At 57.1% G+C, this 56,957-nt stretch carries 51 protein-coding genes and 8 pseudogenes (2 of these 59 only partly in view); 29 read left to right on the forward strand and 30 right to left on the reverse strand.

The features are described from left to right. A protein-coding gene (locus tag ABM562_RS09625; protein WP_460421658.1) for a hypothetical protein crosses the window boundary here: on the reverse strand, positions 1 to 175 show its beginning. The gene continues 563 nt to the left of window position 1, outside the view; only the first 175 of its 738 coding nucleotides appear in the window; its start codon is at positions 173 to 175; the stop codon falls past the left edge of the window. A gap of 391 nt (positions 176 to 566) precedes the next feature. On the opposite strand from ABM562_RS09625, the gene ABM562_RS09630 reads away from it, so the two are divergent. Next, positions 567 to 977, forward strand: a complete 411-nt coding sequence (locus tag ABM562_RS09630; protein ID WP_460421659.1) for a hypothetical protein — start codon at positions 567 to 569, stop codon at positions 975 to 977. Between the two features lie 67 nt (positions 978 to 1,044). Here the strand turns inward: ABM562_RS09630 and ABM562_RS09635 are convergent. After that, positions 1,045 to 1,582: pseudogene (locus ABM562_RS09635) on the reverse strand (SDR family NAD(P)-dependent oxidoreductase); the annotation flags it as partial. A 184-nt stretch (positions 1,583 to 1,766) separates the two neighbouring features. Between ABM562_RS09635 and ABM562_RS09640 the strand changes: the two are divergent. From ABM562_RS09640 to ABM562_RS09660, 5 genes and pseudogenes are all read left to right on the forward strand, one after another. After that, the gene (locus tag ABM562_RS09640) at positions 1,767 to 2,267 is read left to right on the forward strand and encodes a chalcone isomerase family protein (RefSeq protein WP_460421661.1); all 501 of its coding nucleotides are present in this window, start codon (positions 1,767 to 1,769) and stop codon (positions 2,265 to 2,267) included. Positions 2,268 to 2,270: 3 nt separating this feature from the next. After that, positions 2,271 to 2,807 carry a DUF3833 domain-containing protein gene (locus ABM562_RS09645; RefSeq protein ID WP_460421663.1) on the forward strand — a complete coding sequence of 179 codons (537 nt, stop codon included), beginning with the start codon at positions 2,271 to 2,273 and terminating at the stop codon, positions 2,805 to 2,807. Beyond that, positions 2,804 to 3,109, forward strand: a complete 306-nt coding sequence (locus ABM562_RS09650; RefSeq protein ID WP_460421665.1) for a DUF6482 family protein — start codon at positions 2,804 to 2,806, stop codon at positions 3,107 to 3,109. The genes ABM562_RS09645 and ABM562_RS09650 overlap by 4 nt, the downstream gene beginning before the upstream one ends. After that, positions 3,109 to 4,644 (forward strand): cryptochrome/photolyase family protein, encoded by a 1,536-nt coding sequence (locus ABM562_RS09655; RefSeq protein ID WP_460421667.1) that lies wholly within the window; start codon positions 3,109 to 3,111, stop codon positions 4,642 to 4,644. The genes ABM562_RS09650 and ABM562_RS09655 overlap by 1 nt, the downstream gene beginning before the upstream one ends. Beyond that, positions 4,641 to 4,751: pseudogene (locus ABM562_RS09660) on the forward strand (DUF2256 domain-containing protein); the annotation flags it as partial. The gene ABM562_RS09655 and the pseudogene ABM562_RS09660, both read left to right, overlap by 4 nt. Positions 4,752 to 4,760: 9 nt before the next feature. Here the strand turns inward: ABM562_RS09660 and ABM562_RS09665 are convergent. From ABM562_RS09665 to ABM562_RS09695, 7 genes are all read right to left on the reverse strand, one after another. After that, the gene (locus ABM562_RS09665) at positions 4,761 to 5,249 is read right to left on the reverse strand and encodes a DUF2878 domain-containing protein (protein ID WP_460421776.1); all 489 of its coding nucleotides are present in this window, start codon (positions 5,247 to 5,249) and stop codon (positions 4,761 to 4,763) included. 2 nt (positions 5,250 to 5,251) lie between these two features. Further along, entirely contained in the window at positions 5,252 to 6,511 is a 1,260-nt protein-coding gene (locus tag ABM562_RS09670) for a class I SAM-dependent methyltransferase (RefSeq protein WP_460421669.1), read from the reverse strand. Further along, complete coding sequence (locus ABM562_RS09675) at positions 6,486 to 7,295, reverse strand: DUF1365 domain-containing protein (protein WP_460421671.1); 810 nt, start codon at positions 7,293 to 7,295, stop codon at positions 6,486 to 6,488. The genes ABM562_RS09670 and ABM562_RS09675 overlap by 26 nt, the downstream gene beginning before the upstream one ends. Further along, entirely contained in the window at positions 7,292 to 8,539 is a 1,248-nt protein-coding gene (locus ABM562_RS09680) for an NAD(P)/FAD-dependent oxidoreductase (protein ID WP_460421673.1), read from the reverse strand. Before ABM562_RS09680 ends, ABM562_RS09675 begins: the two co-directional genes overlap by 4 nt. Positions 8,540 to 8,544: 5 nt before the next feature. Beyond that, complete coding sequence (locus ABM562_RS09685; protein WP_460421675.1) at positions 8,545 to 9,297, reverse strand: SDR family NAD(P)-dependent oxidoreductase; 753 nt, start codon at positions 9,295 to 9,297, stop codon at positions 8,545 to 8,547. Next, complete coding sequence (locus ABM562_RS09690; RefSeq protein ID WP_460421677.1) at positions 9,294 to 9,716, reverse strand: nuclear transport factor 2 family protein; 423 nt, start codon at positions 9,714 to 9,716, stop codon at positions 9,294 to 9,296. The genes ABM562_RS09685 and ABM562_RS09690 overlap by 4 nt, the downstream gene beginning before the upstream one ends. Positions 9,717 to 9,824: 108 nt before the next feature. Next, positions 9,825 to 10,271, reverse strand: a complete 447-nt coding sequence (locus ABM562_RS09695; RefSeq protein ID WP_460421679.1) for a PAS domain-containing protein — start codon at positions 10,269 to 10,271, stop codon at positions 9,825 to 9,827. A 156-nt stretch (positions 10,272 to 10,427) separates the two neighbouring features. Here ABM562_RS09695 and ABM562_RS09700 point away from each other — a divergent pair, with 156 nt between their 5' ends. The 5 genes and pseudogenes from ABM562_RS09700 to ABM562_RS09720 all read left to right on the forward strand — a co-directional run bounded on the left by ABM562_RS09700 (position 10,428) and on the right by ABM562_RS09720 (position 13,297). Beyond that, entirely contained in the window at positions 10,428 to 11,327 is a 900-nt protein-coding gene (locus ABM562_RS09700; RefSeq protein ID WP_460421681.1) for a MerR family transcriptional regulator, read from the forward strand. A gap of 478 nt (positions 11,328 to 11,805) precedes the next feature. Next, positions 11,806 to 11,988, forward strand: a pseudogene (locus tag ABM562_RS09705) (organoarsenical effux MFS transporter ArsJ); the annotation flags it as partial. 150 nt (positions 11,989 to 12,138) lie between these two features. Beyond that, positions 12,139 to 12,444 (forward strand): annotated as a pseudogene (locus ABM562_RS09710) (metalloregulator ArsR/SmtB family transcription factor). Further along, complete coding sequence (locus ABM562_RS09715) at positions 12,441 to 12,875, forward strand: YeeE/YedE family protein (protein ID WP_258717126.1); 435 nt, start codon at positions 12,441 to 12,443, stop codon at positions 12,873 to 12,875. Before ABM562_RS09710 ends, ABM562_RS09715 begins: the two are co-directional and overlap by 4 nt. A 2-nt stretch (positions 12,876 to 12,877) precedes the next feature. Beyond that, positions 12,878 to 13,297 (forward strand): DUF6691 family protein, encoded by a 420-nt coding sequence (locus ABM562_RS09720; RefSeq protein WP_258717127.1) that lies wholly within the window; start codon positions 12,878 to 12,880, stop codon positions 13,295 to 13,297. 50 nt (positions 13,298 to 13,347) lie between these two features. On the opposite strand, the gene ABM562_RS09725 is transcribed toward ABM562_RS09720, so the two are convergent. The 3 genes from ABM562_RS09725 to ABM562_RS09735 all read right to left on the reverse strand — a co-directional run bounded on the left by ABM562_RS09725 (position 13,348) and on the right by ABM562_RS09735 (position 17,354). Further along, on the reverse strand, positions 13,348 to 14,589 hold the full coding sequence (locus tag ABM562_RS09725) for an MgtC/SapB family protein (RefSeq protein WP_258717128.1): 1,242 nt from the start codon (positions 14,587 to 14,589) through the stop codon (positions 13,348 to 13,350). A 71-nt stretch (positions 14,590 to 14,660) separates the two neighbouring features. Next, positions 14,661 to 15,461, reverse strand: a complete 801-nt coding sequence (locus ABM562_RS09730) for a helix-turn-helix domain-containing protein (RefSeq protein WP_460421683.1) — start codon at positions 15,459 to 15,461, stop codon at positions 14,661 to 14,663. Positions 15,462 to 16,280: 819 nt separating this feature from the next. Then, positions 16,281 to 17,354, reverse strand: a complete 1,074-nt coding sequence (locus ABM562_RS09735; RefSeq protein WP_258717130.1) for an NAD(P)-dependent alcohol dehydrogenase — start codon at positions 17,352 to 17,354, stop codon at positions 16,281 to 16,283. A gap of 269 nt (positions 17,355 to 17,623) precedes the next feature. Between ABM562_RS09735 and ABM562_RS09740 the strand changes: the two genes are divergently transcribed. Continuing rightward, on the forward strand, positions 17,624 to 18,550 hold the full coding sequence (locus tag ABM562_RS09740) for a universal stress protein (RefSeq protein ID WP_258717131.1): 927 nt from the start codon (positions 17,624 to 17,626) through the stop codon (positions 18,548 to 18,550). A gap of 59 nt (positions 18,551 to 18,609) precedes the next feature. Here the strand turns inward: ABM562_RS09740 and ABM562_RS09745 are convergent, their stop codons facing one another. Continuing rightward, positions 18,610 to 19,158 (reverse strand): GNAT family N-acetyltransferase, encoded by a 549-nt coding sequence (locus ABM562_RS09745; protein WP_460421686.1) that lies wholly within the window; start codon positions 19,156 to 19,158, stop codon positions 18,610 to 18,612. 204 nt (positions 19,159 to 19,362) lie between these two features. On the opposite strand from ABM562_RS09745, the gene ABM562_RS09750 reads away from it, so the two are divergent. From ABM562_RS09750 to ABM562_RS09760, 3 genes are read left to right on the forward strand one after another with little or no spacing between them, the layout of a single operon-like run. Then, a complete protein-coding gene (locus ABM562_RS09750; RefSeq protein ID WP_460421688.1) occupies positions 19,363 to 20,250 on the forward strand; it encodes a universal stress protein in 888 nt (295 codons plus the stop codon). 31 nt (positions 20,251 to 20,281) lie between these two features. Further along, positions 20,282 to 21,637, forward strand: a complete 1,356-nt coding sequence (locus ABM562_RS09755; protein ID WP_460421690.1) for an MBL fold metallo-hydrolase RNA specificity domain-containing protein — start codon at positions 20,282 to 20,284, stop codon at positions 21,635 to 21,637. 54 nt (positions 21,638 to 21,691) lie between these two features. Continuing rightward, positions 21,692 to 22,345 (forward strand): hypothetical protein, encoded by a 654-nt coding sequence (locus ABM562_RS09760; RefSeq protein WP_460421692.1) that lies wholly within the window; start codon positions 21,692 to 21,694, stop codon positions 22,343 to 22,345. On the opposite strand, the gene ABM562_RS09765 is transcribed toward ABM562_RS09760, so the two are convergent. The 8 genes from ABM562_RS09765 to ABM562_RS09800 form a co-directional block, all read right to left on the reverse strand. Continuing rightward, positions 22,334 to 22,906: a GNAT family N-acetyltransferase gene (locus ABM562_RS09765; RefSeq protein ID WP_460421694.1), complete on the reverse strand. Its 573-nt coding sequence runs from the start codon at positions 22,904 to 22,906 to the stop codon at positions 22,334 to 22,336. The two genes, ABM562_RS09760 and ABM562_RS09765, sit on opposite strands and share 12 nt — an antisense overlap. A gap of 194 nt (positions 22,907 to 23,100) precedes the next feature. Then, positions 23,101 to 24,468: a sensor histidine kinase gene (locus ABM562_RS09770; protein WP_460421696.1), complete on the reverse strand. Its 1,368-nt coding sequence runs from the start codon at positions 24,466 to 24,468 to the stop codon at positions 23,101 to 23,103. Further along, positions 24,465 to 25,127, reverse strand: a complete 663-nt coding sequence (locus ABM562_RS09775) for a response regulator (RefSeq protein WP_115086620.1) — start codon at positions 25,125 to 25,127, stop codon at positions 24,465 to 24,467. Before ABM562_RS09775 ends, ABM562_RS09770 begins: the two co-directional genes overlap by 4 nt. A gap of 11 nt (positions 25,128 to 25,138) precedes the next feature. After that, positions 25,139 to 25,783, reverse strand: a complete 645-nt coding sequence (locus ABM562_RS09780) for a tetratricopeptide repeat protein (protein ID WP_460421698.1) — start codon at positions 25,781 to 25,783, stop codon at positions 25,139 to 25,141. Further along, positions 25,780 to 26,589, reverse strand: a complete 810-nt coding sequence (locus tag ABM562_RS09785; protein WP_460421700.1) for an SDR family oxidoreductase — start codon at positions 26,587 to 26,589, stop codon at positions 25,780 to 25,782. Before ABM562_RS09785 ends, ABM562_RS09780 begins: the two co-directional genes overlap by 4 nt. Continuing rightward, entirely contained in the window at positions 26,576 to 27,250 is a 675-nt protein-coding gene (locus tag ABM562_RS09790) for a TenA family transcriptional regulator (RefSeq protein ID WP_460421702.1), read from the reverse strand. The genes ABM562_RS09785 and ABM562_RS09790 overlap by 14 nt, the downstream gene beginning before the upstream one ends. Beyond that, on the reverse strand, positions 27,247 to 28,728 hold the full coding sequence (locus tag ABM562_RS09795; protein ID WP_460421704.1) for an AMP-binding protein: 1,482 nt from the start codon (positions 28,726 to 28,728) through the stop codon (positions 27,247 to 27,249). The genes ABM562_RS09790 and ABM562_RS09795 overlap by 4 nt, the downstream gene beginning before the upstream one ends. Then, positions 28,718 to 29,395: a thermostable hemolysin gene (locus tag ABM562_RS09800; RefSeq protein WP_460421706.1), complete on the reverse strand. Its 678-nt coding sequence runs from the start codon at positions 29,393 to 29,395 to the stop codon at positions 28,718 to 28,720. Before ABM562_RS09800 ends, ABM562_RS09795 begins: the two co-directional genes overlap by 11 nt. Before the next feature lie 581 nt (positions 29,396 to 29,976). On the opposite strand from ABM562_RS09800, the gene ABM562_RS09805 reads away from it, so the two are divergent. Continuing rightward, positions 29,977 to 30,312, forward strand: a complete 336-nt coding sequence (locus ABM562_RS09805; protein WP_460421708.1) for a hypothetical protein — start codon at positions 29,977 to 29,979, stop codon at positions 30,310 to 30,312. 178 nt (positions 30,313 to 30,490) lie between these two features. Here ABM562_RS09805 and ABM562_RS09810 read toward each other — a convergent pair. After that, a pseudogene (locus tag ABM562_RS09810) lies at positions 30,491 to 31,276 on the reverse strand (endonuclease); the annotation flags it as partial. 28 nt (positions 31,277 to 31,304) lie between these two features. Here ABM562_RS09810 and ABM562_RS09815 point away from each other — a divergent pair. Next, positions 31,305 to 31,835, forward strand: a pseudogene (locus tag ABM562_RS09815) (IS3 family transposase); the annotation flags it as partial. Between the two features lie 102 nt (positions 31,836 to 31,937). On the opposite strand, the pseudogene ABM562_RS09820 reads toward ABM562_RS09815, so the two are convergent. Then, positions 31,938 to 32,282, reverse strand: a pseudogene (locus tag ABM562_RS09820) (HupE/UreJ family protein); the annotation flags it as partial. Positions 32,283 to 32,882: 600 nt separating this feature from the next. Here ABM562_RS09820 and ABM562_RS09825 point away from each other — a divergent pair. The 5 genes and pseudogenes from ABM562_RS09825 (at position 32,883) to ABM562_RS09845 (ending at position 36,002) form a co-directional block, all read left to right on the forward strand. Continuing rightward, positions 32,883 to 33,200, forward strand: a complete 318-nt coding sequence (locus ABM562_RS09825; protein WP_460421710.1) for a metal-sensing transcriptional repressor — start codon at positions 32,883 to 32,885, stop codon at positions 33,198 to 33,200. Positions 33,201 to 33,207: 7 nt separating this feature from the next. Then, a complete protein-coding gene (locus tag ABM562_RS09830; protein ID WP_460421712.1) occupies positions 33,208 to 34,344 on the forward strand; it encodes a nickel/cobalt efflux protein RcnA in 1,137 nt (378 codons plus the stop codon). Between the two features lie 12 nt (positions 34,345 to 34,356). Next, positions 34,357 to 34,781 (forward strand): annotated as a pseudogene (locus tag ABM562_RS09835) (YqaA family protein). Positions 34,782 to 34,868: 87 nt separating this feature from the next. Next, positions 34,869 to 35,240, forward strand: coding sequence for a TraX family protein (locus ABM562_RS09840; protein WP_460421714.1), 372 nt, complete (start codon positions 34,869 to 34,871; stop codon positions 35,238 to 35,240). A gap of 69 nt (positions 35,241 to 35,309) precedes the next feature. Beyond that, positions 35,310 to 36,002 carry a hypothetical protein gene (locus tag ABM562_RS09845; RefSeq protein WP_460421715.1) on the forward strand — a complete coding sequence of 231 codons (693 nt, stop codon included), beginning with the start codon at positions 35,310 to 35,312 and terminating at the stop codon, positions 36,000 to 36,002. A gap of 27 nt (positions 36,003 to 36,029) precedes the next feature. On the opposite strand, the gene chrA is transcribed toward ABM562_RS09845, so the two are convergent. Continuing rightward, on the reverse strand, positions 36,030 to 37,424 hold the full coding sequence (gene chrA, locus ABM562_RS09850; protein ID WP_460421717.1) for a chromate efflux transporter: 1,395 nt from the start codon (positions 37,422 to 37,424) through the stop codon (positions 36,030 to 36,032). A 101-nt stretch (positions 37,425 to 37,525) separates the two neighbouring features. Between chrA and ABM562_RS09855 the strand changes: the two genes are divergently transcribed. Then, the gene (locus ABM562_RS09855) at positions 37,526 to 38,092 is read left to right on the forward strand and encodes a LysE family translocator (RefSeq protein ID WP_460421718.1); all 567 of its coding nucleotides are present in this window, start codon (positions 37,526 to 37,528) and stop codon (positions 38,090 to 38,092) included. Positions 38,093 to 38,201: 109 nt separating this feature from the next. After that, on the forward strand, positions 38,202 to 38,399 hold the full coding sequence (locus ABM562_RS09860; protein WP_460421720.1) for a helix-turn-helix domain-containing protein: 198 nt from the start codon (positions 38,202 to 38,204) through the stop codon (positions 38,397 to 38,399). A gap of 218 nt (positions 38,400 to 38,617) precedes the next feature. Here ABM562_RS09860 and ABM562_RS09865 read toward each other — a convergent pair whose 3' ends face one another. Continuing rightward, complete coding sequence (locus ABM562_RS09865; protein ID WP_460421722.1) at positions 38,618 to 39,427, reverse strand: S1 family peptidase; 810 nt, start codon at positions 39,425 to 39,427, stop codon at positions 38,618 to 38,620. 827 nt (positions 39,428 to 40,254) lie between these two features. Between ABM562_RS09865 and ABM562_RS09870 the strand changes: the two genes are divergently transcribed. The 4 genes from ABM562_RS09870 (at position 40,255) to ABM562_RS09885 (ending at position 49,642) form a co-directional block, all read left to right on the forward strand. Further along, positions 40,255 to 41,979, forward strand: a complete 1,725-nt coding sequence (locus ABM562_RS09870; RefSeq protein WP_460421724.1) for a ShlB/FhaC/HecB family hemolysin secretion/activation protein — start codon at positions 40,255 to 40,257, stop codon at positions 41,977 to 41,979. 101 nt (positions 41,980 to 42,080) lie between these two features. Then, entirely contained in the window at positions 42,081 to 47,039 is a 4,959-nt protein-coding gene (locus tag ABM562_RS09875) for a hemagglutinin repeat-containing protein (protein WP_460421726.1), read from the forward strand. 626 nt (positions 47,040 to 47,665) lie between these two features. After that, on the forward strand, positions 47,666 to 49,201 hold the full coding sequence (locus ABM562_RS09880; RefSeq protein WP_460421728.1) for a phospholipase D family protein: 1,536 nt from the start codon (positions 47,666 to 47,668) through the stop codon (positions 49,199 to 49,201). A gap of 174 nt (positions 49,202 to 49,375) precedes the next feature. Continuing rightward, positions 49,376 to 49,642: a hypothetical protein gene (locus tag ABM562_RS09885; protein ID WP_460421730.1), complete on the forward strand. Its 267-nt coding sequence runs from the start codon at positions 49,376 to 49,378 to the stop codon at positions 49,640 to 49,642. Between the two features lie 132 nt (positions 49,643 to 49,774). Here the strand turns inward: ABM562_RS09885 and ABM562_RS09890 are convergent, their stop codons facing one another. From ABM562_RS09890 to ABM562_RS09910, 5 genes are read right to left on the reverse strand one after another with little or no spacing between them, the layout of a single operon-like run. Next, on the reverse strand, positions 49,775 to 50,218 hold the full coding sequence (locus ABM562_RS09890) for a potassium channel family protein (RefSeq protein WP_460421732.1): 444 nt from the start codon (positions 50,216 to 50,218) through the stop codon (positions 49,775 to 49,777). Then, positions 50,212 to 51,264, reverse strand: coding sequence for a DUF2955 domain-containing protein (locus ABM562_RS09895; protein ID WP_460421733.1), 1,053 nt, complete (start codon positions 51,262 to 51,264; stop codon positions 50,212 to 50,214). Before ABM562_RS09895 ends, ABM562_RS09890 begins: the two co-directional genes overlap by 7 nt. Further along, on the reverse strand, positions 51,254 to 52,348 hold the full coding sequence (locus ABM562_RS09900) for an HlyD family secretion protein (protein WP_460421777.1): 1,095 nt from the start codon (positions 52,346 to 52,348) through the stop codon (positions 51,254 to 51,256). The genes ABM562_RS09895 and ABM562_RS09900 overlap by 11 nt, the downstream gene beginning before the upstream one ends. Before the next feature lie 17 nt (positions 52,349 to 52,365). After that, entirely contained in the window at positions 52,366 to 53,874 is a 1,509-nt protein-coding gene (locus ABM562_RS09905) for an efflux transporter outer membrane subunit (RefSeq protein ID WP_460421779.1), read from the reverse strand. Between the two features lie 14 nt (positions 53,875 to 53,888). Then, positions 53,889 to 55,034: an AI-2E family transporter gene (locus tag ABM562_RS09910; RefSeq protein ID WP_460421735.1), complete on the reverse strand. Its 1,146-nt coding sequence runs from the start codon at positions 55,032 to 55,034 to the stop codon at positions 53,889 to 53,891. Positions 55,035 to 56,347: 1,313 nt separating this feature from the next. Between ABM562_RS09910 and ABM562_RS09915 the strand changes: the two genes are divergently transcribed. Then, positions 56,348 to 56,957: the 5' portion of a TrkH family potassium uptake protein gene (locus ABM562_RS09915; RefSeq protein WP_460421737.1), read on the forward strand. 845 nt of this gene lie beyond the right edge of the window; 610 of the gene's 1,455 nt are visible here — the first part of the coding sequence; its start codon is at positions 56,348 to 56,350; its stop codon lies beyond the right edge, outside the window.

Consider the following 56,957-nt stretch of genomic DNA (forward strand, 5'->3'; position numbering starts at 1 on the left):
TGGCGTCGTAGATGCACTCGACGTAGTCGTGCAGACTCGGCCACTGCGGAAAATGCTTGCGCAGGCTGCCTGGCTGGGAAAGGTCTACCTGAAGAATTTCGTCTTCGTGGTCGGATAGGTCACACCACAGAATTGCGGCATCAATGGGATGGTAGGAGCTTCTGATCGAGATCATGGCACATAGCCTCCTGCTGCGTTCGTCCTAGAATCGCTGGCGGGGGGCTTCTATTCTGGCCCCTGTCGAGCGAGCCGGGTTCCGAAAGACCTTTTTCGGATCACAAAGTTGGTGACCACGCAATGTTCATTTGGTTCGGCTGAAGAAAACCGATCACGACAGGTTTTGGTACGACTAACTATTAGCATCATTCTGCCCAGAAAGCATTTTCCTGCCTACAGGGTTGTGATTGTAATCTTTGTACCTGTTACGCAGTACAAAAATACAGGGGAGTAGTGCGACGAGATTTGTAAGTTGCTGCGAGAGGCTAACGTTCGAGAATGCTGAAGTCTCGAACCTGGCAGGCGATTTTGGCCGTTCTTGCACTTGGGCGCGGTACATGGGAGGTCAGGTGAGCGACGCGGAGCGGTCTCAGCAGGCGGCGCTGCGGGCCAGCACCACGCGCCGCTACGTCCAGGCCATCGAGCACTTCGAAGGGGAGTGGGGCGGCTTGCTGCCGACGTCCAGCGCCAGCGTGGTTCGCTACATGGCGGCCTATGGTGCCCAGCTGAGCGCCAGCACTCTGCGCACGCACCTGGCGGCGCTGGCCCAGTGGCACCAGCAACGCGGTTTCACTGACCCGACCAAGGCGGCGCAGGTGCGCGATACCCTGCGTGGCATTCAGGCGCTGCATCCACAACCGGTCAAACAGGCGCCAGCGTTGCAACTGCAAGTCCTCGAAGCCAGCATCGAGGGGCTGAGTGCTATTTGCATAGTGGGCAGCCGGCGCGGCGTCTGCGGGCTGCGTGTGATCAGGCGTTGATCCTGCTGGGGTTCTGGCGCGCCTTTCGTGGCGAAGAGCTGTACCGGCTGCAGGCCGAGCATGTGCGGATTGAGGTGAGTGCTGCTTTGCTGGCGCGATAGCTGTACCAGCCACCCAGGCGGTTGTCGCTAATTGAGCCTATTCGCGCTGACAGGGCGGCAAACGTTGCGGGCTGGTGCTTCAGCAGCGGCAATAGGTGCTTGAGCAACAAAATGGGGGGCAAAAGAGTTTGTGGCGAAGCTGGCCTGCAGACTGGCCAGGTCAAGCTGTGCGAGTTTTTTTTCGACGCGTGCCGTCGTGTCGTGCAACACACCCACTGTGCTGATCACCAGATGTAGTTGCTTGCAAGTTGCGCCGATTTGCCGAGCCAGTTGCTCCAGCGCCCTTTCGTCGCGCGCGTCGCAGTCGATGCGGATCAGGCGTCGGCCATGTTCATGGGAGAGCGCCTCTAGCTCGTTACTGTGGGTCGCTTGGCGCGAGACGGCGAATACCTGTACTACGTCATCGCGCGCTAGCAACTGTGAGCAAAGCGCAAGGCCAATGCCTTGGCTGGCTCCGCAGACAACAGCGTTTGCTGCCACACGTAGATCGGCGATCAGTGTCATATGGCGCTCCCAGCAAGAGGTTGCCGCGGTGTGGCTCCCGGGTCAGACGAAATTGAGCCTTTCTTCCGATAGTTATACATTAATCTGTACATTGAAATATACTTGTACAGTATTTTGTCTTCCCGGTGTCTCGCACATGGCAAGCAGAACTTCAGCACTCAGCCTATTCGCCTTGGCCGTTCTAATGACGATCACGCAACCCGCATCTTCAGACTGGCAGCCTTCACTGCCAGGGGCGCGTTTGGCTGGCAGCGGCGATTTCACCTGGTTCGGGCTGCATCTTTATACCGCCCGCCTGTGGAACGCCGGTTCCACGTGGAGTTGGCACGAGCCGTTTGCCCTAGAGCTGATCTACCATCGGGCGTTGTCCCGGGACACGCTGGTGCAGGCCAGTGTCGATGAAATGCGCCGCCTGGCTGACAAACCAATAAATGCAGAGATCTTGAAGAGATGGTCACAAGCGATGCGCGAAGCGTTTGTGGATGTGCGGCCTGGCATGCGCATCACCGGGCTTTACATGCCGGGCCGAGGTTGCCGCTTCTATGTCGATGGCCAACTGAGCCTTGAAGTCATCGAGCCGGCTTTCTCCCGCGCGTTCTTCGCCATTTGGCTCGATCCCCGGGCCCGCGATCCGCAATTGCGCCAGCGCCTGCTCGGGCTGGCCGGGAACGACCGAGTAGACTGAAACATGTACAAAGCGCTTTTGTTGATTAGTTGCCTGTTACTGGGCAGTTGCGGAAACGTCGACGTGGCGCATTACGCTGCAGAGCAGCCGCGCCTGGACCTTGCAGCGTTTTTCTCGCGGCCTGTGCATGCCTGGGGCATGTTCCAGAAGCGCTCGGGAGCGGTCGTCAAGCGCTTTGAAGTGCGTATCTACAGCCGCCGTGAGGGCGAACGTCTGATCCTCGACGAGCATTTTCTATACAGCGACGGTACGCGCCAGCAGAGAACCTGGACCCTGAGCCCGGACGGCCCCGATCGCTGGCGCGGTACCGCTGGTGACGTGATTGGCGAGGCCACCGGTGAAATGGCGGGTAATGCGTTGCGCTGGCGCTACCGCCTGGACCTGCCTGTTGATGGGCGGAACTGGGAGGTGGACCTGGATGACTGGATGTACCTGATCGACGAAGACACTCTCATTAACCGCTCTAGCATGAGCAAACTCGGTGTGGAGGTTGGGCAGATAACCTTGTTTTTCCGCCGCTTGCCGGAGGGCACACGATGAACCTGAAGCAGCTGATCGAGTCGGCGAGCGCTGGCGATATCAATGAGCTTGAAATTCTGTCACTTGAGGGGGGCTTTTACGTGTTGCGCGTGTTGACTGACACCGGGCCCTGTTCTTTGTGCGACGCGAACAGCGACATCCTGCGCCTGCGTTCGACCAGCGAGTTGCGGCAATTGCTAGTCGATGTGCCTCCCGTGCCGTGCATGCTGGTGCAGCATGAGGTGCACGACGAAATGTGCGGTCAGCACACAGGTCCTGTTGCCCCACGGCGGGTGCCGTTTACGCTAGCCAGTCAGTGGTAGTGCATGGGAGACGCCTGGGCCTGGTGCTGGGCGATCAGCTGTCTTTTGACCTCGCGCTGTTGCGCGCCCTGGACCCTGCGCGCGACGCGCTACTGATGGCTGAGGTCGAGTGTGAAGCACGCTATGTACCGCATCATCCGCAGAAGATTGTGCTGATATTCAGCGCAATGCGCCATTTCGCTCAGGCCTTGCGCGAGCGGGGCTGGACGGTGCATTACCAGCAACTGGATACGCCGGGCAACAGCGGCAGTATCGCCGGGGAGCTACAGCGCTGGCAGGCTGCACTGCATGCAGACGAAGTGCATGTAACCGAGTGTGGCGAATGGCGGCTGGAACAGGCGTTACGCGATGCCGGGTTGCCGCTGGTGTGGCATCGAGACACCCGCTTTCTATGCTCGCGCGAAGCGTTCGCGCGTTGGTCCGCTGGGCGTAAGCACTTGCGAATGGAGCACTTCTATCGGGGAATGCGCAAGCGTTGTGGCCTGCTGCTGGAACCTGACGGTAGCCCTGCCGGAGGTGCCTGGAATTTTGATGGCGACAATCGTAAGCGACTGCCGCCTGGCCTGCGTGGGCCGATCCCGGCGCCATATGCTCATGACGCGATCACTGCGGCAGTTGTGACCTTGGTACGTGAGCGCTTTGCCGACCATTACGGTGTAGTCGATACCTTTGACTACCCGGTCACTCATGACCAGGCCCAGCAGCTCTGGGAGCACTTTCTTGAGTTCAGTCTTGCCGACTTCGGTGACTATCAGGATGCGATGGCTGAGGGCGAGCCATACCTGTTTCATGCGCGCATCAGTGCAGCGCTGAATATCGGCCTGCTGGATGTGCGTCGGCTGTGTGTCGACGTCGAGCGCGCCTGGTGCGAGGGGAGGGTACCGCTCAACGCTGCCGAAGGCTTTATCCGCCAGTTGATCGGCTGGCGCGAATATGTGCGCGGTATCTACTGGCTACGCATGCCCGAATACGCCGCGTTGAATTACTTGGGCAACGTTCGCTCGCTGCCCGAATTCTATTGGACGGGTCAGACCCGCATGCGCTGCATGGCCCAGGTGATTGATCAGACCCTGCAGTTGGGCTACGCGCATCATATCCAGCGCCTGATGGTCACCGGCAATTTTGCGTTACTGGCCGGTATCGCGCCGCCAGCGATATGCGAATGGTACCTGGCCGTGTACATGGACGCCTTCGACTGGGTCGAGCTGCCCAATACACTTGGCATGGTGATGCATGCAGATGGTGGTTACCTTGGCTCGAAGCCCTATTGCGCCAGCGGCCGTTATATTCAGCGTATGTCCGACCATTGCTCGTCGTGCAGTTACAAAGTCGAACACGCCGTGGAGGAGGATGCTTGTCCGTTTAATGCACTGTATTGGCATTTCCTCATCCGTCATCGCCAGTTACTGTCGAAAAAACCTCGACTGGCACTGGTCTATCGCAGCCTCGATGGCATGTCGTCGACCCGGCGCGATGCGGTGTGGCTACGTGGCCAGAGGCTGTTGGCACACCTGGATGCCGGGGAGTCGATATGAACAAGCCGTTATTGCCGAGCAAGTTCTGCGTTGTGTGTGGCTTGCCGTTCAGCTGGCGCAAGCGTTAGGTACGCTGCTGGGAGCACGTTCGCTACTGCTCTGAGCGCTGTCGCCGCTCAGCGCCACGACGCGACCCGCACGGCGAGGGGCAAGACCAAGGCCCAGATCGGCGCTAGTAGCAGGCCTGTGTCGACATCCCCCATCGGCAGATCAACGCCGGCGAGCCTGGCGCCGGCCAGATATGCCAGCGGGCCGCTGAGCATGCCCACCAGCGCCGCACGCCAGTAGGGGCGTCCTGTCCACGCCAGGCTATGGCGCAAGCCGCTGGCCAACACCAGCCACAGTAAGGCCAGCCACACAGGCAAGGGCCGCTGGTCAAAGCTGAACACCCCCACAGCGCCCAACAAACTGTCAAGCAAGCATCCAGCAAGTGCCACCCGCAAAAGCGCACGCACTTCGTCGCTACGCTCCTGACAAAGGCGCAGGTGCACAGCTAGACCAATGGGCACAATGAGCAGTAGCCATTGAACCTGTGCACCCAAGACGCATGCCCACCAGCCGACCTGAAGCCAAAGGGCATTGCCGATCATCCACCCGCGGCTCAATTTTACGTGCCCAGCAATGGCGCCCGGCGAGCCCGCGGCGTAGCCCAAAGCAACTGCGCCACGCCGATCGCGCGCTCTTCAAAGCCACCTTGGCAGTAGCAAAGGTAGAACTCCCACAAGCGCTGGAAGGTGTCGTCGTAGCCCAATTCCGTCAGTGCCGTCCGCGCTTGACGCAGATTGTCATTCCAATGACGTAGGGTACGCGCGTAGTCCAGACCGAAGTCTTCGAGGTGTACCAGGTTCAGCGCGGTCTGGCGGCTAGCGGTTTCGAGCATCACGCTCAGCGAAGGTAGCGCGCCTCCGGGGAAGATGTAGCGTTGAATGAAGTCCACCGAGCGGCGGGCCAGTGCATAGCGTTGGTCGCGAATGGTGATGGCCTGCAACAGCATCAGGCCATCGTCTTTGAGCAACGACTCACACTGGCGAAAATAGGTGGGTAGATAGCGGTGTCCGACGGCTTCGATCATCTCGATCGATACCAGTTTATCGAAACGTCCACGCAGATCACGGTAGTCCTCGCGCAACACCGTGATGCGTTGCTCCAGGCCCAGCGCCTTCACGCGTTGGCATGTATATGCGTACTGCGCTTCGGAGAGTGTGGTGGTGGTAACGCGGCAGCCGTGGCGGGTAGCGGCGTGGATGGCCAGGCTGCCCCAGCCGCTGCCAATCTCCAGAAGATGTTCGTGGGGTTTGAGCTCAAGCTTCTGGCAGATGCGCTCCAGCTTGTTCAACTGGGCCTCTTCCAGGGTTTGTTCGGCACTCTCGAACTGTGCGGCGGAGTACATCATAGTCGGGTCGAGCAATCGCTCGAACAAGGCGTTGCCCATGTCGTAATGGGCGAGAATATTGCGTCGAGCGCCTCGCCGGCTGTTCCGGTTGAGCCGGTGCAGCAAGCGCAGCAGTGGGCGCCCGAAGCGCGCCAGCCCTGCCTCCATCGCGTCGAGCACATCGAGGTTGGCAACGAACAGACGGGTAACGGCCACCAGGTCAGGACTGCGCCAATAGCCATGGATATACGCTTCCCCAGCACCGATTGAGCCATTACCGGCGATCAGGTTCCAGGTCGCGTCTTCGAGGATCTCCACCTCGGCTTGCAACTGACTGGACGGGTCGCCGAAGCCCCACTGCTGCCCCTTGCTGAGCACGCGTAGATGTCCTTGACTCAACCGCCGTAACTGAGCGAGCACGGTGTTTCGGGTGAGGCCGCCAAGGAATGGGGTGATACCGGTTGACTTGCTAACGCTCAGAGTGGGATTGGACATGATCGGGGTCCTCGCAAGGTTTACCGAGCACTAGGTCGCCCTGGCCGGCAGTGTGGTCGTGAATGGGGGTGTGCTTGAGCAAGAGACGCAGGGCTTGCCAATAAATGGATGAAACGGTGCGTAGGCTCATCCACGGAAAGGCCAAAATGTGCCGATGCAAGGTGGCGCGACTGAGTGGCTGGCGTTGCAATGCCAGATCGGCCTCGAACACTTTGTGCCCCGCACGCCAGTTCTCCATGTGGATGCGCACGCGACGCTCATCGAGGAAGAAATGCAGGCGGTAATCCATGTCCAGCGGCATGAACGGCGAGACGTGGAAGGCTTTGGTCATGGCGAATGAACGTCCCTGACCCTCCTGTACCGGCAGCACGTAGTGAAAGCGTTCGCGCCAAGGAGTGTTACGCACCTCTAGCAAGATTGCGGCTAGGTGTCCGTCAAGGTCGTGGCAAAAATAGAAACTCACGGGGTTGAACGACAACCCCCAGCATCGCGGCTGGGCGAGCAAGTGCACGGCGCCTTCGGGGCGCTGTCCGGTGGCTTGTCCCACCAACTGGCGAGCGGCCTGCGCCAATGATTGTCCCTCGTGGGTCAGCCCCGGCAGGTAGTCGGTTTCGCGCCAGCTCAGGGGCGCAAACCGCGACCGCCCCAGCCAGAGAGAGAGGCCTGTTAGCCAGGTCTGCTCGTCCAGATCCAGGTAGAGCATGCCGATTCGGTAGCGGAATGCATGGTGGTGCGGGACCATCCGCCGGTGGCTGACCCAGCCCTGGCACACACTGCTGTTCACAGGCGCTCTCCAAAGTGCTCGGCCACTTTGAGTGCGCTGAGCACGCCGTCCTCGTGAAAGCCATTGCCCCAGTAGGCTCCGCAGTAGTAACTGTTTTGCCTGCCCTGTAGTTCGCCGTGACGGGCCTGGGCTGCCAATGCTGCGAGGCTGTATTGGGGATGGGCGTATTCGAAGCGGGCCAGAATCTGCGCTGGATCCACCAGCGCGGTCTGATTGAGGCTCACACAGAACGTCGCCGGCGCTTCGATCGCTTGAAGGATGTTCATGTTGTAGGTCAGTGCGGCGGCGGCTTGTTCCTCGCCGCCCAGGCGATAGTTCCAACTGGCCCAGGCTTTGCGCCGGCGCGGCAGCAGTCGGGTGTCGGTGTGAAGCACTACGTCATTGCTGGCGTAGGTGATGGCGCTCAACACCGTCCGTTCGGCTAAACTCGGCCTTCCCAGCAGCGCCAGGGCCTGGTCGCTATGGCAGGCGAACACAACGCTGTCGAAGCGCTCCATGCCAGCCGCGCTGAAAAGGGTTACACCGCCTTCGTCACGATCGACCCGTTTGACCGGGCAGTTCAAGCGGATGCGTTCAGCAAAGGGCCGGCACAACGGCGTCACGTAGCTGCGTGAACCGCCCTCGATCACCCGCCATTGCGGGCGGTGGCTCACCGATAACAGGCCGTGATTGCGGCAGAAACGCACGAAGAACTGCAAGGGAAAAGCGAGCATGTCGGCAAGTGACATCGACCAGATCGCCGAGCCCATGGGCACGATGTAATGGTCGATGAAGCGCTGCCCATAGCCCTGCGTCTTGAGGTAGATGCCGAGGGTAGTTTCACTGTCAATACGCTGGTTATCCAGGTCAGCTAGCACCTTACGGTTAAAACGCAGGATATCGCTCAGCATGCCCCAGAATCCGGGAGACAGCAGGTTACGGCGCTGCGCGAACAACGTGTCCAAGCCATGGCCGTTGTACTCGAAGCCTCGACGCGGGTCATGCACCGAAAAGCTCATCTGCGTGGGCTGCGAGGCAACCTTCAGATGGTCGAGCAAGCGGATGAAATTGGGGTAGGTCCAGTCGTTAAACACGATGAACCCGGTATCTACCGCGTACCGCTGTCCTTGCCATTGCACATCGACGGTATGCGTATGGCCACCGATCCAGTCGGCGGCCTCAAATACCGTTACCTCGTGCCGGCGGGACAACAGGTGGGCGCAGGTTAATCCAGCGATGCCGGTGCCTATGATGGCGATACGCATGAGTTTTAGTCCTTTTGGGCACGCGCCAGGCGCTGGCCTAGCTTCAGTCGCCAGCGCAGCGGCAGGGCGCCGAGCAGGCGCAGGCTCAGCGTAAATGCAGTGGGGAAGTTAATTTCCAGTGGGCGTCGCGGCAGGCGTGCAGTGATATGTGCGGCGGCACGCTCGGCAGTCCACAACTGAGGCATGGGGAAATCGTTGCGACGGGTCAACGGCGTATCGACGAAACCAGGACTCACCAGCGTTACGGCAATTCCTTCGTTGAGCAGGTCGATGCGAAGCGATTCCACCAGGTAGCGCACGGCCGCCTTGGAGGCGCCATAAGCACCGGCACGAGGCAGCGGCAACCAGGTCACCGCACTGCCTATTACGACCAGGTGCGGGCGCTCACCGCGACGCAGCAAAGGGAGGGCCGCTGCAAGACAGTGGCTTACACCAAACAGGTTGGTGCGCACGACACGTTCGACCAGTGCTGGGTCGAAGCGCCCTGATTCGAGGTATTCGCACGTTCCGGCATTGAGGATGACCAGGTCGAGCGCCCCCCAGGTGTGCTCGATCTGTGCGATGATCCTGGAGACCTGCTTAGCGCAATCGACATCACCGACGGCCGCCAATACCTGCCCCGGATATCGTTGCATCAAGTGCGATAAGCGGTTGGCATCACGTGTACCCAAGGCAACCTGGTGCCCTTGGTCCAGCAATTGGACGGCAAGCGCGGCGCCGATTCCACTACTTGCACCCGTCAGCCAGCAACGGCTCATACCAGCCGGCCCTTGAGCCAGCGGATAGCGCCGCCCACGAATGGTACGTGCTCGTAAAGCAGTGCACCTGCGTCAAAGTAGTCCTGGTGGAAGTGAACACGCTCTTGCCATTTCAGGAAACTGCAGCCCTGTAGACTGATCAGCCTGCCATTGGCGAGTCGGGGGTGGCGAAACTCTAGCGTCCAGCGCAGGTAGCCTTGGCCCGGCTGAACTTCGTCCGCGCCGGCGAACACATAGCGGATGTCCTGTGCGTTGGCGTAAAGCTCGGTGAAGTAGACGCGAAGCGCTTGCAGGCCCTCGATCTGATGCAGCGGATCACGGAATGTCACGTTATCGCTGTACAGTTTTTCGAGCTCATCTAGGCGGTGTGCGTCAAGCCTGACAAAGCGTTCGGCGAAATACTCCAGATAGGTGGACATGCAAGGCTCCCTAAAATCCTGTACAACAATAGAATACTGTACAGGTATAGCAGGAGATTACGTCTTAATCTATACAAGTCAACGACCTTGTATAGATTTGTTGCAAGGTCAGCCGTTGCCTGATGCGAGTTGTCGACGCAAATCGGCTATCTCTGCCTCCAGTTCGCGGACCCGCTCTTCGGCGAAGACCTGTGCCGTGACATCACGCTGGATGCCGATGTAGTAAGTCAGTTCATCGGCATCGTTGTGTACGGGCGTGATAGAAAGCTCATTCCAGAACAGGCTGCCATCCTTGCGATAGTTGCGCAGCACTTGGCAGCAATGGCGCCCTTCGCGAATCGCCTTGCGGATGGCCGAAATTCCAGGTTGGTTGTGGTCTTGGCCTTGGAGGAAGCGGCAATCCTGATAGAGGATGTCGTCCGTGGCGTATCCGGTGAGGCGCTCGAAGGCAGGGTTGGTGTAGATCAGGATGCTGTCGTTGCCTTCCTGTTCGGCGACGACGATGCCATCGTTGGAGCTCTCGACCATCAATTGCAAGAGTTTTGCGTCGATCATGTGGCCCACTCACTCTAGTGGCGTTTTCGATATGAGCAGCCCAGGCCTTTGTTCGGGAAGGCTAAGGTGCGGTTGTCAACATCATGAAGGAAGAACGCTCGCCGAAGAAGGTTGGTATGGGTTTAGAATATGCAACCGTCCTGATGATCACTTGCGATGACCGAAGCGACCTGCAACGATTTGCTACCCATGCGCGATGTAGTCAGCCTGACTGGCATAAATCCTGTGACGTTGCGCGCCTGGGAACGTCGTCATGGGTTGATCCGCCCGCAGCGCACCGAAGGCGGACACCGCCTGTACACGGCCGAGGATGTACAGCGCATACGAGACATTCTGCGCTGGACCGGTAGTGGGTTGCCGATCAGTAAAGTGGGTGAGTTGCTCGCGCGCCGGTCTGGCGAAGTCTCCCTCCCGACCGTGCCCAACGCCGATTACATTGAGCATTGGCGCTCTGCTGTACTTCTAGCGACAAAGGCATTCGATCGGCAGGCTCTCGAGAGCATTCATGGTCAGCTTTTCACCTTATACCCAAAGACTACGGTGTTGCTCGATGTGCTGATGCCGGTCTGGCGCAGCCTGCTGTCTGGCAGCGCTTTCGGTCAGCGTAGCCAATGGCTGTTCCTCGATACTTTTCTGCGTGCTCGCCTATTGCTGCGTCTGCAATTGAATCAGCTCGACGCTCCTTGTGTGTTACTGGCCGGCCTTGAAGGAAGCGCTGAGTTGGATTTGCTGAGCAACGGTTTACTTCTCAGTAGTGAGCGGTGGCGTATCGAGGTGTTAGGCAGTGGGCAGCCACTTGAGGAACTGCCATTGCTGTGTGTGACACTCCAGCCTGCAGCACTCGTGCTCGCAGTCCGGGGGCCAGTGAATACAGCACTGGCGAAGAAGCTATGCTCCTTACAGATGAACATTGCCTGTCCACTTGCATTGATTGGGGACGGGTTGACTGACTCGGTTGCAGTTCTGCACGATATTCCGATCGTGCTGCTGGAGGAGCGAAACGTTGGAGCTAGTCTGAAACTGGATGCATTGCTCAGGGGGGCTTTGGAGCTTTGACTGACCGCTCAAGGGCCTTAGACGTTTGAATCACAAACCTGAGCCGGGCCCTCGAACACGTAGGCCGGAAAAGCAACATCCATGCAAGTAAGGCTTGTATGCGAGAGAACAGGCGGCTCGACGAAGTGGTCAACCGTCTTTTGACGAAAGAGCATCCAGTTCCGCCAATACTTCGTAGGCAGCTTTCACCCTCGATGAGTTTGCAGGGTGTCTAAAGAACCCGGGGCGATTCAACTTCAGGAAACTCAACCTTGTAAAGTTGGCGGGAGGCCGTTCTTATCTTAGGTATGTTTTTGACTGGTGCTTGATTCTCTCGTATCGCAGCGATTGAAGCGGAGCTTCAAGCCTTGCAAGCAGCTTCAGCGGCGATCGAGAAAACGCAGAAACCCAAGCGCACTGCATTGCCGGCAGAAATTCCGCGCACGTTAAACCATCACTGATCGCGCGCCTATCTAAAAGATGTCCTAATGCGGCTGCGGTGTCACTGGACGTGGGTTTCTACTACATGTCCAATGCCATGGGCCGATTGCTGGGCACCGTGCTGTCAGGATGGATCTACCAGCGTTATGGTTTGGAGTCCTGTTTGTGGGTTTCCTCGGCATTCGTGCTGTTGGCTGCACTCATTTCTATTGGCCTCCCAAGGCATGCGCAGGCCCTTTGAAGCCATCGGCACCAACGTCGCCGGGGAATGTCGTCGGAACTTGATCGGTCTTGGTGTCTGCAGATTCTGTCTAAACATACAGTATATATATTTATATAATATCTTATGGTGTATAATTTGATTGAAATTACAGTCATAGAAGGACTGGCGATGGATGTTCAACAGTTACGCTGCAACGCTGAAGCAGCAGCCCAGTTGCTTAAAGCCCTGGGAAATCCAGAGCGACTGCTGTTGCTATGCCAGTTGTCTGAAGGTGAGCGCAGTGTAAGTGAGCTGGAGTCCCTGCTTGGCATTCAGTAGCCCACCTTGTCTCAGCAATTAGGGGTTTTGAGGCGCGAAGATCTGGTGGCGACAAGGCGTGAAGGTAAGCAGATTTTCTATCGCATCGATAGTCCAGCTGCCCTGGCGGTGATCAAAACCTTGTATCAATTGTTCTGTGCGAAGGAGCCGAAATGACTATCGACTGGGCCAATTTCACCCCTTGGTCGGCCTTGCTCGGCGGTGCGTTGATCGGGCTTGCCGTGAGCCTGTTTGCACTTGTGAATGGCCGTATTGCCGGTATTAGCGGGCTGCTGGGCAGTTTGCTGCAAAAGAAGGGCGAGGGCAGAGGCGAGAAAGCACTGTTTCTCCTGGGGGTGTTGGTAGCCCCCCTAGTGTGGTGGTTATTTGCGGGTCGGCCGGTCGTACAGTTTCAGACAGACTGGGTAGGGTTGCTTGTGGCCGGTTTGCTGGTTGGCCTGGGAACACGTTGCGCGGCAGGTTGCACCAGTGGGCATGGTGTCTGTGGACTGGCGCGTCTGTCGCCTCGTTCACTTGTCGCAACACTGTGCTTTATGTGCGCGGGATTTGCAGTTGTGTTCGTTAGCCGTCACCTGGCAGGAGTATGAGCATGCGATGGGTAACGGCTTTTATCTGCGGTGTGGTGTTTGGCCTTGGCTTGCTGTTGGCAGGCATGGTTAATCCAGCCAAGGTAATCGGCTTTCTGGATCTGGCAGGAAGCTGGGATCCATCGCTCGGGTTGGTAATGGTGGGTGCTATCGGGGTGGCACTTTTGCCCATGCAGTGGAGCAGCAAACAAACACGCTCGATGCTTGGTTTGCCGATGCAAATGCCTCGGGTGCGAGCATTAGATCGGCGGTTGGTGGTGGGCAGCCTGGTATTTGGTGTTGGTTGGGGTATTGCCGGTATCTGCCCGGGGCCTGCACTCGCCCTTGTGTTAAGTGGGCACTGGAAAATACTCGTATTCGTACTTGCGATGTTGGTGGGAATGGTGCTCTTCAGTCTCCTGGAAAGCTGGCGTGCTCGTTAAAGATTGGCGCGTACTATCGTTTATCTGGCTTGCAAGAAAGGGCGGATTATTCACTGGAGCAGCAGTCCAGCCCACATCGAAGTAATGATTGCCAACTGACCGACAATTACGTTCGCGGCAAATTTTGCGCCCCCGCTGATCCAGGCCAGCACACATTTAGTAAGTGTATTGCTGCTCATTGCGGTCAGCGCGGGCACCGCAATTTCTGCCATTGATAATTGCCCAGACTTCACCAGCGACGCGATAGATGCTGCCGTTGCGTGGGCATCTGCTAGACCGCTAACTATCGCCGCAATCAGTACACCATTGTGTCCAAAGGCATGCAGCAGTGCCGAAGATAGCAACGTGATACCTGTTATGGCCATAGTCACAACGAGGGCGACCTTGAGATTGAATGCACTATCGCCGACTTGGGTTGCGGTCGGCACAAGGGAAGTACTCCAGGGGGCGAGCAGCACAGAGCCATATACTATTGTTGTGAGCGACGCTAGCAGAATGGGAGCCCATAATTCCCTCAAGAAAGCGGGGTCGACTGTACCCAGCACCAGACCCAGCATTGCAATAGTCGCTAGGTTGGAAAATATAGCTGCAGCGCTGAGTGCTCTGACAGACGATTGTTCGCTCCGAGCCAGGTGCCCCATCAGCGCAATTGTCGCGGATCCTGAAGCAAACCCTGATGCAATGGCACTGAGGGTATAGCCATAGCGTGTGCCGACCACCCGTAAGGCGATATGCCCCAGCGCCCCTACACACATCAGCAGTATGATCAGGGTACCGATTGTGCGGGGATTGATGGCACCAAAGGGGCCGATGAAGCGATCGGGTGCCAAGGGTAAAATGATCAATACGGCAATCAGTAGTATCAACCCGTCGCGGACTTCGTTTTCAGTTAATTGATGGCGGGCAAAGCGATGCAGCTCTTGCCTGAATGCGAGGACAACTGTAAGCACGACACCGACGGCGACAGCCAGTTCGGGCTGGTCATAACTTAGGGCACCGAGCAGCAAGACGAAAAGCAGAGCTATTTCACTGGTGATGCCAGGATCCTTGCTAGGGTGTTTCCAGTAGGCAACTGCAACTATGATTGCCAAGCCAATACTCATGATGGCGACCAACATCGCACCCGCGACGGCCATGCATACGTAACCCAGTACAGACGTGATGGCAAAGGTTCTAAGTCCGGCAAATGCGCGATGTTCCCCGGTACCTTTTTTGCGTTCACGCTCCAGGCCTACGAGCATACCTATACCCAAGGCAGCAGCGAGATGTGTAATGTCCAGGGTTTCAAGCATGAGAGCCGCATCGATGTGCGGGAGAGGGTAGGTGTCGGGACTGCTCGGGATGAGCTGAAACCCATCCCGACTTAGTGAGTTGCCGCTGGGCCTCTACCGTAGCCATGTTCTAAAGCCTTTAAGTCAGACAAATTCAAAATTTCCACTGTACGTCCGCTGAACTGAACTATGTCCAGCTGGCGCAGGTGCGCTATGGATCTACAGATGGTTTCAAGTCTCAGTCCCAAGTAGGACGCAATGTCATCTCTCGACATGCGTAAAACAAAGCTATGGGCGGAAAATCCGCGTTCTAGGTATCGTTTGGACAAGCCTAGTAGAAAGCTGGCCATTCGTTCTTCTGCGGTGAGGTTGCACATCATTAAAAGCCGCTTATGCTCTCGAACAATTTCACTGCTGAGCAACCTATTGAGGCTTTGTTGTAAGAACGGGAACTCATGGGCTAACGACTCCAGGCGTTGATAAGGAATAAGGCAAACTTCACTGTCCTCAAGAGCAAACGCACTGCATACATGCCGGTTGGTGCTGATCGCATCGCACCCCATTGTGTCTCCTGACATCCAGAAGTTGGTTACCAGCCCTTGTCCTTCCGCATTTGCAAAGCAGGTCTTAAAACTCCCAAAGCGTACTGCGTAGAGGAATTCCAACGGGTCGTTGGCGTGATACAAGCCGTAACCTTTCTTAATCCGTATGCGCTGCCTGATCAGCTCACTGAAACGGTCGTTTCCGTGTTTGCACATGCCAGTTGGAAGGCACAACGAACCGACCTTGCAATCCACGCAAGCCGCCCTATATGGGTTTACATTGATCGGTGATATCACCCCTATGGGATTACGTTCCTCTAGGTCAGAGGCAACGTTCAGGAGGCTATGCATTTCTCACCTCCGATACCGGGGTAGCAGATCCTGATGGGGCAATAGGGTCATGCAGGTCGCGATTTATGAACTTTCCAGGTACTAGAGGATAGCTAGCAATCATCGCCAGGGAGTGTGGGGCGTTCAATCGAGTATTAAGTCGATCAACGAAGGCTGTCGCTTCGTCAATACTGCGAAAACTCACCATCCATATGTCCAGGTGAACCCACCAACGGTTTTGACGCGGATTATTTTCAATGTAGACGTTCATTGATGCTACTCCGTAATCGATGCAGTGGAATGCAAAGGACGCCGGTTTTGTGAGTGCTTACTAGGTACGCTGAATACCAACAAACCCTGATGGTAATTGAGAGTGAAATGGTCAAGATCCATTGAGGGCGGAATGGTTCGTGAAGAACTAAAACATCCACACTCAGATGAGATAGCTGTCGTCGAGGCGTCGGCAGCATCCGGCATCACCCAACCGCTTAAGGTGAATTGCTGCGTTGTAATCCCTATCTGCAAGCTGTCGATACCTACAGACTGCAAGTCCGCGGTGACGATGAACTGATCCCCGATGTTCCTGGCGAACAGGACAGGTTGGTAGGGCAATCCCACTTCGCGGCGCAACATGAGTTCCAGGTCTGGGGCGCGGTAGCTCCGCTTACCGTCGACGAGACCAAGTAAGCGTTTTCTAGTCTGGTTAAGCATTGAACCTGGGACTATTCGCGGTAGGATCGACAGTAGGAGTAATTTGAGCATTTGGCGCGCTCCACATTCAATCGAATCAGGAACGGCGTCCATGCCATCAGGTATTCAAGCTGCTGACAGCAGATGGAATCAGGGCGTAATGGCCACCTTCATGACACCGTCTCGTTGATGCCCAAATAACTCGTAGGCGGCTTCAATATCGTCCAGCTTGAACCGGTGCGTCACGAGTGGCGCCAGATCGATGCGCCCGCTGGCTATGATTTCCATCAAGCGTCGCATGCGCTCTTTACCGCCTGGACACAGTGTGGTCACGATGTTGTAGTCGCCTAGGCCAGCAGCAAAGGCATCAAGTGGAATGCGCAAGTCCGAAGAGTATACGCCAAGGCTGGATAAGGTGCCTCCAGGACGTAGCACCCGCAGCGCTGATTCAAATGTCGATTGGGTTCCAAGTGCTTCAATCGCAACATCGACCCCACGGCCTATGGTAATCGCCATGATTTGCTCGACGACGTTGCCTTGTGTGAAGTCGATTACGTGAGTAGCACCTAGCTGACGGGCAACGGCCATACGCGCATTTACGGTGTCGACACCGATGATCGTGCCGGCACCTTTCAAGCGGGCACCGGCCACCGCGCAAAGACCAATGGGCCCTAGGGCAAATACGGCGACCGTATCACCGATTTTTACATCACCCCGTTCTGCACCGGAGAACCCGGTAGACATGATGTCTGGGCACATCAAAACTTGTTCGTCACTAAGGTTATCGGGAATCAGTGAAAGGTTGGCCATGGCGTCAGGCACCCGAACATACTCGGCCTGGCAGCCATCAATCGTGTTGCCGAGCTTCCAACCACCAATAGCTTTGAATCCATGAAGGGTGCCCGGCCCATCCTGGGATGAGCATCCACACAGGCACGCATTACTGTGGCCGCTCGGGGTTATTGCGCCAGCAATGACCCGCTGTCCTTCGCTAAAGCCTTGAACCTGGGCGCCGAGTTTTTCAATGATACCAACGGGTTCATGACCTATGGTCAACCCTTTGGCGACAGGGTATTCACCTCGGAGGATGTGGATGTCGGTTCCGCAGATCGTCGTGGTTGTGAGCCGAACCAACGCATCGGCAGGGCCAATGTTCGGTATTGGCTTTTCGTCCAGTTCTATCCGATTTTTCTCCACAAAAATTGCAGCTTTCATGGTAGCCATGGCAGCGGGTTCCTCTTTGGGATCGTGGCATTCACCTTTGCTTAGCGTGCGCTGAAAATCGTCGAATCAATTGACCGGGATCAAGGAATCAAATCCATTTTTTGTAGTTAGGTTGCCGTGCGTCGGACTGCGCCTATGGTCGTGTGCTACACCCAATCGTCGTGTCCTTTTGAGGTGGTGTGCATCCGATTTTGATGCAAGTCAAACACACAGCCTTGGACGGATGCAGGATGGTGCGTACCTACTCATCCCTTAGTGCGAGGTGTGTCATGTCCGACTATCAACGCTTGTTGTTCATCGCCCCCCCTTTGATGCAGCGCACTGACGCCTTTGACCGTGCTGCCGCTTTGGCAAAAGCCAAAGGCATTGCATTGCATATAGTGGCTTTCGATTACCTTGAGGGGCTTGCCACCGCAGGGCTGGTCAATGAACAGGCACTGGCAGTGATGCGCCAGGCCTATGTCGAAAAGCACCGCCAGTGGCTTGAAACCCAAGCCGTACCCCTGCGTAGGAACGGGCTTACAGTCACCACAGAGGTTGTCTGGGTGAACGATGTCTTGGATGAAATCCTGACCCATCTGAGGGAGCAGCCGTTTGCAATGGTGGTCAAGGACATAGAGCATGAGTCGCGCCTGATGCGGGCGATGTTCACTACACTTGATATCCGGCTGTTACGGGAGTGCTCGGTGCCGCTGCATTTTGTCGACAAGGCCAGCCATGCTATGCCTCGTAAAGTTCTCGCTGCCGTTGACCTATCGCGTCCCGAGGATCAGTACCAAGGATTCAATGACCGCATCATCACTGAGGCGTTGAAATTGGCCATGCAATGTAAGGCGCAGGTGGAGATCTTGTATGCCTATGATCTGACCTCTATGCAAACGGATGCGGAGAACCTTGGGCGTAAATCATTTTTGTTTGGCTCAAATGTTGCCGAAAGTCTGCATGAAGCCCAAAGCGACGCCTTTCGCGAGCTGGCTGAGCGCAACGGTATTGATCCGGAGAGTTGCCATATGATCATGGGCGACCCAGCAAAAGTCTTGAGCATCTTCTGCGAAGCCCAAGGTACCGATATCGTAGTGATGGGGCGGGTGCACCACCGTGGTTTGGCCAAGTACATCGGCAGCACGGTTGAAAGGGTACTTTACAAAATGCCTAGCAGTGTCCTGGTCATCACCCCGGAAACTCCAGTGGTCTGACAAAGAACCTGCCTCAGCGCGGTTTCGGAGCTCGGATAATACCGCGCAGAGGTAAATGATCATCCATGTAGGTCGAGCTCATGGATGATTTCAGTTACATCTCCAGCCAGGTAGCGTGAGGAAAAACCGAGTGTTTTCGCAAGTCGATGCATCCCGTAGTTGTTTGAGAGATCACGTGAAATCATGCGCTCATAGCCATTGCTGCGTGCGGCGCTGATCAGGTGATTCATTAACAGTCTACCCAAGCCTTTGCGCTGCCATTGCTCGCTCACGGCAACCGCACACTCGCAGTTCTTGCTGTCGGGGACTGCCGCATAGCGGCTTTCGCCGATTTCACGCAGTTGGCCACCGTCATACATCAACGCGACGTAAGCCATGCGGTGGTGGTAGTCCACATCCATCAACCGTTCGAAAAACGATGATGCCTCCCCGCTAAACCCTGCTAGGAAGCGAAAGCGTCTCAACTCGTAAGACACATGCCCTACAAACTCATGATCCCTCTCACGGTCGGGCTCACGCAGTGGTCGAATCAGTACAGGAGTACCGTCGTTCAACGACTCTATCCAGTGCTCCCTAGACAGATCGCCAAAATCGATATCGTTATTCATCGCGCTCTCCGGGCTTACAGTCATCAAAGGGAGCTTGCCGATTACTGTTGTACTGCTCACCAGCATCCTCGTTCTGACTTGCATCAAGTTCGTTGCGTGTCGCAGCCTTTCTGATCTGAATCAAGTCTGAAGCGGGGTCAAGGCACAGAATTTAGTGCCTGAGCTTCAATTCCCGGTAGGCGATGACATGATTGGAGGTTTGCGATGAGTCAGTACCAACAATTGTTGCTGCTTGCCCTGGATGCCGATTTGACCTCGCCAGCGGCACAACGCGCCAAGGCTTTGGCTAAAACGACGGGGGCAGGGTTGCATGTCTTGGGTTTGTTTGAACCTCATGGGCTTAGCAACTGGCGAGAAGAAGTAGAGGTTGAACAGCAAATCGCCGAGCAGTTCTCACAATATCGTGATCGATTGACGGAAACGGTTGGGGCAATACATATAGACGATGCGTGCGCTACCAGCCAGGCAGCATTGACCGACGATCCCGTCAAGGACGTGGTTGACTGCATTCACACGCTTCGTCCCGACATGGTCATCAAGGACATTGATGAGATTTCAGCGCTCAAGCGGGTGTTTGGGGTCTCTTTCGATAGCGAGCTGATGCGCGCCAGTCCGGTACCTGTACATTTTGTCCAGCATGGCAATGTGCCTCTTCCCAACGTAATCCTTGCAGCCGTCGATACGGCCAATTCGGAGCAAGGAAACGACTTCAATCACAAAATAATCCGCGCAGCCACGGCCATGGCGCTGCAATGCAATGCTCAGTTGCACCTACTTTCTGCCTATGACATTTCACCAATCTTTGTTGCCGATTCGAATGCGGCTTTGGACTGGGTTGAGGAGCTAATTGCTGTATTACGCGAACCTTATGATGAACTGGCCGACTTCTACGGCGTTGTTACTGAATGTCGACATTTTGTCCAAGGGCCGCCAGTGACCGCTATCAGCGATCTGGTGCGCGATTTGGCTGTTGATGTTGTGGTTATGGGGATAGTGCAACCTAAAGGCTTGGGCAAACTGCTCGGTGATACGACAGACTGGATAGTGAACTCGGCACATTGCAGCGTACTGGCTGTTAATTCCGGCAACTAGAGCCCTCCGGCCAGCTTTCGAGGTCAGAATCATGCAGCTCACATTTCTCGGTGCGACGGGTACGGTTACCGGAAGCAAGTATCTACTCCAGCACAACTCGACGCAGGTGCTTGTCGATTGTGGACTGTTCCAAGGATACAAGCAGTTGCGCTTACGCAACTGGCAATCTTTGCCTATACCCGTGGATGAAATCGATGCGGTAGTCCTTACCCATGCGCACCTCGATCACAGCGGTTACCTTCCAGTTCTGGTTCGGAATGGGTTTCGTGGGCCGATTTATGCGACTGCGGCCACTTGTGAGCTGGTGAGGATCCTGTTGCTCGACAGTGGTCGCCTACAGGAAGAGGAAGCCGACTATGCAAACCGACGTGGCTACTCCAAGCACCACCCCGCCCAGGCGCTGTACACGGAAGAGGAGGCGAAGCGAGCACTTGCACATCTCCGCCCACTGGAACTACATCACTCGGTTGAAATCGTCGACGGTCTACAGGTCTATCTTCGTTCTGCAGGTCACATTTTAGGTGCCGCGACTGTCGAAATAAATGCAGGAGGCCAAATCATAGTGTTTTCTGGTGACCTAGGGCGCCCCAACGACCCTATCATGCGAACCCCGGAGCTGATCGAGAGCGCAGACATTCTTTTGGTCGAATCTACGTATGGTGACCGACAGCACCCGAAGGAGGCTCCAGAGACGTATCTCGCCAATGTCATTAATCAAACACTGCTAAGGCACGGCATCACCCTGGTTCCGTCATTTGCCGTTGGGCGTGCGCAATTATTGATGTACTACCTGTATGCGCTCAAAAGAGAGCATCGAATCCCAGACATTCCGGTTTACCTCAATAGTCCAATGGCATCAGATACCACCGCGCTGTATCAGCGCTTTCACCAAGAGCATCGCCTGTCTGCCGTGGAGTGCGCAGCGATGTGCCGTAGCACCCATATCATTCGTACAGTCGACGAATCAAAACACCTTGACCAGCTTCGCGACCCTGCGGTGATCATCGCAGCCAGTGGCATGGCAACCGGGGGCAGGGTACTGCATCACCTGAAGGCGCTGGCTCCCAACCCCCGCAATACGTTGTTGTTTTCTGGGTTTCAGGCCGGTGGTACTCGCGGAGCGGACATCATTGCTGGAGTTAGGACAATCCGTATGCACGGTGAGGATGTCCCGATACGCGCTCAGGTCTCTGCCATGGAGAGTCTGTCGGCGCATGCCGATGCTGATGAAATCATGCAGTGGTTGCGGGGCTTCAAGAGGCCCCCTCGGCATACCTTTGTGGTGCATGGTGAACCCCATGCAGCTGATACGCTGCGGCGCCGAATCAGCCTTGAGCTTGGTTGGTCGGTGTCAGTGCCAGAGCACCTTGAAACCGTAGAGCTTTAGTTGCCCAGCACCGTATAGCCTACTTTGGCACGGACTAATGTGAGGGTATTGACCATGAACGCAACCAGTAAAGAGAAGCTTAAAGCCTGGTTGAAAAGGCCACGAGCTAGCTTCGGCATAATTGCTGGAGTGGTGAGCTTCGTAGTGTTGGTATCTATTGCAGGCTGGTTCGATGGTGCTGTTGAGTTGCTTACGGCCAAGCCCTGGATCTTACTGGGCTTTGTTACGATCAGTCTGTGCGTTGGGGTCATTGTGCAACATCGTTATACCCTGCTTGTTGGTAAAGCTATTTTCAATCCTGGCTCAACAGGGTGGCGGCATAAGGTTGATCGTATCTCGACCTACGCTAAGGAATCGAACCTTGTATTGTGTCTTCTGATAGCCATAGGTGTGGGGTATCCCACAACGTTGTACTACGCGGCTCGATCAATTCGTACCATCGTTTCTGCCTGTGAAACGAATCTCAACGATCAGCTTGCGTTCCTGGGGGAGGATGGGAGGTTGGTATCTGTTTCTTCGCCCATCTGCTTGTGTTTGTCTGAGGTGTTTTTGGAAAGAAATGGTGTATTGCGGCTCGCCCTGTTCAACACTTCAGTCTTTGAAGTAAGTGATTTCCAAGGCATCACTGAGGAGGACGAGCAGCAATGTTTGAACCGTGTGATTTCAGGTGGACAGTCTGCAGCTTCGCAGCGCTCATCAAGTCAATGAAAGGCGATGAATGACCTGGCAGGCATCGCTAGGATCACGCGCAGTGGAAAAGCCGAGGTCACGAGCTAGATCATGCATCGCCGTATTGGCCGCCGAGTCGATTGAGTACATCTCTTTGTACCCATTCGCCCGAGCCTTATCGATCAGGTGGCTAAGTAGCAGTGCTCCTAGGCCGCGATGCTTCCATTGATCATCAACGGTAACCGCACACTCACATTCATCTGGTTGGGCGCCGGCTGCATAACGACTGATACCGACCTCTAGGAGTTCGCCTTTTACATGTGCCAAAGCCACATATGCCATTTTCTCCCGCTGATTGACGGTCATCAACTGATCGAGCATGGCTTCACCAGGCTCTTTGATTTGGCACAAAAAGCGAAAGTGTCGCGACTCTGGTGAAAGACGCATGATGAAGGCCTTTTCTCGCTCGCGATCCTCTGCACGCAGAGGTCTGATGAGGACGTGCCCACCATCCTTTAGCGGCTCGATCCAGTGTTCGCCTTTTTCAGGAGGAAAGGCGGGAGTAGATGGTGTTTGCGCGTTAGATTGAACAGGTGCCATGGGATTTACTCCGAAGGGATGGAGAGGTTCGTAAATCACCATTCTTATCTACACCTGTCGGGGCGCCCCCGTTTGATGTATGTCAAACATGAGTCTTCCCAACCAATTTACGGGTGGCTACTTTCAAGGCTTTGTCCGACGGCAGCCCAGGCACTGGGCCCACCGATGGGAGACTGATTGCGAATCCGAGAGTATTACTTGAAGGGTAGGTCTAACGTTGCACGCATACCTCCCTGACTACGATTTTCTAGCGTTATCTGCCCTCCCATACGATCTGCAATTGTTTTCACGATAGCGAGCCCCAGTCCTGCTCCCTGGTCATTACCTCGACTATAGAAACGTTCAAGGAGCCGGCCATACTCGGACTCATCGATACCCGGGCCGTCGTCTTCGACAGACAGTTCGTAGTGGTCGCCTTTTCTACCAAGACGCACCGTGATCAGGCCGTGTGCCGGAGAAAAATTTGCCGCATTGGTTACCAGATTGTTTAACGCAATATTGATGGCAGTCGGATCAACTCTGACGTTGTAGGTGTCGTCGCTGACATCGAATACCAGTTCAAGTCCCTGGCTCAGCAGCCAAGGCGTCAATTGAACCAGGCTGTCGCGGACGGTGGCTGCAAGATCAATGGTTGATGGCGTAGTGGATACTGATTGCGGCTCGATGCGAGCCATCGTCAGCAACTGGTTGACCAATCGACTGGTACGATCCACACCTGCAATCAAATGCTCTAGTGACTCGCGCCGACTTTCTTCACTCTGTGTTTCCAACAAGTTCTGGGCATGTACCTTTAGCACCGCCAGGGGGGTGCGCATTTCATGCGCAGCGTCGGCAATGAAACGTCGCTCACGCCCAAGCACTTCCTGAATTTGCGCCAGCATACGGTTGAGCGCTGCCTGCATTGGCTCCAGCTCGCTCGGAAGGGGGGTCAATTGAAGTGGCTCCAGTGACCCGCTGTGTCTAGCACGAAGGGTAGAAGCCATATTCGCGAGCGGCCTGAGACCCCATCCAATGGCAAGCCAAACCATTGCCGCAAGAATCAAGCTGCCCAAAACGTTGGGCCACAAGGTGTGGCGCACAATACGCTCAACGAGGTCAGCTCGCACATCATCGCGCTCGCCCACCCAAATCCGCATACCGTTGCGTTTGTCTTCCAGCATGAAAGCGCGCCAATTCCGATTGTTCAGATCCACGACATCGCTGAAACCGGGCTTGCCAGGTAGGGTGTGAAAAGAGGGGGCGCTCGCCGTATGCACAAGGAGCTCACCTTGGCTGTTCCAGACTTGAAACGCGATTTTGCTTTCGTAAGGATGTCCGTCGACTCTGGGTACGGCTTCGCCTAATGCTGTATTGAAGGCCTGATAGAGCTCGGCGTACTCCTTTCTCTGTAGCGGCATGCGCATGACACCCTGTAGAAGCCGTGCGTTTTGTGCGAGCTGAGCGTCGTAGACTTCTGTGATTTCGTGATTACTGTCGTGAAAATTAAGCGCACTGATCACCGCAAACCCCAAGAGCATCAAGCCGATTATCAGGGTGAGTGTGCGACGTCGGATTGACGTCATCGACGCTCCTCCACCAGATATCCCACGCCGCGAACTGTGCGAATCAGATCAGTCGAGAACTTCTTGCGCAGGTGATGGATGTGTACTTCCAGCGTGTTGCTTTCGGCTTCTTCGTTCCAGCCGTACAACAATTGCATCAGTTGATCTCGGGTCATCACGCGACCAGGGGGTGACAGCAATTCATGCAGCAACTGATATTCCTTGGGTGTCAGGGCTACAGGCAGGCCCTGGTAGCTGACTTGCTGAGTGCCAGGGTTCAGACAGATGCCCGCATGCTCGATCAACATCTGTGCTCGCCCGGCACTGCGGCGTAACAAAGCACGTAAACGGGCCTTCAGTTCGGCTAGGTCGAACGGTTTGATCAAATAGTCGTCGGCGCCTGCGTCCAGCCCGGCGATACGGTCTTCTGTTGCATCACGGGCCGTGAGGATCAGCACCGGCAGGTTGGAACCGCTATCGCGCAGGCGCCTGAGTACTTCTAGTCCGTCCATACGTGGCAAACCAAGGTCAAGCACTGCCAAGTCGAAGGTCTCACTGAGCATGGCGTGCAGAGCACTACTCCCATCCTTGAGCCAATCGACAGTGTAACCTTCACGCCCTAGCGCTTGATGAATACCCTCGCCCAGGGCGACATCATCTTCGATTAGTAATAAACGCACGCAAACTCCAGTCAGTCGAGTTTCTTGTTAACGTCTTCCAGTAGTGCGGCGATTTCTTTGCGCCGTCCAACGTCAGCACTTTCCCAGCCCTGCCTTGGAGGCGCTTGTAGTGCTTTTTGCAGGGCAACCTTGGCTTCAGCGTAGCGCTTCTGGCGGTAGAGGTGATCGCCCCAGAAATATAGGCTATCGATGCCGGCAGGATTGAGTTGCAACGCTTTCTGAAGCAGTTGCTCTGCCTTGTCAGCATCACCGAAACCGATCGGCCAGCCTGGCACTCTGTCGTAGAGTGCAGCAAGGCTGGTATAGGCCGAGCCTTGCAAGGCATCGGCGTCTAGAGTTAGGGCTTTTTCCAGATCGGCCTTGGCATCTTTGACCTTGCCCAGGGCGCCCAGCCCGCCTTGAGCACCCGCCCAACTGCTGGTAACGATTCCTGACCAGATCCACGCTTCGGCTAACACTGGGCGATCTCGGGTGAACGACGATGTTTGTGCCGCCAATTGCGCGAACGCCGCTACGCGCTGTTGCTCTGGCAGTTCATATTGTATGTGCGCCCAGCTTTGCTGAATGCCATTAAGGCGTTGCTGATCCGCGTTGTCGAGCGCCCAGACGCCTTGGCTCAACATGCCGAGCAGCAGGCAGGCAACGGTCTTTTTCATGGTTTGAGGTGCTCATTTTCGTGGGTGTGGCTAAGGTGCCGGATCAGTGGCAATTGCTTGCGCAGACCTCGATCTACAAGATTGGGTAGCAGGCTGTTCAGACGTACGAAGAATCGCTCCGGCCATCCCAGATAGAGATCGCGACGGTCACCGGCAATGGCGTGGATCACAGCCGCTGCCACTGCCTGTGGATCATCGACGCTGGCCTTAAGTGCATCGTTGAGCGCTTGGGCGGCAGGGCTGTTCATCGAGGTACGGGTAGCGCGGGGGGCGACATAGAGGACGCCGACCCGGGTGTCGGCGAGTTCCCGGCGTAGGGCTTCGGAAAAACCGCGAAGTGCGAACTTACTTGCACAGTAAGTGGCATATCCAGGGTAACCAATCGAGCCATAGGTTGACCCTACGTTGACCACCATGGCGCTTTCGGCCTGTTTGAGCAACGGCAGTAGCAATTTGGTCAGACAGATTGGAACACTCACATTCACATTCAACATCGCGTTGATTTCATTGTCATCCAGCTGTTCGAGCATGGCGAAGTAGTTGACGCCGGCAGTATTTACCAACAAGTTGATGCCACCAATGGCTTCGGCGGCGGCCAATACTTTGCGTCGATCATTGAGGAATGTAAGGTCGGCGGCTACCCAGCACAGATTTTGCGGATAGCGCTCAAGCAACGGCATCAGGGATTCCTGATGTCGAGCTACCGCCAGCACCCGGGCACCGGCGGCGCACAGAGCCCTGGCAATTTCCTGGCCGATCCCACCGCTAGCGCCAGTCAAGACCACGCGGGCATCATGCAGTTGCATGATGAACCTCCGCAGTCCGGGGCAAACCATGAAACATATCGATGTACAGCCGGTACACCACTTTTGACGCATGGATGACAGCCGCCTGGTCTGCGGGGTCTTCCAGCCTGTTCATCAGGCGGCGGTAGGTCTGCATATGCTCGATATCCAGTGAACCGTGGGAACTGAGATAGCTGAAGGCGCTTTCTGGAAGACCCAGATGCTCGCGGATGCTGCCCGCTGCATGGGTGGCCAGGGCAATGCTTGTGCCTTCCAGCACATTGACCATGCCGAACAGGCCTACCGGGTTGCCTCGAGCAATCAAGTCGTAAAGAAAGCTGATCATCAGTTCAATCGGCATTGAGGGTTGGCCGTCACGCACGGAGTCACGGTCACCGCCGCAGGCGGCTATATCGTTAAGCACCCACTGTTCATGGCCGTATTCTTCTTCGATGTACTCGCATACCGCTTTGCGTAGCCATTCGAGGTGGCTTGGCAGTCGCGCGCCGCAGGCCATCATCAGTGGCACAGTGTGGCGGACGTGGTAGTAGGCTTGCGCAAGAAATTCCCGATAGCTCTCAAGGCTGACCTTACCTTCAAGTGCGTCGAGGATTATCGGCAGGTTGAACAGTTCGTGGCGCTCTTGATGTGTAGCTTCTTGAAGCGTGTCGAAAAAACTCATGATGCAGACTCCTCAGATACGGCAGATTCGGTAAGTTGCGCGTGAAACGTCTCGACAATAGCGTCGCGGCGCGGTCGGCCATTGGCAGTCAGCAAGCCGTTGGCAGCCGTGAAGGGATAGGGCAGGCGCGTCCAGCTATGAACTTGGGCGTAGTCGGGCAATGCGTCATTTGCTTCCGCTACAGCCCTAGCCAGTTCTGCATCCGTACAATCGGTACGATGGGGCCACAACAGGGCGTGATTGCGTGGAAGCGATTCCCCATACACAAAGGCTTGGGCAATGTGGCAGCGTTGGGTGAGTTCGGCCTCTACCCATTCCGGGTTGACGTTGCGTCCGAAACTAGTGACAAATTGATGCTTCTTGCGACCTTTGAGGTAAAGGAAGCCTTCCGGATCTAGCTCTCCGAGGTCGCCGCTGGGCCACCAATCCTCGGCGTAAGGTGCATCGCCCAGATAGCCGAGCAGTGCCGAGCCCTTGATCAGTACTTCACCATCGTCTGCCAGCTTCACCTGGATGTGAGGCAAGGGTCTACCAACGCTTCCCGGGCGCTGTGCACCGGGACGATTGAGGCACACCACCGAGGCGCACTCAGATAATCCGTAACCTTCGTAAACCGGCAGACCGACGCGCTCAGCTCGGAGCAACAAGTCCTCAGAGACGCGCGCTCCTCCTACAGCAGCAAAGCGCAATTTCTGTGGGTCGAAGGCTTTCTGCTCAGTGGCGCTGACCAACATCTGCAGCAACTGCGGCACCAAAATCAGACTCTCGGGTGCGCGCGTGTTAAGGCATTCGAGTAGCCGGGGTAAGTTGACGCCGCTGGCGCCTTGAATGCCCAAAGCTTTCTGACTCGGTAAGCTCAAGGTTGCGCCAGCGTACAGTGCGGCGTAGCAACCGAGGTTTTCCAGCAGGATTGCTAGTGGCAACAATGCCAAGTGATGCTGCGGGTCAGCAGGTTTACTGGCTTGATCCAGCTCTCTTGCTACTTGTAGTAGGTTTTCAGCACTCAGGCACACGCCTTTAGGGGTACCGGTGGTACCGGAGGTGAAGGTCAGTTTGGCCGTGCCTGGGGGCATCCGGTTCGGGCCGGCGAATGTACGGCGCCAGAACTCGCCGCTTTTTTCATAGCCCAAGGCAAGCAATTCAGCATCCAGCTCCGGTTCCGAAATCACCCTTGCCGCCTGACTTTGCTCCAGGCAATGGGCGCGCTGTGTAGGACTAAAGAAGGGCGGCAAGGTTACGCAAGTCAAGCCCTTGAACAGCGCGGCAAGATCCCAGAGTATTGCTTCAACGCCGTTATCCAGTGCCAGGGCTATAACCTGAACGTGTTCGTCGCGTAGGCGTTGCTGGCGGTACGACACTTCGGCGTAAAGAGTGGCGTAATCGAGTCTCACCCGATCATCCCAAAGTGCAATTGCGTGTGGGTTGCGCTCCATATGGCTATGCAGGATCTTCTGGAAACGTTGTAACTCAAGCGACATGGCTAGTGCCCTCAATGGATGACGGCAGACCCAGCCGAGTGAACAGACCACTGTTGCGCAAATGGATGAATCCCGCGCGAATGTTACCGACGTGTACCCAGGGTTTGCTCTCGTAATAGCTGCCCCAACTGTAGCGATCGTCACCCAGTCGGCCCGGGTCGGCTGCACACAACGTCACCGGTTTCAGACCGAGGCGATGGAAGCTATTGACCAAGCCGATGTTGCCGGTAAATGCCACCCATTCCAGGCTGCCCATGGCCAGTAGCCAGGTGATGGCGATGATACTCAGTCGTGCACTGCCGGTATCGCAGGCAGCCAGGTTACCGACCTCGACAATGCTGGCCCGACCCACCGGGTATCCGGCAGTAGCACTGATCAGCGGATCGATGGGCTCGTCCAGGTAACGTTCCAGGAACAGTGGTTCGTCACGTGCAAGGCGCACCCCGGCGACCGCACATAATTCGCCATGGGCTTTGCTCATGCCAAACAGCTGAGGCATGAAATAACGGATGTCGGCGCCGTGAGCCTTGCGAAAGCGTTGCTGAATAAACGCTTCGAGTGCGGGTCGCAGGCTGTCGCCTGGAATGGCACCGGTCAATGTCAGCTGCGGCGTCTCGGCTTGGCCGAAGAGCAGGGGCAGGGGGGTGTTCCAGTCGAAATGGGGCATGGGCAGATCGCCTCCCTGTATAGATTGGGGAGGAGTATCCAGGGTATTTCTTAACGAAGTCTGAAGGTGAGGCCCACTGAAAGTTCGGTCGTTTTCTGTGTAGCGAATGCCTTCGGAAACTGCTCAGGGAAACTGTGGCGATTGAGTGCTGCAGTCTCCGGTAGGGGAGCTTCTGCGGGGGGGCAATCCATCGCTGAGAGCAACGACAGGTATGCGTTGGAGCTCCAGCAACACAGCGATGCATTACTGGGTTCGAGTGACCGCCTCTTGTAGCTTACAGACCGAAATTTCTGCAACTGGTGGGCTAGTATCTAAGTGAATACGGTTGCCCAAGGCTAGGATCTTTCATATGCATATGGACCAACTCGAGCTCCTCCGTTTTGGAGCGTGGGAATGAAAAGCAAAAGGTCAGCACTTAGGTCTTGGGAATGGTGTTTGAGATGCCGTCTATCGGAGGGGTCTGCTTTGTCATGCTTTTTATAGGGAATTAAGTAAAATATGCGCCGCGCTTTTCTGATCCATTTTGGGTCGACGATTTGGAAGCCGCCCCATCTTACGGACGTTCAGCACAGGAGTTCACGGTGTCACCTCACCCCGCAAGGCCTTATACGAGCAGCGTAGGTCAAATCATCATCTCAAGCTCCGAACATTGCTCAATTGGTTGCTTTATCAATCAGTATGTCGAAAGCAGGGGCGTGCAATCCGATGCCGGATTTCGCAACGAAGTGACCGCAGCGCTTCGCGACTTTTTATGCGCCGCTCCAGTAAAGTTGTTTGAGTTGAATGCTTGGTTAGATAACCGCCTCGGCCTAAAGGCCTTACATCCTGACTACTTGGGCATCATCGACGAGTTTGGTGATTTCCCCGTCAGAATGAATCCTCCCCGCAGACTTCAAGAACAGCGCTCTAAGCCCTGATGTAATCGCCGGGGCAGTTGTCCATATTATTGAACGTTCTTTAGGTATCAACAGGCCGGTTCGACAGCTGGGTTCTACGTCGTCACTCAATGTGGCTAATGCTCACCCGCTTCGCTTGCATAGTGAGCTCTCCCTATCCAATCACGGTCGTACTTGCCAGTTGATTGGCACGTAGCCGCTATTTGCAGTTTCCAGCCTTTCGATAACCTGCTGCCTGAGCCTCAGTTTCTGACGCGAAGGAGACCTGATTTTTTGCAGACACCTGTGCATAGCCAGGACAGCCGCTCGGCAGATGATAGACATGGCTTCTCTGGTTCCCGACGATCACACCGATGGCAGTGGTTGCACTTGCCAGGGTGGGCTTTAGAGCTGGTTGTGGGACTTGCTTAGGGGCAGCGCTCACGACGCCATCACCCACTGGCTTATACCCGTTCGTCCAGCTGCGTTGGCCGGTAACGAATGGGTTAGAGTGCCCCATGATTGCGGAGATGCGGAGATGCGGAGATGCGGAGATGCGGCGATCGCGCTCTTGCTCCCAAGCGTTGACTGGATGCTGCTTGTCCCATGCCATGAACAGCTGTTGCTGCTGTCGAGACATGCTGAGCTTGTTCCGATCGAACATGTAAAACGTAGTCCGGGCAACGAGACCTTTGACCTCATCGCGTGGCTCAGCAGCGCGTTGGTTGAAGTCGACTTTGGTTTTGCACTGTCCGCACTGTGGGGCGACGCCAGACGCCACTCCGTAGTTGAAGTTACTTCGGTTGCCGTTCACTTCACCTACTGCAGGGTAGAGGTTAAAAAGGTTTGCTTCCATGGCCTTGAAGACAGGGTCGTCGTCAGCGCAATGCTCACGTCCACCGCTCTGCCAGCACTGTCTCTGGTGACCTAATGTCCACGCGGGCACAATGTGCTCCCACTCGGTGCGTTCAGCTCGACTCTGCTGTTTACGGGTTTCATACGCGCACTGCCGCAAGCGCCGATCTCCGGACGTTGATCGATTGGTTTTACGCAGCCGAGTGAACGAGCTGTTCACTCAAAGCCGCAGCGCGGCGGGCAGCCGAAGCATCATGCTCATGATGCGCGCGGACGGCATAGAGATTGGGCGATTCAAGGTGCGCAAGCTGATGAACGAAATGAAATTGATCAGCAAGCAACCTGGCTCACATGCCTATAAAAAGGCGACGGTGGAGCGGCCGGATATCCCGAACGTGTTGGATCGAGAGTTCACCGTGTCGGCACCGAATGAGGTCTGGTGCGGTGACATCACGTATGTCTGGGCTCAAGGTCGCTGGCACTATTTGGCGGCTGTGATCGATCTGTTCGCCCGTCGCGTGGTGGGCTGGGCGTTTTCATCGAAGCCTGACGCTGACCTGGCTATCAAGGCTTTGGATATGGCCTATGAGCAGCGTGGTCGGCCTCAGAAGGTTCTGTTTCACAGCGACCAAGGAAGCCAGTACGGCAGCCGAGGCTTCCGTCAGCGACTGTGGCGCTATCGCTTCAAACAGAGCATGAGTCGACGTGGAATTGGTAGCGAGCCTCGTATTGGGCCAGATAATTGACGATGTGATCGCGAGGCCGAAACCATGCAGCAGGCCAAACACCAGCGTGGCCACCTTGGTATTTGGCTGGAAGCCAAACCAGCGTTGAAACGCGCCAAGGTTGTCGAGCGCCTTGTACACGACGGAGAAGCCAATGATGGCGTCGATTACATACGAGCTGATGCTGATTTCAGTGAGTACACCCAGCAACAGGGTGACCGAATGCCCGACGGCAAACAGGGTTACGTATAACCCGACATCCTTCATTCGGTAGAGGAAGAAGACCACCCCGAACAGAAAGAGCAGGTGGTCGTACCCCGTCATCATGTGCTTGGCGCCCATGTAAATGAACGGCAACAACATCACGCCTGAGCTTTCCTGGATAAAGCCTTTATCCCCCTCAGCGACGGCATGAGCCAACGCCTCGGGCATGCCTAAACAAGTAAAAAGAACAGCAATAGCGGTCGGCGTGAGCGCAGAGCGAACACATCCCCGCCACTCGTTGGGTGCAAGTGCATGGATCAATCCTACGTTGCAATGAACTTGAGCCGCTGTGCGGCCATGGTCAGGAAGCAATCGGAGAACGGGGGGGGGGGCGCTCGATCAGGAATATTGGTGATCGGGGAAGTGAATGGCCTGGCGCGGCGAGCCGTAAGAATGGCTTCTGCTGCGCAGCAAGCTGCACCGTAGAGCTCAGCTGAGGGGTTTCGTGCTGGTGATCAGGGGTAAGTGGCGAGTGGTAATGGTCGGAGCACTGTGTACAAGCCGATGCACCATGGCTGTGATCATGCTCAGCTCCTTGCGCCACTCTGCTACAGGATGTTTGCCGGGCATTGCCAACGTATAGGCATGCCCCGTCCAAGCCGAGATAACGGCCAGAGCAAGAGCAAAAATCACCATCGTTGAGAGAGAACGACTAAACATCACAGGTGCCTTTCAGGCCAATTCCATAGAATGTGAAGCTTGTTTGGCCTATCCCCCCAGGGGGGGATACGATGCCAGTGCAATTCATCGGAACCAGAGACTCAAGTCATGACTGAGCATGAGCACCTCCATGCCCATGACCACCCGCATGGTCATACACATACTCACCAAAGCCACGAAGCAATCATCAAGCGCCTCAAGCGTGCGGGCGGCCACCTGCGAAGCATCATCACGATGATCGAGGAGGGCCGGGAGTGCGTCGACATCGCACAGCAGTTGCATGCTGTTGAAAAAGCGGTTTGCCAAGCCAAGCGGACACTCATTCAGGATCACATCGACCACTGTCTGGAAGACACCGTTGCGGCATTGAGTAACGGTGATCGCTCCTCGCTTGAAGAATTCAAGCAAATCACTAAGTACCTTTAGGTTCCTCATGCCGAGTTTCGCAGAGCTGCTACAGCAGGGCGGAGCCCACGCCTGGCTTTATTTCCCCAGTGCCATCCTACTTGGTGCACTCCACGGGCTTGAGCCTGGTCACTCTAAAACCATGATGGCCGCGTTCATCGTTGCTATTCGTGGATCGGTGAAACAGGCGATTCTGTTGGGCCTTGCCGCCACGATCTCACACACGTTGGTGGTATGGCTGGTTGCAATCGGAGGGATGTACCTGGGTAAGGGGTTGGATGCACAGACTACTGAGCCTTACTTCCAGCTCGCGTCTTCTGCCCTGATCATTGTGATTGCCCTGTGGATGCTCTGGCGGACGTGGCATGGCGAGCAGATGTTCAAGTTCGAGCAAGGCGATGATCACCATCATGGCGATCATGATCACGGCCATCATGATGAGACTCACCGTATTGATACCGGACATGGCCGGATTGAGCTTTCCATCTTCGAAGACGGTGTACCCCCGCACTGGCGGATGAAAGTGCTCAGCGGCCATGCTTGGCCGGCTGCCCAAGTTCAATTAACCACCACTAGGCCAGATGGGAAGACCCAGCAATTTGCCTTCGTCGAACGAGAGGGGTACCTCCAGTCCACGGTTGATATTCCTGAACCCCATGAATTCAGCGCACGACTCAGCCTCGGCCATTCAGGTCACTCGCATGACTATGATCTCGATTACCGCGAGCACGATCATGGCCACGCCCATTCCGAGCTTGAGGGTTTAGAACTGTCAGTCGATGGCTACCAGGACGCGCATGAACGTGCCCATGCCAACGACATTCGTAAGCGCTTTACCAATCGGGATGTGACAACAGGTCAGATCATCATGTTTGGCCTGACCGGTGGCCTTATTCCATGCCCCGCAGCCATCACAGTACTGCTGCTCTGCCTCCAAGTTAAAGAGGTCGCACTAGGTGGCATGCTAGTCCTGTGCTTCAGCATTGGCTTGGCGCTTACCTTGGTAGCTGTAGGAAGCGCAGCAGCAATTGGCGCCAGACAAGCCTCCAACCGCTGGCCGTGGCTGGGTACCGTAGCTCGGCGTGCACCTCACCTCTCCGGCGTCCTGATTATCGGTGTCGGCCTCTATGTGGGCTTCCATGGCTGGATCGGGCTGAATAGATAAGGGGCCTGTTCAGTGTTCGAACTGACCAGCTACATCGGCCTATTTCTGGCGGCACTGGGGGCCGCCACATTGCTGCCCATGCAGTCAGAGGCCGTGCTTGCCGGCATGCTGGCCTCTGACAAATACGTGCCCCTGATACTGCTACTGGTGGCCACAACCGGCAACGTTCTGGGCTCGTTGGTGAACTGGATATTTGGGCGCAGCATCGAGCACTTTCGGTTTCCGGTCAGTGAGAGCAAACTCGAAAAAGCCCAACAGTCCTATGAGCGCTACGGCCACTGGTCCTTGCTACTCAGCTGGGCTCCCATCATTGGCGATCCGCTGACGCTAGTCGCGGGAGTCATGCGCGAGCCCCTGTGGCGTTTCCTTCTGATCGTAACCCTGGCCAAGGGGGGCGTTATCTACTGCTCACAGTACTCGTCTTGGGAGGCTCGTGATGAACGCGTATGAGCCCACAGCACCAGCTATCAAGCACCGTAATGCTGGCCAGGACCTGATCAAGTGGTTGGCCATGATCAATCACAATGGTCATCGATCACTTGCGCTTGGTGTGGCCCGAAATGGGCGACCTATTTATCGTCGGGCGGCTCGCCTTTCCGCTGTTTTGCGTAGCAATTGCCGCCAATGTGGCGCGCACAAGACCCGGTGAGTTACTGACAACCGCCAACGGCCGATACCTCATTTTGATGGTCTTGTTCGCAATCATTTCTGAGGTACCCTATCGCTACATCAGCACGTCCGGCTTGTTCAACGTACTGGTTACCCTGACATTAGGGCTGCTGGTCACCTGGGGGATTCACCACCGCACAAGGCTCGCCGCGACCGTGGCAATAACCGCGGGCAGGAACATCAACATGGTTATGTTGTGGAGACGACCACTGGTCAGTACGTACTGATCGGCACACTGCTGTGCCCAGAATCATCTCGGTTTAGATGATGAGCAAGTTAAGAATGCACTGAGTAAGGTGAGGAAATCGGAGACCGACGCTATTCGTCGGGCCAGAGTCCAGCAACTTCTGCAGGACAGGGATGAGCTCAAAAAGCGGGTCAAAGAAACTCTTAAAGAAGGTGAAGCGGTCCGGGATGACGCCAATAGAATCTTCTGGACCCTTCCTGCAAAGGCTTCAACTTCACTGGTTGACCGACGGAAACGGGGTGCACTAAAGGTCACATGGGAGTATTTGAAAGTAGAGAAAGAGCGTCTGGATGACGGCAGGGAGGTCACGACCCGAACCTGGTATCCCCATGATTTCGGGACGCTGAAAGGCGTTGGAGCCTGGCTGGAGTCCAATGATGTATCCCACAAGCAGGACTTGTATGCGCTGTTCCACAAGCTCGAGACAATCCCGAACAAGAAGAGCCTAACCAAAGCTGAGTTGGAAAGCGCCGAGTCCGTGATTAGAGAAATCTCTGGCTTGAACTCGATCAGGCGCGAGCTCTCCACGCAACGTGCGCTGATAGCCGACTTCTGCAGAATGGAGAATCTACTTCTCCTCGTTCAACTCACCTCAAACCGCAGCATTCGTGCTGAGATCGTGACAGCCGTTCATGAAATCTCCGGAACTACATTGCCATCGGAGGCTAGCCGAATCGTCGACGCAATTGACCGGGCTGTTCGTGAGCAGCACCGTGCCGATGGGCTTCGAATAGCCTCCTGATGCAGCCAAGAAGACCAACTGTGGTCACTATGACCACAGTTGGAAGAATGCTCCCCAGTGACCGTTCCGCACGATGTACACCAGCAAGCCGACGACACCGCAGCTGAGCAGTATCTGAATGACGCCGCGTTTGAAGTGAAACAACGCAATTGCTGCAGCTATTGCAATCACCAGCGACGGCCAGTCCAATCCTGCGCCAAAGCCATTGGGCCAAAGGACGTGGTAACCGAAAAACATCGCGAGGTTCAGTATCACTCCCACCACAGCAGCTGTGATGCCGATGAGTGGCGCGGTGAATTTCAGCTCGTTGTGCGTCGACTCGACCAAAGGTCCACCGGCCAGAATCAACAGGAAAGAAGGTAAGAAGGTGAACCACGTCACCAAGCTCGCCGCTACGGCACCGGCGAGGAAGGCCTGTTCGGGGCCAAAAACCTGCTGAACATATGCGCCGACGAAGCCAACGAACGCCACGACCATGATCAACGGACCTGGCGTGGTTTCACCCAGGGCCAGGCCATCGATCATTTGGGGCGGCGTCAACCAGCCGTAGTGTCCTACAGCGCCCTGATAGACATAGGGCAGTACCGCATACGCACCACCAAATGTTAGAAGCGCAGCCTTGGTAAAGAACCAGCTCATCTGGGTAAAGGTACCGTTCCAGCCAAACATCGCGGTCAGGATGCCCATGGGTAACAACCAAAGCACGCCTCCTACCAGTATCAGAAGCATCAGCCGAGACCAACGAAATCGGGCATGTTCCGGCGTTGGGGTTTCATCATCGATCAGTGCAGCGCCGTAGGACTTCTTCGCAGCACCATGGCCACCGGTCCGGAATTTTTCCGGGGCAAGCCGACCACCCAGATAACCCAGCAATGCCGCTACCACGACGATGATCGGGAAAGGCACATTCAAGGCAAAAATTGCGACGAACGAAGCGCCGGCAATCGCCCACAGCCATCCGTTTTTGAGTGCTCTTGAGCCTATCCGGTGAGCAGCATGGACCACGATGGCGGTCACTGCAGGCTTGATGCCATAGAACAGCCCGGCGACGATGGGCACCTCACCGAAGGCAATGTAGACCCATGACAGCGCAATCAGGATAAACAGCGAAGGGAGCACAAACAGTCCACCCGCAATCACTCCACCCCAGGTGCGATGCATCAGCCAGCCGATATAGGTCGCCAACTGCTGCGCCTCAGGCCCAGGAAGCAGCATGCAGTAATTCAATGCATGGAGAAAACGTCGCTCTGAGATCCAGCGCCGACGCTCTACCAGCTCCTGGTGCATGATCGAGATCTGACCCGCAGGCCCGCCAAAGCTGATAAAGCCGAGCTTCAGCCAGAACCACAGTGCTTGAACCAAGCTAATAGGTGCTGGTCGCGCTCGGTCAGATGCTTCCACCGGTTGGATGTCTTTATTCATCGGTGGCGTCCTCTCGCACGAATCCCGCCAGCAGCCCATCGAAGAAGGCGCCTGCCGCATTCAACAGGTGATCGTCATCGGTTATCCTCGCGACTCTCACCGTGTTAAGCCCCGGTACCGGGGTGGTTCTGACCCTCTCCAATGCCCTGCGCCACGGCTGGAGCGGTGCGGTGCCGGGGATCTTCGGCATCGCCTTGGGCGCTTTCATCGTCGCTGGGCTCTCAGCCAGCAGCGTGGGGCTGGTCCTGGCGACCTCGGCAACGGCGTTCACCGTGCTCAAGTACGTAGGCGCGTTGTACCTGTTGTACTTGGGGGTGAAGATGTGGCGTACCCAGCGTTTCATCCCGGAGCTCACCGTGACCGCCGCGCAACCCTGGCGGCGCTTCGTCGAAGCGTTGTCGATCCAGTTGCTAAATCCCAAGGCTGGTTTCTTCTTCCTGGCGGTGTTTCCACAATTCATCAGTCCGCAGTACAACTACTATAGCCAGTTCTTCCTGCTGGTTTCATCCTACGCGTTGCTGGTCGTGCTGGTACACACCGGCTACGCGCTGATGGCCAATGGCGCCAGGGGCTGGTTGCCGACCGACCGCGGCGCGCGAATCGTCGGCAAGCTCTCCGGCATCACTTTCTTCTGTTTTGGTGTTCTGATGGCCTCGGCCAGTAAATGAACCGCTTCGAACCACGTGAACTAGGAGGCTGCATGGCCAGGAAGGCACTCGAATTTTTTTGTCGGACGAAGACCGAGCGCAACTGCAGAAGATCGCTCGGTCAGGGCTGATGCCCTATCGGAGCGTCACCCGGGCGTCGATCCTGCTGCTGGACAGTGGCATGACGCCCAAGGAGGTCAGCCTGCGCATGAACGTCACCTCGCCGGTAGTGTCCAAGTGGCGCAGTCGCTACTTGGCTAACGGTGTCGTTGGCCTGGAGGACTTGCCGCGTGGGGGGCTGCCCAAGGCTCTGGTGCTGGCAGGCTGATTTAAACTGCTAGAGTTGATGACCGCCCACGGTTAGGCCGCTACGTACTAGATGCTGCTTTTGACCAGAAGCAGCCTTAGGGGGGATACGTGGCTACACCACGTACTGTAGAGGTTGCCATAGGTACAGTCGCTTGAAGACTTTGAAGCGGTACTGCCGTCAACTACTGGCCAGAGATGCCACAATAAAGGCGACGGTTATCTCACGGTAGGTGGGGTTCATGGATCGGATACCTCAACCTGGCGAGTAAGCAGTTCTCCGTCGAGCCACCCCCTCCAGCGGTCATATGCGGGGCCACTGGTCAGATCAAAATCAATGGTGATCGCCTTCTTATCTGGCGACAAAGAGATACTCGGCGCACTCGCGTTGTTGGCACTCTTACTGACCAGTTGGTAATCGGCGATCTGGAAGCCCGGCTTAGCATTGAAGGTGCGACGGTATTGTTTCGTTTCCGGCGAGATGCCTCCCAGCGACTCTTGCGTGACATCAATCTTGTATGGTTGTTCGATCCCTTGCACTGGAACCACCAACGTCGAGGTGTGAGTGGGGCTGATGCTGCCGGCGATTTTTAGTGCGTCAGCAAGCAGGTTGACCGGCAACACCCGATTGATACCCGAGACACTGGGTGTATTAACACCGCCCCAAACCATTGCGACAACACTGCCGTCGGTGTTGAAGACGGGGCCGCCGCTCATGCCCGGGTTCAAGACAATCGTTGTATTCCAAGATCCTTTGGGCCCCTTGCCTGCCAGCTTTCCTTCCGCATGGAACCACTCCTCAGCCCCAGGAAAGCCCATTGCATAAACCGTCGCATCATCAGCTAGCCTCCAAGGGTCACCCAGTGAAATCGGTCGCCTCACAGTTGCGGTATTTTTGAAACGGAGAGCCGCCAATGCAATCCCCGCAATGAGTGCCACAGCAATCGCGAACTGCCATACACGATGATCGATTTTTACTTCGTTGAGTTCGAAGGCAGTAGTTGATACCGCTTCTTGCTGGAAGACATGAATGGCATTGATTGTGTCCATATCTACGATCGCAATGCACTCCCAGTCTGGGTGGCCAAGTGGGGACGTCACTCCAGGAGCTTGGAACAAGGCGAGCTGGATGCTCTCAGGTTTAGGGAAAGTTTCTGGCCATACTTCGAGCTTAACCCCGTAAGCGGTCAGCAGCGGGATCGTCCAGCTTGGATGCTCGACGCTCTCGACCCAGCGATCGTCTAAGACCGCCCAAGTTGCGTCGAAGGCGCCTTTTTTACGCTATAGAGAACGATCTTATGTGGCTCAGAATAAGTCCACTCGTAGATCCTGGCAGGGATCGTTGCCACGCCTTTTTCGCGTAGAAAATCGACACGGTGGGGTGGAGTCCGGTGATTTTGCCAAGGTCAGGAAGCCTTATTCAATGTCTCCTCAAAGCTTCTTTCTCAAGTCATTAACATAATGAAATATTTATCAAAAAACATGAGTCGACCTAGGAGGGCCGCTGTGTTATCCTACTTGAGATTATTGTATTCGTCGTGAATGCAGCGCATCTAGGCTTTACGTAAGAATCAGAATTCCCCCTCAAGTCTTTGCTCTATCAAAACCCATCGGTTAACTAATTTTAACCTTCGCTTTAACGTCTATCCCTCGACGAATTCAGTTAATTTGCCAGCCCCCCCCCCACACACAATGATGTTGGTCGCTACCGCACTAAGTCAGAAATTTTCACTCCGTAAACTTAAGCCCTATTACTCGATACTATACCGGTGAGTCTCAATACTCATAGAGCGGCACTAACGCCGTGATCACTAGTCGATCCCGCCTTTCGTAGATCATCTATACACATTGCGTTCTCTTAACCATAAGGATGCCAAGTGCACCATTCATTACGCACTGAACACCCCTTTTCCTCCAGCGTCCGTACTTTATGCCTCGGGTCATTACTGGGCCTGTTGCATATCGCGCCAGCGCATGCCGACGGCTTCCTTTCCGGCCAAGAGACCCTACGTTTGCAACAACAGCAACAACGAGACGTGCAGCAGTTGCAACTGGAGCAGCGCCAGCGGCAGATGCAGCGCGGCAGCTTCAGCAGCACCCCGGCCACGCCCACCCTGCCGGATCAGACCGCCAGCGACAGCCGCTGCTGGCCCCTGATCGGCACCCGCATCGGTGGCGTCAGTCTGTTTGCCAAGACTCGGCTCAATGACTACATCAAGCCGTACGTGGCGCCGTGCATGGGGGGCAATCAGATCAACCAGCTGCTGGCAGCCATCACCCGTCTCTACGTCGAGGCCGGCTACATCGCCAGCCGCCCCTACCTGGCCAGCACCCCGGCTGCCGGCCACAGCCTGGATATCCTGGTGGAAGAAGGCTACGTCGAAACCATCGAACTGGCTGACCAGAGCCTGCCAGTCTCATTGGGCGGGGCTTTCCCGGGCATGCTCGGCAAGCCCCTGAACCTGCGAGACCTGGAGCAGGGCCTGGATCAACTGAACCGCCTGCGCTCCCTGGACCTGACCGCCGACATCGCCCCAGGCAGCCAGCCCGGTGCCTCGCGGATCATCCTGCGTTCGCGCAGCAGCGCCGCGCGCTGGGGCCTCGGGCTGGGTGTGGATAACCTCGGCAGCGCCAGCACCGGCCGCGACCGGCAGTTGATCAACCTCAATCTGGACAGCCCGTTGCAGATCAATGACGCGCTGAACCTGAACTACAGTGACACCCTCAATCACGGCCCGCGCTACAGCCGCAGCAGCAGCCTGTTCTACTCGGTGCCCTACGGTTATTGGACCTACAGCCTGTTCGCAAGCCACGCCGAATACCGCGCCCCGCTCAAGCTGGCCCGCACCACCCTGTACAACAGCGGCCGCACCGACATGGTCAGCGGCCGCGCCGACCGGGTGCTGTGGCGCGACCAGAGCCACCAGCTCAGCGCCAACCTGCAACTGGCCTACAAGGATGTGGACAGCTACCTGCAAAAAGCCCACCTGCAGATCCAGAGCCCGACCCTGACCGTGGCCGAGGCCGGGCTCAACCTGTTCTGGCTCGACAGCGCGGTATGGAACTTGGATGTCAATTACGCCCAGGGCCTGACCTGGTTCGGCGCCGATCGCGACTCGCAACAGCTGCAACGCAACCTGCCCCAGGCGCAGTTCCGCAAGTACCGCGCCGGCCTCAGCCAGTGGCGCAACGGCCAGTGGGGCGAGCAGCGCTGGCAATGGCAGAGCCAGCTCTCGGCCCAGTACAGCCCAGACCCGCTGCCGGCCATCGAGCAACTGCTGGGCACCGACGATTCCGCGGTGCGCGGCTACCGCATCAACAGTGCCTCCGGCGCCATCGGCGCGGTCTGGCGAAACACCCTGCGCCTGCCCCTGAACAGCGACCTGCCGGTCAAGATCACCCCACGCCTGGGCCTGGACAACGGCTGGCTCAAGGCCGAGCACGGCGCCCAGAGCCGCCATCTCGGCGGTGCCGGCCTGGGCCTCAACCTGGCGTGGAAAAAACTCCAGGTCGACCTGGATTACCAACGCAGCCTCACCACCCCGCAGGGCTTTCGCACGGAGCCGGAAGTCTGGCTGGCCAGGCTCAGCCTGCAAATTTAAACCACCACTGATTAGCCTGAAACCAACGACAAACCTGAGCGCTATTAAGTTCTGCACCCGATAGAGCAATGCCAGGCTCAACCACTCAGAACGAGATTCTCATGTCTGACAACACTTATAGATTCAACCTTTCACCCCAGGGCAAATTACGCTGGACCATCGCCAGCCTGCTGCTAGCGTCCCATCTGCCTCTGGCCGTGGCCGACGGCATCACCGTGGTCGAAGGCCCCGGCGGCACCCCGCAGTTGCAAAACCAGGGTGGCGTGCCCATCGTCAACATTGTTGCGCCTAATATCGGCGGCCTGTCCCATAACCAGTTCCTGGACTACAACGTCGGGCAACAAGGCGTGGTCTTGAACAACGCCCTACAGGCTGGGCAATCGCAACTGGCCGGACAACTGGCGGCCAACGCGCAGCTTCAGGGCCAGGCGGCCAGCGTGATCCTCAACGAAGTGATCAGTCGCAACGCCTCGCAACTCAATGGTGCCCAGGAAATCTTCGGTCGCGCCGCCGATTTCGTGCTGGCCAACCCCAATGGCATCTCGGTCAATGGCGGCAGCTTCATCAACACCCCCAACGCCAGCCTGGTGGTGGGCCGCCCGGAACTCCAGGACGGCAAGCTGCAGGGACTCAACACCCAGGGCGCTCGGGGCCAGTTGGATATCCACGGCGGCGGTCTGCGCAATGCCGAAGGCTCGATCAACCTGATCGCCCCACGCATCGACAGCAAGGGCAGCCTCACCGCCCGGGACCAGTTGAACGTTACCGTGGGCCGCAATCAGCTCGACTACCCCAGCGGCAAGGTGCTGAAGGTTGACCCAACCAGCCACACCCAGGATCAACGCATCGATGCCAGCCTGTTCGGCGCTATGCAGGCCGGGCGGATCAACATCGTCAGCACCGCCGAAGGTGCTGGAGTCCGGGTGGGCGCCGTCCAAGTGGATGGCCGCGACGGAGTCAAGCTGAGCTCCGCCGGTGATCTGGACATCCGCGGCGAGGCCGTGGCCAACAGCCTCGACGCCACGCGCACCGGAGTCCGCAGCCAGGGCGATATCGAACTCCACGGCGCCAAGGACCTGACCCTGGCCGCCACCGACGTCAGCGGCCGCAACGTCAAGCTCGACGCTGGGCGCAACCTGACCCTGAGCAGCATCGAAAGCCGCAAGCTCCGGGAAAAACGCCAGCAGTGGGACGAGAGCACCATCGGCATCACCTGGGAAACCTACGATCGTACCGAAACCGACAGCGACAGCCGCCAGCACGGCACCAAAGTAGTGGCCCAAAACGACGCCGTACTGAACTCCGGCGCCGAGACTGAAATCCAGGGCAGCAACGTCAAAGCACATAACCGCCTGAGCGCCGACAGCAAGGGCGACTTGCGCCTGACCGCGGCCACCGAAACCCACACCCAGAGCGACCAAGGCAAGCATCGCAAGCACCTGTGGAAAGAAAACTGGGACAGCGCCAGCAGTGAGCAACGCACTGTCGCCAGCCAGCTCAAGGGCGACAAGCAGCTGGATCTGACCAGCAAGCAGAAACTGCAGCTGCAGGGCGCTGAACTGCACAGCCAGGGTGACATCACACTTGCCGCCCAGGATGTGGACATCAACAGCGCCAGCCGCCAGCTGAGCCAGAACAACCAGCGCTACTCCGGCGACCTGGTGGGCGGTGGCTTTTTCGGCAAGAACGCCGACGGCGACCAGGGCAAAACCGAGAACCAGGGCAGCAAGGTCAATGCCGACGGCAAGCTGATCGTGCGCGCCGCCAGCGTGCGCATCAGCGGCAGCCAGGCACGGGGCGGTACCGAGGCCAGCGTCATCAGCGAACAGGGCTCACTGACCATCGATGGCTTGCAGGACACGTCCCACAGCAACAGCCACAGCAATGACAGCAAGTTCTTCGGCATCGCCAAAGACGAAAGCCGTCAGCAGCACAAGGACAAGACCACCGTCAGCAGCCAACTGCGCTCGGACAGCAACCTCACACTGAAAAGTGCAGAGGACCTGAACGTTAGCGGTTCCCAGGTCACCGCGCAGGGCGATCTAAAGGCAAGCGCTAAGGGCACTGTCAAGGTCGTGGCTGGCGAAAACACCCAGCACAACAGCACCAGCACACGAGTCCGCGGCTTAGAGGCCTACGCTAAGGAAAACGCAGCGGATACCGACCAGTACCGAGCCGGCGTTCGCTACCAGGATAAGCAGCAAAACGAGAGCACCACCCGTACTCAGCAACAGGCCTCCAGCCTCACCGGCGGCACCCTGACGGTCAAGGCAGACGAGGATCTGCGTATTGAAAGCAGCGCCCTAAAGGCTACGGCCGGTGAAGGTAACCTGAGCGGGAAAAATGTCCAACTGCTGGCTTCGGACGACAAACAAGAGAAACACAGCGACACCACTACCACTGGCGGCGGTTTCTATTACACAGGCGGCATCGAGCGTGCTGGCAATGGTATCGAAGTTGCCCACAACAAGACTCAGGACAGCAGCAGCAAAAGCACTGCGCAAACCAGCAATATTGAGGCAAAGGGCAACCTGACCATCAACGCCGACAACCGCCTTAGCACTGAAGGTGCAAAAGTTAAGGCCCAAGGCACACTGCTGGTCAACGCCACCGAAATCGACAACAAAGCCGCCCGCAGCAGCGAAACCAGCGACCACAAGGAGAACAACTGGAGTGTGGATGTCGGCGCCAACGCTGAATACAAAGGGCTCACCAAGCCTGTAGCGAAAGCCATTCAAGACATTGCCCAAGGCAATCTTCATGAACTCAGCCTGTTCGATGACTTGGAGCAACCCAACGCTGGTCTCGATATCGACATCGGTCACCAGAACCGTCAACTCAACGAAAGTAGCAACACAGCAGTAGTCAGCCAACTCAGCGGCAGCCAGGTAGAAGTTAATGCAAATGGCCAGCTGAGCGATCAAGGCACCCAGTACCAAGCAACAGATGGCGCTCTGAAGATAAGTGCGCGTAGCCTGCAAGCCAGCGCGACCAGCAATACCCAGCACAGCAGCGAACAGAGCGTGGACGCCACCGTCGGTGTGCGGGTTTATACCAACACCCTCAAAGACGTGAGTATCCGCGGCAGCGGTGCTGGCGGCAGTAGTAACGTAACCAGCAGCACCGAAACAGCCCAAGTGGGCAGCTATGCCGGCAGCCAGGGGGTCAACATTGATCTTAAAGGCGACGGGCGCTTCGAAGGCAGTCAGTTCGACGGGAAACTGGGTGGCGTAAGCATCAAGACCGGCGGTGAACTGGCACTGGAGCAAGCCAACGACCGTAAGAGTAGCAGTGAGTCCAGCTTGACTGGCAACGCCTCATTGAGTTTGGGCCTCAAGCCGGGCGCCAACGAGAAGGACTTCAATCTGGGCGCCAGTCTGCAGTTGGACCACAAGGCCAACAATCAACAGGACACTCAGGCGCGGATCGCTAGCATCCAGGGCCAAGGACCGGTCGAGCTTACCAGTATCAGCAATCTGACATTACAAGGTACCCAGATCGGCAATGCCGAACACCCCACCGGCGATATCAGTCTGAATGCCGGTGGCAAGCTTGACCTGCAGGCCGCTGTCGATACTCACAGTAGCAATGCCAGCAACCTGGGTGGTGGCTTCACGGCTGGTGGCGGTAAAACCAGCGGCGAAGAGAGCAGTAGCAAAAACGTCAACTTCAGCGCCAATTTCAACATTGGCCAGGGCGTAGAAAATGACCAGACCCAACTCGGCTCAAAGCTGTACAGCAACGGTCAAGTTCTGCTGAAGAGCAACGCTAAAGGCGACAATGCGATTCACCTTCAAGGCACGCAGATTGAGGCGCCTGAGGTAACCCTGACAGCCACTCAAGGAGGCATCTACCAAGAGTCAGCGCAGTCCAGACAATCACACTCCAACTGGGGCGTAGACCTAGGTGGCGGTATCAAACTCGGCAAAACCACCATGGCCGATGCACTCGCACATGACTCGCCGAAGGTCGACCTTGGAATCAACGCCTCTGCCAAAGTCGATGTCGACTTCACTCAAGGCGTCACTCAGCATAACAGCGTAATCAAGGCCAACCAGGTCACACTTAACAGCGACGGCGACGTCTATCTGGCTGGTGCACGCATCGATGCACAACAGGTCAACGGAGCCATCATTGGCAATCTGAGTATCCTGAGCCGTCAAGACTATCTGAACAGCACCCAGGTCGATTTCGACGCCAAACTGGAGGTGGAGAAAAATCAGCCTGGGCTGGTGAACAAGATAACCGGCGCGACAGGTCCTCTTGAGGACACCTTGCAAGCCAAGGCAGAGGAAGCTTTCCAGTCAAATCGCGAGAAGCTGGAAAACACAGTCGACACGGGCGTCGACAAACTCGGCTCGGCCAAGGACAGCCTGGTCGCCAAGGCCAGCAACGCGAAGGAGCGCCTGGGGGAGAAACTCAGCCGCAGCGGCAGCTACGACGTCAACCCTGAACCACGCGGCGCCATTGGCAACGGCGTGGACAAGGCCAAGAACTACCTTGCCGCCAAAGCCGACGCCGTGGGCGACCATCTCTCCAGTCTGAAAGAGCGTTTCTGGCCAAAAACCAGCGACAGCTATTCGGTCAGCGAGAAGAACACAGCCGGCAGCAAGGTGGCCAATATCGCTGAAGACGTGCTGTTTGGCGACAAAAGTGGTAAGACCTCCTATACCCCGAGCTTGAACCTGAACGTCAGCCACGAGAGCAAGAACCGCGTGGAACAGGCCTCAGGGGTCAACGCTCAGCAGGGAATCAATCTGCAGGTCGGCGGCGAAACCCAGCTCACCGGTGCCCGCATCGGTGCCAGCGAGGGTCGCGTCGAATTGGGCGGTTCCAAGGTAACGAGCACGGCTCTGGCCGGTTCGGACTATCGCGCGAATGTCGGGCTCAACCTGTCCACGTCGCGGCTCACCCAGATTACGGGCAGCATCAAGGAACTGACCCGCAACCAGGACGAAGCCACCCAAAAGGACCAGTTGTTCAACTTGGGCCCGCTGCGTTTAGGCGGCCACAGTGACAGCCAGTTGCTACAAGCCGGAATCGACCAGACAATACCATGAGGCACGGGCCGCCCTCCTGTTCGGGGGCGGCCTTAATTGACCTGTGCAATCCGTTTTGCCGACTTATCACTGCGACCCGATGATCGTGAGCTCTGGCGATCGACGCCTAGGATTGACGGTGATACCCCATCCTGATGATGAATTCACTGACGGCATCCAGTGATACCGCATTCTAAGGCCTCGTAACCCTTGGTTTGCAAAGAGAAGACCGCCTACTCAAGGCGTTTTTTTTGCCTTTTTTGCACGTCGTCAAGGCCCGCTCCTTTACTCAACGAAGTCTAACTCGCTTGGGCACAGGATCTGATAATGCGACTGTTCCATCAGCCCACAGAGAACGCGTGCGCCGGTATCCTGGAAAGCGCCGAAGGTATTCATTGCTTCAAGCGTAGCTGCTCTGATCTTGGATGCTGTTTTGCAGGTATTGAATTGACGCTGGATTGCGCCCTGACGCTTCAACAGGGCGAATACCACCCTTGCCAGGCTCCGATTTGCGCTGGGTCGAACTGGCGCAAATTTCGACGCTGCACTTGAACCGGGCTTTACTTGAGGGATGGGTGCAGATTGCCGTGGGCCGCATTCCCGAGGTCAAAACTACACCCTCCGAGTTTGAGGACGAGCCCTTGCCCATGTTCCCGATCTTCCCCGCGATGTTGCTCGCTGGCTGCGCCACCACGCGTTTGCCCCATGACTTCAGTGAGGCAATACCCGCAGGCGACTCCGCGTTCGGGCGCTCGATTCAGGCCCAGGCTACCCCGCATGCTGGGCGTTCGGGGTTTCGCCTCCTGCCGAACAGCAGTGAAGCGTTCCGAGGTCGCGCCGAGTTGATTCGCAATGCGCAGAAGAGCGTCGATGTGCAGTACTACATCGTGCATAACGGGCTCAGTACCCGCGCACTGGTGCGTGAAATACTGCTGGCAGCTGATCGCGGCGTTCGGATCCGCATACTGCTCGATGACACGGCCAGCGACGGCCAGGAAGACGTCATAGCGACGCTGGCCGTGCACCCGAACATCTACATTCGTGTGTTCAACCCTCTGCACCTCGGACGCAGTACTATGGTCACCCGAACCATGGGCCGTCTGCTCAACCTTTCCCAACAGCACCGGCGCATGCACAACAAACTGTGGCTGGCCGACAACAGCGCAGCCATTGTCGGCGGACGCAACCTGGGGGATGAGTATTTCGACGCCAAGCCCGATCGCAACTTCACCGACATGGACTTGTTGTGCATCGGCCCGGTCGCCGAGCAGTTGGGCCACAGCTTCGATCAGTACTGGAGTAGCGCCCTGAGCCAGCCGATCAGTGACTTTCTGCTCAACAAGCCAACCGCCGAGGACTTGCTCAAGAGCCGCCAGCGCCTGGAACAATCGCTGCAAAGCACACGAATAGAAAACAAGGCCTTGTATGACCACCTCATGACCTATCGGACGCAACCGCAACTCGCGAACTGGCGCCAGCAACTGATCTGGGCGCATAGCAAGGCGATGTGGGATGCCCCGAGCAAAGTACTGGCCGACGATGAACCGGCCCGTGCGCTGTTGATGTCGACACGACTTCGGCCTGAGCTCGACAGCGTCAACAAGGAGCTGATCCTGATTTCGGCCTATTTCGTCCCCCAGCAGCCGGGCATGCACTACCTGCTTGGGCGTGCCGATGCCGGTGTTGAGGTGCGCCTGTTGACCAACTCACTGGAAGCCACCGATGTGCCAGCGGTGCATGGCGGCTATGCGCCTTACCGAAAAACCTTGCTCGAACATGGTGTGAAGCTCTTTGAACTGCGGCTCCAGCCGGACGATCCCGGTGGCGGTTCTTCCTTTGGCTTCAGTGGTGGCTCGGACTCCAGCTTGCACACCAAGGCCATGATCCTCGACAAGCAGAAGGTGTTCATCGGCTCATTCAATTTCGACCCGCGTTCGGTGTTTTGGAACACTGAGGTCGGGGTGCTGGTCGACAGCCCTGAATTGTCTGGCTACATGCGCAAGCTGGCGTATGAGGGCATGGCGCCAGCCGTAAGTTACCAGGCCCACCTGGAAAACGGCGAAGTCGTCTGGACCGCTGAAGACGACGGTCGCCTGTATACGTTGCGTAAGGAGCCCGGCGGCAAATGGCGCAGTTTCAAGGCCTGGCTCAGCGACAAGATCGGCTTGGAGAAAATGCTCTAGATCGATGTCTGCATTTCGCAGGCATTGCGTCGCCGCGCCAAGGTTGCCTGTATCGACTATCGTTAAAGTTCACACTCAAGAGGAACTGTTTGGGTTATGTGCGTTATGGCATCTCCGGTTGTTTGACCGGGGAAATCAAGTGATTGAGTACTCTTGGACAGGAGGAAAATCATCATGATTCGCAGCCTTTACATGACCGCACTGGCGACACTGGCTCTCGCCGCTGGTGTGTATGTGGTATCGATGCCGGCCTTCGCAACCGATCAGGCTGACCAACGGCAGGAATCGCGCGATACCAAGCAGGAAGGACGCGATGCTGCCAGGGAAACCAAGGAAGAATGCAAAGAGGGCGATGAGAAAAGCCGTGCCGATTGTCGCCAGGACAAGCGCGACACCAAGCAGGACACGCGTGATACGGCGCGGGACGTCAAGTATCAATAGTCACCAATCCCTATCACCAAGTGGCTGAGGAGGGGGGGGAAGCGGTCGACCTGTTCGGGAATCGGTTGTAGCTGCGCGGCGTTTTCTAGCGATTGTGCCGCGCACTTCAACCTGTTGATTGAACGCTTGCCGTTATCGTTTTCCATGCTCGCCTGATGCGTGCTGTTTGATGATGTCCATTACGGCAGCGGTCATGATTGCGGTGGAAACGCCGAACATGAGAATGCCATTGGCCGCCTCCAGGGGACTGAGCAGACGCCATTGCTGGCTCAGGACCACATCGCCATAGCCCAGGGTGGCGAAGGTCACCCCGGAAAAGTACAGCGCGGTGATGAAGTCCTCGAATTCACCCAGCAGCAGGAACAGCAGGGCCCATAGCGCCATTTGCACATAGTTGCCGATTAGCATCACCACCATGACCATTGACAGCAAGCGCACGTCATCGCTCCAGGAGGGGCTCACGTTCATCTTGTGTCTCAGCGACACATAGCGACGGGCACACAGGGCTAGAAACAATGCCTGCAACACAACACAGAGCACAATCACCGGTAGGCCTACCAGAAAATTGATCAGCATGGGCGAGCCTCTTCAGCGGTTGGGTTGGACGCATTTCGACGTTGCCGGCGCTTATCGAGCAGATGAACCATCGCACAGGCATACAGGGTGACTAGAATGAACAGCCCCATGCGGATGGCGAAGGCGGTGTAGACATCCTTGCCGGCAGCGCTGTCCTGCACCGACTGGCCGAGCAAAATGATCATGGTCGTCAGGCTGTTGAGCCAGAAGCCCGGTTTGTAGTTGCCAGGGCTCAGCCCGTAGAGCTTTCGGGCCAGCACCAGCCCGAACAGCAGCATCCACAGGAAGAACATCCACAGGTTGACGAACAGGCCCAGGGCGAACCAGAAGAGAATCGCCATCAGGCCGCCGAGCAGGGTTGAGCCGAGCAGTTCCCGCCCGGCAGTGCGCGCGCTGGTGGCGGTGCTCTGCTGGCCGAGGTTGACCGATTTCATGATGATCGGCATGTAGCTGGCCGGATCGATCAGCGCCAACAGGAAGGCGGGCATTACCACCAGCGCGGCGCGCAAGGCCAGCCAGTTGATTGCATCGGCCGACAGGGCAGGTGTGGGGGCGGGCGGCTGGCTGCCGATCGGGTCAGGGAGCAGCCAGTGGCTGATCGACACCACCGTGACGGCCAGGAGCAAGCCCTTGACCAGCGATACGATTACCTGCAGCGCCAGGTCGAATTCGGTAGCGCCGGCCGCGCTGATCATCGTCAAGCCAACCACCATGAAGGTGGCGACCAGCGAGTTGCCGCCACTCATGCCATAGCGGAACACCAGAAACAGGCACAGGCCGACCAGCATAACGCCTGTCACCGCGTAGTAATGCAACAGCGGTATCAGCAGCAAGCCGCTGCCGGTGGTCACCATCAGCACCATGGCCAGGCCCAGGCTGGCCTTGAACGGCAGTGGCCGATTCATCGCCGCCAGCATGGTCAGTGCCAGCATCGGTGCGATGAAAGGGATCGGCAGGGCCAGACCGAAGCTCGCGGCCAGGCACAGCGCAGTGCCAGTGGCCAGGCGCAGGGCTCGCCTGGCACGGACTTGTTGCTCAGTAGGCATACGACATCCAGCTCATCACGCGCAGGAACAGCCGGCCGAGCAGGTTCAGCGGGTTGCCTTCGCTGGGGAACGCCATGACCTCGGCCTGGCCACCGACACGGATGCCGCTGATGTCGGCCAACTGGCCGGGCGCAAGCTCGATGATCACGGGGAAACGCTGGGCCGGGCGCAGCCAGTCACGGCTGTTCTGTACCGTGGGCAAGGTTCCGGCTGGCGTGCTCTGGCCGGTACTGACGCCATAACCGATGCTGCGCACATGGCCTTCGAATACCGTGCCGGGAAGGCTATCGAGCACGATACGCACCGGGGCCCCGGGCTTGACCTTGCCCAGGTTGTTCTCCGTCATGTCGGCCGTGATCCACACATCGTGGATGGCGATCAAGGTCATAAAGGGCGCACCGGCTGCGGCGAACTGGCCGACATCGGTGCGCAGGTCGGTGACCAGGCCGTCCGAGCGGGCACGCACCATGCTGTTGGCCAGGTCAAGTTCGGCCTTGGCGACATTGGCCATGGCGCTGAGCAACTGGGCATTTTCCTTGTCGCTGCCACCTTGGGTTTCGCGGGCGCGTTGTACTTCTGCCCGCGCTGCGGCGACCTGGGCGACGGCCGCATCGAGGGTGGAGCGGGATACTTCCAGTCGACGCAGGGAGATGGTCCCGGGGTCTTCCCTGTACAGGCGTTCAAGGCGTTGCAGGTCTTGGCGGGACATGACTTCGTTGGCCTGGGCCGCTTTCAGGGACGCCACCTTGGAGTCGATGCCAGCGGTGTTGGCGCCGATCTGCTTGCGGGTGGTCTGCAAGTCGGCGCGCGCGCGGTCGACAGCAATCTGGTACTGCTGCGGGTTCACTTCGAACAGCACTTCACCGGCCTTGACGTCCTGGTTGTTGCGCACGTTGACTTTGGTGACCTTGCCTGCGACCTCCGCCGCCACCGGTACGACAAACGCCTGCACCCGTGCCTGTTGCGTGTAGGGGGTATAGCGGTCGGCCAGCAGGTACCAGACCAGGCTCAGGAGGATCAGCAAGGCAACCCAGTTCACCGCCTTTTTTGCCGGATCGGCCGCAGGCGGCGCGGTGGTTTCCATCTCTTGTTGGCGGTCACTCAATTGACACCTTCCTTCGCTTCATCGAGCAAGTCGCCCCAGTCGGTGCGTTGCTGCATCTGTTGGCGGGTAGCCGGATCGAGCAGCGGACGGTTGCTGTACCAACCGCCGCCGAGGGCCTTGTACAGGGCGATCAGGCTGTTGACGGCCGTATTGCGATTGACCAGGTAGTTATCCTGCTGAGCGAACAGGGCCGCCTGGGCATCGAGTACCCGCTGGAAATCCGAATAGCCTTCACGGTATTGGGTATTGGCCAAAGATACCGAGCGCTCGGCGGCAATCGACGCTGCGCTGAGGATACGGTCGCGCTCCAGGGCCTTGACCAGACCGGTCGCCGCATCGTCGGCCTCACGCGCTGCCTGACGAGCGCTGTCCTGGTAGACGACTATCAATTGCTGCAGGCGGGCATCCTGGATGCGCACGTTGTTGGTGATTCGGCCATGGTCGAACACGTCCCAGCGCAGGCTCGGCCCTCCGACCAGGTCCAGGGTGTTGGACGTGCCGTCCAGGGAGCTCGCGGACCAGACGATGCTGCCCAACAGGCTGATGGAGGGGTAGAGGTCGGCCTCGGCGACACCGATCAGCGCCGACTGGGCCGCGACCTGGGCTTCTGCGCTACGCACATCCGGGCGGCGCAACAGCAGGTCGGCCGGTACCCCCTGCAGCACGGCGCGGTCGACCAGGGGCACCATACCGGTATTGGTATCGAGTTCCGGTAGCGCGCCGGGCGGGCGGCCGATTAAGGTGGACAACGCATTGCGTGTGCTTGCCACCTGCGCCTCGAAATCGGGGATGGTGCTCAGGGTTCCCAGGTATTGGGTCTTGGCCTGTTGCAGATCGAGTTCGGCACTGTTACCGCTGGTGAACAGGCGCTCGGTGATCTCAAAGCTGCGCTTCTGCAGTTTGGCGTTGTTCCTGGCGATGAGCAGGCGCGCCTCGGCGGTACGCAGCGCGTAATAGGTTTGCGCCACCTGCGCGTGAAGCAGCACCAGGACGTTTTCATAGTTGCTCTGGGCAGCGAACCAGGCGGCATCGGCCGACTCGATGGCGCGGCTGAACCGGCCCCAAAAATCCAGTTCCCAGCCGATGTCGAAACCCGCGCTGTGTTGCCACAGATGGCTGTCCTGTGGATTGTCGCCGCCCCATTGGCGACGTTTGAGGTAGACGCTGTCGGCGCTGACCTGCTGGAACTGCGGGTAGCGGTTGCTTAACGCGATGCCCAATTGAGCGCGGGCTTCCATCACCCGCAGGCCGGCGATTTCCAGGTCGGCGTTGTGGGCATCGGCCTCGGCGATCAGATGGTCGAGCACCGGGTCGGTAAAAACCTGCCACCACTGGCGGCTATCGGGTTGCGTACGTTGCTGGCTGGCCGTTGCCAGGGATTGCGTGTTCCAGTGCTCGACCCAGGCCTGGGTCGGTGACTGAAAGTCCGGGCCCAGGCGCACACAGCCGCCTAGGCCCAGAGCGCCACACAGCAGCAGCCGGCTCATGCGCACAGGGCACGACATCAAGCGCACTCTCCTCAGACCGGTGGATGCTCGTTCGGTGTCTCAAGTCGCGGTTGCTCATCGCACGGTTGTTCATCTAGTACGTCAATTTGCGGTTGGTCCTCGACCCATTGCCAGAACAGTTGATAGGCGACCGCCAGTGCTACCGGCCCGATGAACAGGCCAATGAAACCGCCACTGACCATCCCGCCCAAGGCGCCAACCAGGATAACCGGCATCGGTACATCGACGCCGCGGCCCAGCATCAATGGCTTGAGGATGTTGTCGGCCATGCCGGCAATCAGGCTGTAGATGGCGAACACGATGGTGGCGAGCGAGGTGCCTTCAGTGGCAAAGACATAGGCGATTACCGGCAAACTCACGAGAATCACCGGCAACTGCATGATCCCCATCAACAACGCGACCATGGCCAGCAGCCCGGCACCGGGCACGCCCATGAGCACGAAGCCGACCCCCACCAGCAGCATCTGGATAAAGGCGATACCCACCACGCCCTGGGCGACCGCGCGGATGGTCGCGGTGCACAGTTCAGTAATGCGCGGGCCGCGCTCGGGGCCGGAAAGGCGGGTGGTGATGGCGATGGCGCTGCGTTCGCCGTTTTCGCCGTAGGCCATGAGCACACCGGCAATGATCAGGGCACCGATGAACAACAGAAAGCCCACGCCAACACCGGCCATCTTGCCCAGCAAGGTCAAGCCGACTGTCTTTATGTAAGGCATCAACTTCATCAGCACGCTGCTCATGTCGGTCGCCGACTGCATCCAGAAGGTGTAGAGCGGTTTGCCAATGAACGGCAGGGTGGCGATTTTTTCGTTCGGCAGCGGAATTTCCAGGCGGTCGGACTTGAGTATGGCCAGAGCGCCTTCGATCGAATCACTGACCGAAGTGCCCAACAGGTATATCGGTACCATCAGCAAGGCCAGGGCGACAACGATGATAAGGGTAGCGGTGCGACCGTCCTTATTACCCAGCTTGCCTTTAAGCATGTTGTGCAGCGGGTAGATGGTAATGGCCAGGATCACTGCCCAAAGCATCAGATTGAGGAAGGGATGAAAGATCTGGAAGCAGAACAGCACCAGTACCGTGATCAGTCCGGCGCGAATTAAAACATCGAGCAACCCACCGGACAGCGCCCTTGCAGAAATGTTTGTGCGCAACATTGTCTAGCTCCTCGCGGTTCGTCACCAGGATCGGGGTACGCTTAGGCAGCATAGACGCTGATTTGCAGGGAGTTTCAAGCTGACTCAACGAAGTTATGAGAAATTGGCCTAATTCGACCGTGGTGTCAGCAAATGACTGCGCCACGCAGGCTCAGCCGAGGCTTTCCTAGCTGGCGCAGGCAGCCATATCTTCGAGGAAAACCAGCAATATGGGCGGTGCGGGCAGTCCACAGCGGGTAATCACATCGAAACGCGAGGCCAGGCTCAGCCTGTACTTTACAGGGCTTCCTGATTTCCGGAACCACGGCGCACCGTCCATGGCGTCAGTCGCTCTGGAGGCTTACATCCAGGGGATGTTTTGACGAACTACGTCTAGTTACGGATGGAATCCTATTCGCACAGAAGTGCAATAGGGGAGGAAAAACACTGACGCCAAGCGGGGGGAAGCGGCAGATGGGTCTATTTGTGGGACGTGGCCTGTCCCATGACAATGGACACCAAGAAGCTGGGTGTTAAGGTTTCTGCTTCAAGCCCCTTTACATATGCGTTCGTCAGCTGCCCGCAAAGCGGCGTCGTTACTGGCCGCGACAGATTTAATTCTCTAGCGCATGAGCCCGTATCAGGGGTTCCGGCTTCTGCGACAGTTTTGCGTTTCCTCTCGACAGGGCTTCAGGCCCCGTAACGTGGGGTCCGCCGCGACAGTTTTAATTCTCTAAGATCAGGGCGTCAACCAGCACCTGTCCGACCCGGCGCAGCACCGCATGTCATCGCCGCCTCTTGTATCACCAACTGTCTGGCCCTGGTGGTCTAATACATGAGAGCCCGGGCACCCGCCACGGCTCAATCACCACGACTCATGACCTGAGCGGTGGCACCGATGCGAATAGACGTGCGGGAAATGGGGTAGCAAACATTCTGGCGCGGGACGTCCTACACAGCCCGTCATTGGGCCGTCAACCACTTCACCATGTACTTGCTCTGCAAACGGGCGCTGTTCATAGTGATGTTGGCCATAGATCTTGATGGCCGGCTGATAGGCCTATACATCCGAACCCAGCAGGGCATATTGCAACTCGAACACCTCCTGATCCAAGGCCTCCTATTCAGCGATCAGACCAGCATCCGGCTGCGCGCGCTGGCTCTCTATGTGGATCAGGTGAATCAATTGGTAGGGAGGAGTGCAGTCTCTAAATTTCTTCGTAAGAGGTAAGAGTCGGTTGACTGATCAGTTGTAGATAATTTTACGCAATTTTTACAGAGCTCTGAAATTGAGCGTCCGATACTGCACGGCGCTAATTTGGCAGGTGATTTTTATGTCTCTCGCAGCAGTGCGACTTATCGGCTTCATCTTAGGTATTTTTCTGACCACTTTGGCCCTAAGCATGGCTGTTCCCTTGATTACGTTGGTAGTTTACGGTCGGATCGATGAGCTCAGCGCCTTTCTGTGGTCGAGCTTAATCACTTTGGTATGCGGGCTGGTGCTTATTGGGAGAAAGCATCCAGAAGCATCACAGCTCCGCCCAAGGGATATGTATTTTTTGACAACGGCGAGCTGGGTTGTGGTTTGCGCTTTCGCCGCTCTGCCGATGGTGTTCATCCATCACATCAGTTACACCGACGCGTTCTTTGAAACGATGTCTGGAATCACAACCACAGGCTCGACTGTCCTCACCGGCTTGGATACTGCATCCCCCGGCTTACTGATGTGGCGCTCAATGCTTCATTGGTTGGGAGGCATCGGCTTCATCGGCATGGCCGTGGCTATCCTTCCGCTGTTGCGGGTAGGTGGCATGCGTCTCTTCCAGACAGAATCCTCAGACTGGTCGGAGAAAGTGACGCCGCGATCCCATGTGGCAGCCAAATACATCCTTCTGGTCTACCTGGGACTCACTGCTGCAGGAACGCTAGCATTCTGGCTCGCTG

The organism is Pseudomonas sp. ZL2, from assembly GCF_054788455.1.

Excerpts from the sequence above, each read along its gene's own strand:
- ABM562_RS09640 (WP_460421661.1), top strand. The coding sequence starts at position 1,767 with ATGACGATCACGCAACCCGCATCTTCAGACTGGCAGCCTTCACTGCCA.
- ABM562_RS09645 (WP_460421663.1), top strand. The coding sequence starts at position 2,271 with ATGTACAAAGCGCTTTTGTTGATTAGTTGCCTGTTACTGGGCAGTTGC.
- ABM562_RS09650 (WP_460421665.1), top strand. The coding sequence starts at position 2,804 with ATGAACCTGAAGCAGCTGATCGAGTCGGCGAGCGCTGGCGATATCAAT.
- ABM562_RS09670 (WP_460421669.1), bottom strand. The coding sequence starts at position 6,511 with ATGTCCAATCCCACTCTGAGCGTTAGCAAGTCAACCGGTATCACCCCA.
- ABM562_RS09680 (WP_460421673.1), bottom strand. The coding sequence starts at position 8,539 with ATGCGTATCGCCATCATAGGCACCGGCATCGCTGGATTAACCTGCGCC.
- ABM562_RS09685 (WP_460421675.1), bottom strand. The coding sequence starts at position 9,297 with ATGAGCCGTTGCTGGCTGACGGGTGCAAGTAGTGGAATCGGCGCCGCG.
- ABM562_RS09690 (WP_460421677.1), bottom strand. The coding sequence starts at position 9,716 with ATGTCCACCTATCTGGAGTATTTCGCCGAACGCTTTGTCAGGCTTGAC.
- ABM562_RS09695 (WP_460421679.1), bottom strand. The coding sequence starts at position 10,271 with ATGATCGACGCAAAACTCTTGCAATTGATGGTCGAGAGCTCCAACGAT.
- ABM562_RS09700 (WP_460421681.1), top strand. The coding sequence starts at position 10,428 with ATGACCGAAGCGACCTGCAACGATTTGCTACCCATGCGCGATGTAGTC.
- ABM562_RS09715 (WP_258717126.1), top strand. The coding sequence starts at position 12,441 with ATGACTATCGACTGGGCCAATTTCACCCCTTGGTCGGCCTTGCTCGGC.
- ABM562_RS09720 (WP_258717127.1), top strand. The coding sequence starts at position 12,878 with ATGCGATGGGTAACGGCTTTTATCTGCGGTGTGGTGTTTGGCCTTGGC.
- ABM562_RS09725 (WP_258717128.1), bottom strand. The coding sequence starts at position 14,589 with ATGCTTGAAACCCTGGACATTACACATCTCGCTGCTGCCTTGGGTATA.
- ABM562_RS09730 (WP_460421683.1), bottom strand. The coding sequence starts at position 15,461 with ATGCATAGCCTCCTGAACGTTGCCTCTGACCTAGAGGAACGTAATCCC.
- ABM562_RS09735 (WP_258717130.1), bottom strand. The coding sequence starts at position 17,354 with ATGGCTACCATGAAAGCTGCAATTTTTGTGGAGAAAAATCGGATAGAA.
- ABM562_RS09740 (WP_258717131.1), top strand. The coding sequence starts at position 17,624 with ATGTCCGACTATCAACGCTTGTTGTTCATCGCCCCCCCTTTGATGCAG.
- ABM562_RS09745 (WP_460421686.1), bottom strand. The coding sequence starts at position 19,158 with ATGAATAACGATATCGATTTTGGCGATCTGTCTAGGGAGCACTGGATA.
- ABM562_RS09750 (WP_460421688.1), top strand. The coding sequence starts at position 19,363 with ATGAGTCAGTACCAACAATTGTTGCTGCTTGCCCTGGATGCCGATTTG.
- ABM562_RS09755 (WP_460421690.1), top strand. The coding sequence starts at position 20,282 with ATGCAGCTCACATTTCTCGGTGCGACGGGTACGGTTACCGGAAGCAAG.
- ABM562_RS09760 (WP_460421692.1), top strand. The coding sequence starts at position 21,692 with ATGAACGCAACCAGTAAAGAGAAGCTTAAAGCCTGGTTGAAAAGGCCA.
- ABM562_RS09765 (WP_460421694.1), bottom strand. The coding sequence starts at position 22,906 with ATGGCACCTGTTCAATCTAACGCGCAAACACCATCTACTCCCGCCTTT.
- ABM562_RS09770 (WP_460421696.1), bottom strand. The coding sequence starts at position 24,468 with ATGACGTCAATCCGACGTCGCACACTCACCCTGATAATCGGCTTGATG.
- ABM562_RS09780 (WP_460421698.1), bottom strand. The coding sequence starts at position 25,783 with ATGAAAAAGACCGTTGCCTGCCTGCTGCTCGGCATGTTGAGCCAAGGC.
- ABM562_RS09785 (WP_460421700.1), bottom strand. The coding sequence starts at position 26,589 with ATGCAACTGCATGATGCCCGCGTGGTCTTGACTGGCGCTAGCGGTGGG.
- ABM562_RS09790 (WP_460421702.1), bottom strand. The coding sequence starts at position 27,250 with ATGAGTTTTTTCGACACGCTTCAAGAAGCTACACATCAAGAGCGCCAC.
- ABM562_RS09795 (WP_460421704.1), bottom strand. The coding sequence starts at position 28,728 with ATGTCGCTTGAGTTACAACGTTTCCAGAAGATCCTGCATAGCCATATG.
- ABM562_RS09800 (WP_460421706.1), bottom strand. The coding sequence starts at position 29,395 with ATGCCCCATTTCGACTGGAACACCCCCCTGCCCCTGCTCTTCGGCCAA.
- ABM562_RS09825 (WP_460421710.1), top strand. The coding sequence starts at position 32,883 with ATGACTGAGCATGAGCACCTCCATGCCCATGACCACCCGCATGGTCAT.
- ABM562_RS09830 (WP_460421712.1), top strand. The coding sequence starts at position 33,208 with ATGCCGAGTTTCGCAGAGCTGCTACAGCAGGGCGGAGCCCACGCCTGG.
- ABM562_RS09840 (WP_460421714.1), top strand. The coding sequence starts at position 34,869 with ATGGTCATCGATCACTTGCGCTTGGTGTGGCCCGAAATGGGCGACCTA.
- chrA (WP_460421717.1), bottom strand. The coding sequence starts at position 37,424 with ATGAATAAAGACATCCAACCGGTGGAAGCATCTGACCGAGCGCGACCA.
- ABM562_RS09860 (WP_460421720.1), top strand. The coding sequence starts at position 38,202 with ATGCCCTATCGGAGCGTCACCCGGGCGTCGATCCTGCTGCTGGACAGT.
- ABM562_RS09865 (WP_460421722.1), bottom strand. The coding sequence starts at position 39,427 with ATGGACACAATCAATGCCATTCATGTCTTCCAGCAAGAAGCGGTATCA.
- ABM562_RS09875 (WP_460421726.1), top strand. The coding sequence starts at position 42,081 with ATGTCTGACAACACTTATAGATTCAACCTTTCACCCCAGGGCAAATTA.
- ABM562_RS09880 (WP_460421728.1), top strand. The coding sequence starts at position 47,666 with ATGTTCCCGATCTTCCCCGCGATGTTGCTCGCTGGCTGCGCCACCACG.
- ABM562_RS09885 (WP_460421730.1), top strand. The coding sequence starts at position 49,376 with ATGATTCGCAGCCTTTACATGACCGCACTGGCGACACTGGCTCTCGCC.
- ABM562_RS09890 (WP_460421732.1), bottom strand. The coding sequence starts at position 50,218 with ATGCTGATCAATTTTCTGGTAGGCCTACCGGTGATTGTGCTCTGTGTT.
- ABM562_RS09895 (WP_460421733.1), bottom strand. The coding sequence starts at position 51,264 with ATGCCTACTGAGCAACAAGTCCGTGCCAGGCGAGCCCTGCGCCTGGCC.
- ABM562_RS09900 (WP_460421777.1), bottom strand. The coding sequence starts at position 52,348 with ATGGAAACCACCGCGCCGCCTGCGGCCGATCCGGCAAAAAAGGCGGTG.
- ABM562_RS09905 (WP_460421779.1), bottom strand. The coding sequence starts at position 53,874 with ATGTCGTGCCCTGTGCGCATGAGCCGGCTGCTGCTGTGTGGCGCTCTG.
- ABM562_RS09910 (WP_460421735.1), bottom strand. The coding sequence starts at position 55,034 with ATGTTGCGCACAAACATTTCTGCAAGGGCGCTGTCCGGTGGGTTGCTC.